General features: G+C 68.6%; 43 protein-coding genes. 23 read left to right on the top strand and 20 right to left on the bottom strand.

What is annotated here, in order from left to right; all coding sequences use genetic code 11:
• Positions 1-334: 334 nt before the first annotated feature.
• From AVJ23_RS20610 to AVJ23_RS20600, 3 genes are all read right to left on the bottom strand, one after another.
• The gene (locus AVJ23_RS20610) at positions 335-1,300 is read right to left on the bottom strand and encodes a DUF3179 domain-containing protein (RefSeq protein WP_058864123.1); all 966 of its coding nucleotides are present in this window, start codon (positions 1,298-1,300) and stop codon (positions 335-337) included.
• Positions 1,301-1,395: 95 nt separating this feature from the next.
• Positions 1,396-1,974 carry a peptidylprolyl isomerase gene (locus AVJ23_RS20605; protein WP_058864122.1) on the bottom strand — a complete coding sequence of 193 codons (579 nt, stop codon included), beginning with the start codon at positions 1,972-1,974 and terminating at the stop codon, positions 1,396-1,398.
• A complete protein-coding gene (locus AVJ23_RS20600) occupies positions 1,967-2,476 on the bottom strand; it encodes a peptidylprolyl isomerase (RefSeq protein WP_058864121.1) in 510 nt (169 codons plus the stop codon). The genes AVJ23_RS20605 and AVJ23_RS20600 overlap by 8 nt, the downstream gene beginning before the upstream one ends.
• Positions 2,477-2,599: 123 nt before the next feature.
• Between AVJ23_RS20600 and AVJ23_RS20595 the strand changes: the two genes are divergently transcribed.
• Complete coding sequence (locus AVJ23_RS20595; protein ID WP_058864120.1) at positions 2,600-3,787, top strand: phosphoglycerate kinase; 1,188 nt, start codon at positions 2,600-2,602, stop codon at positions 3,785-3,787.
• A gap of 4 nt (positions 3,788-3,791) precedes the next feature.
• Here the strand turns inward: AVJ23_RS20595 and AVJ23_RS20590 are convergent, their stop codons facing one another.
• Positions 3,792-4,820, bottom strand: coding sequence for an alpha/beta hydrolase (locus tag AVJ23_RS20590; protein WP_058864119.1), 1,029 nt, complete (start codon positions 4,818-4,820; stop codon positions 3,792-3,794).
• Positions 4,821-5,007: 187 nt separating this feature from the next.
• Here AVJ23_RS20590 and AVJ23_RS20585 point away from each other — a divergent pair, with 187 nt between their 5' ends.
• The 7 genes from AVJ23_RS20585 to AVJ23_RS20555 all read left to right on the top strand — a co-directional run bounded on the left by AVJ23_RS20585 (position 5,008) and on the right by AVJ23_RS20555 (position 10,423).
• A complete protein-coding gene (locus AVJ23_RS20585) occupies positions 5,008-5,310 on the top strand; it encodes an FtsB family cell division protein (protein WP_058864118.1) in 303 nt (100 codons plus the stop codon).
• Between the two features lie 91 nt (positions 5,311-5,401).
• Positions 5,402-6,388 carry a pyruvate dehydrogenase (acetyl-transferring) E1 component subunit alpha gene (gene pdhA, locus AVJ23_RS20580; RefSeq protein ID WP_058864117.1) on the top strand — a complete coding sequence of 329 codons (987 nt, stop codon included), beginning with the start codon at positions 5,402-5,404 and terminating at the stop codon, positions 6,386-6,388.
• Between the two features lie 3 nt (positions 6,389-6,391).
• Positions 6,392-6,778, top strand: coding sequence for a VOC family protein (locus AVJ23_RS20575; protein ID WP_058864116.1), 387 nt, complete (start codon positions 6,392-6,394; stop codon positions 6,776-6,778).
• A complete protein-coding gene (locus AVJ23_RS20570; protein WP_058864115.1) occupies positions 6,775-7,317 on the top strand; it encodes a hypothetical protein in 543 nt (180 codons plus the stop codon). Before AVJ23_RS20575 ends, AVJ23_RS20570 begins: the two co-directional genes overlap by 4 nt.
• 7 nt (positions 7,318-7,324) lie before the next feature.
• The gene (locus AVJ23_RS20565; RefSeq protein WP_058864114.1) at positions 7,325-8,716 is read left to right on the top strand and encodes a pyruvate dehydrogenase complex E1 component subunit beta; all 1,392 of its coding nucleotides are present in this window, start codon (positions 7,325-7,327) and stop codon (positions 8,714-8,716) included.
• A gap of 51 nt (positions 8,717-8,767) precedes the next feature.
• On the top strand, positions 8,768-9,043 hold the full coding sequence (locus AVJ23_RS20560) for a hypothetical protein (protein ID WP_058864113.1): 276 nt from the start codon (positions 8,768-8,770) through the stop codon (positions 9,041-9,043).
• A 75-nt stretch (positions 9,044-9,118) separates the two neighbouring features.
• On the top strand, positions 9,119-10,423 hold the full coding sequence (locus AVJ23_RS20555) for a pyruvate dehydrogenase complex dihydrolipoamide acetyltransferase (RefSeq protein WP_058864112.1): 1,305 nt from the start codon (positions 9,119-9,121) through the stop codon (positions 10,421-10,423).
• 32 nt (positions 10,424-10,455) lie between these two features.
• On the opposite strand, the gene aroB is transcribed toward AVJ23_RS20555, so the two are convergent.
• Together aroB and AVJ23_RS20545 are read right to left on the bottom strand one after the other, a co-directional pair.
• Positions 10,456-11,565, bottom strand: coding sequence for a 3-dehydroquinate synthase (gene aroB, locus AVJ23_RS20550; RefSeq protein WP_058864111.1), 1,110 nt, complete (start codon positions 11,563-11,565; stop codon positions 10,456-10,458).
• Positions 11,562-12,134 (bottom strand): shikimate kinase, encoded by a 573-nt coding sequence (locus tag AVJ23_RS20545; protein ID WP_058864110.1) that lies wholly within the window; start codon positions 12,132-12,134, stop codon positions 11,562-11,564. The genes aroB and AVJ23_RS20545 overlap by 4 nt, the downstream gene beginning before the upstream one ends.
• A 96-nt stretch (positions 12,135-12,230) precedes the next feature.
• On the opposite strand from AVJ23_RS20545, the gene AVJ23_RS23120 reads away from it, so the two are divergent.
• The 4 genes from AVJ23_RS23120 (at position 12,231) to AVJ23_RS20530 (ending at position 16,193) form a co-directional block, all read left to right on the top strand.
• Complete coding sequence (locus tag AVJ23_RS23120) at positions 12,231-12,380, top strand: hypothetical protein (protein WP_169795958.1); 150 nt, start codon at positions 12,231-12,233, stop codon at positions 12,378-12,380.
• A gap of 22 nt (positions 12,381-12,402) precedes the next feature.
• Positions 12,403-13,830: a hypothetical protein gene (locus tag AVJ23_RS20540; RefSeq protein WP_058864109.1), complete on the top strand. Its 1,428-nt coding sequence runs from the start codon at positions 12,403-12,405 to the stop codon at positions 13,828-13,830.
• Positions 13,827-14,762 carry a tyrosine recombinase gene (locus tag AVJ23_RS20535; protein ID WP_058864108.1) on the top strand — a complete coding sequence of 312 codons (936 nt, stop codon included), beginning with the start codon at positions 13,827-13,829 and terminating at the stop codon, positions 14,760-14,762. The genes AVJ23_RS20540 and AVJ23_RS20535 overlap by 4 nt, the downstream gene beginning before the upstream one ends.
• Positions 14,763-14,852: 90 nt before the next feature.
• Positions 14,853-16,193: an HlyC/CorC family transporter gene (locus AVJ23_RS20530; protein WP_058864107.1), complete on the top strand. Its 1,341-nt coding sequence runs from the start codon at positions 14,853-14,855 to the stop codon at positions 16,191-16,193.
• A gap of 46 nt (positions 16,194-16,239) precedes the next feature.
• Here the strand turns inward: AVJ23_RS20530 and AVJ23_RS20525 are convergent, their stop codons facing one another.
• From AVJ23_RS20525 to AVJ23_RS20510, 4 genes are all read right to left on the bottom strand, one after another.
• Positions 16,240-17,355 (bottom strand): histidine kinase dimerization/phosphoacceptor domain -containing protein, encoded by a 1,116-nt coding sequence (locus AVJ23_RS20525; protein WP_058864106.1) that lies wholly within the window; start codon positions 17,353-17,355, stop codon positions 16,240-16,242.
• An 82-nt stretch (positions 17,356-17,437) separates the two neighbouring features.
• Positions 17,438-19,858 carry a GcvT family protein gene (locus AVJ23_RS20520; RefSeq protein WP_058864105.1) on the bottom strand — a complete coding sequence of 807 codons (2,421 nt, stop codon included), beginning with the start codon at positions 19,856-19,858 and terminating at the stop codon, positions 17,438-17,440.
• Positions 19,859-19,956: 98 nt separating this feature from the next.
• On the bottom strand, positions 19,957-20,208 hold the full coding sequence (locus AVJ23_RS20515) for a hypothetical protein (protein ID WP_058864104.1): 252 nt from the start codon (positions 20,206-20,208) through the stop codon (positions 19,957-19,959).
• 93 nt (positions 20,209-20,301) lie between these two features.
• Complete coding sequence (locus AVJ23_RS20510) at positions 20,302-21,549, bottom strand: DUF2254 domain-containing protein (RefSeq protein WP_058864103.1); 1,248 nt, start codon at positions 21,547-21,549, stop codon at positions 20,302-20,304.
• Between the two features lie 102 nt (positions 21,550-21,651).
• Between AVJ23_RS20510 and AVJ23_RS20505 the strand changes: the two genes are divergently transcribed.
• Positions 21,652-24,060 (top strand): GcvT family protein, encoded by a 2,409-nt coding sequence (locus tag AVJ23_RS20505; RefSeq protein ID WP_058864102.1) that lies wholly within the window; start codon positions 21,652-21,654, stop codon positions 24,058-24,060.
• 180 nt (positions 24,061-24,240) lie between these two features.
• Positions 24,241-24,852 (top strand): nucleotidyltransferase family protein, encoded by a 612-nt coding sequence (locus AVJ23_RS20500; protein ID WP_084794830.1) that lies wholly within the window; start codon positions 24,241-24,243, stop codon positions 24,850-24,852.
• A 286-nt stretch (positions 24,853-25,138) separates the two neighbouring features.
• Here AVJ23_RS20500 and AVJ23_RS20495 read toward each other — a convergent pair whose 3' ends face one another.
• A complete protein-coding gene (locus AVJ23_RS20495) occupies positions 25,139-28,363 on the bottom strand; it encodes an Ig-like domain-containing protein (RefSeq protein WP_169795957.1) in 3,225 nt (1,074 codons plus the stop codon).
• Between the two features lie 988 nt (positions 28,364-29,351).
• Here AVJ23_RS20495 and AVJ23_RS20490 point away from each other — a divergent pair.
• The 4 genes from AVJ23_RS20490 (at position 29,352) to AVJ23_RS22955 (ending at position 33,040) form a co-directional block, all read left to right on the top strand.
• Entirely contained in the window at positions 29,352-30,881 is a 1,530-nt protein-coding gene (locus AVJ23_RS20490) for a CHAD domain-containing protein (protein WP_058864100.1), read from the top strand.
• Entirely contained in the window at positions 30,878-31,624 is a 747-nt protein-coding gene (locus tag AVJ23_RS20485; RefSeq protein WP_058864099.1) for a ParA family protein, read from the top strand. Before AVJ23_RS20490 ends, AVJ23_RS20485 begins: the two co-directional genes overlap by 4 nt.
• Complete coding sequence (locus AVJ23_RS20480) at positions 31,621-32,088, top strand: CYTH domain-containing protein (RefSeq protein WP_058864098.1); 468 nt, start codon at positions 31,621-31,623, stop codon at positions 32,086-32,088. The genes AVJ23_RS20485 and AVJ23_RS20480 overlap by 4 nt, the downstream gene beginning before the upstream one ends.
• Positions 32,089-32,347: 259 nt before the next feature.
• Complete coding sequence (locus AVJ23_RS22955; protein WP_157772745.1) at positions 32,348-33,040, top strand: hypothetical protein; 693 nt, start codon at positions 32,348-32,350, stop codon at positions 33,038-33,040.
• Between the two features lie 245 nt (positions 33,041-33,285).
• Here the strand turns inward: AVJ23_RS22955 and AVJ23_RS20475 are convergent, their stop codons facing one another.
• The 3 genes from AVJ23_RS20475 to AVJ23_RS20465 all read right to left on the bottom strand — a co-directional run bounded on the left by AVJ23_RS20475 (position 33,286) and on the right by AVJ23_RS20465 (position 36,446).
• Positions 33,286-34,059: an ATP-binding cassette domain-containing protein gene (locus tag AVJ23_RS20475; protein WP_058864097.1), complete on the bottom strand. Its 774-nt coding sequence runs from the start codon at positions 34,057-34,059 to the stop codon at positions 33,286-33,288.
• Between the two features lie 20 nt (positions 34,060-34,079).
• Positions 34,080-35,150 carry an ABC transporter permease gene (locus AVJ23_RS20470; RefSeq protein ID WP_058864096.1) on the bottom strand — a complete coding sequence of 357 codons (1,071 nt, stop codon included), beginning with the start codon at positions 35,148-35,150 and terminating at the stop codon, positions 34,080-34,082.
• Between the two features lie 255 nt (positions 35,151-35,405).
• On the bottom strand, positions 35,406-36,446 hold the full coding sequence (locus AVJ23_RS20465; protein WP_058864095.1) for a sugar ABC transporter substrate-binding protein: 1,041 nt from the start codon (positions 36,444-36,446) through the stop codon (positions 35,406-35,408).
• A gap of 175 nt (positions 36,447-36,621) precedes the next feature.
• Between AVJ23_RS20465 and AVJ23_RS20460 the strand changes: the two genes are divergently transcribed.
• Genes AVJ23_RS20460 through AVJ23_RS20450 form a run of 3 tightly spaced genes read left to right on the top strand, consistent with a single transcriptional unit; the run spans position 36,622 to position 39,822 of the window.
• Positions 36,622-37,800, top strand: a complete 1,179-nt coding sequence (locus tag AVJ23_RS20460; protein ID WP_058864094.1) for an ROK family transcriptional regulator — start codon at positions 36,622-36,624, stop codon at positions 37,798-37,800.
• Positions 37,801-37,831: 31 nt separating this feature from the next.
• Positions 37,832-38,809 (top strand): beta/alpha barrel domain-containing protein, encoded by a 978-nt coding sequence (locus tag AVJ23_RS20455; protein WP_058864093.1) that lies wholly within the window; start codon positions 37,832-37,834, stop codon positions 38,807-38,809.
• Positions 38,806-39,822: a carbohydrate kinase family protein gene (locus tag AVJ23_RS20450; protein WP_058864092.1), complete on the top strand. Its 1,017-nt coding sequence runs from the start codon at positions 38,806-38,808 to the stop codon at positions 39,820-39,822. Before AVJ23_RS20455 ends, AVJ23_RS20450 begins: the two co-directional genes overlap by 4 nt.
• Positions 39,823-39,900: 78 nt before the next feature.
• Here the strand turns inward: AVJ23_RS20450 and arsJ are convergent, their stop codons facing one another.
• From arsJ to AVJ23_RS20435, 3 genes are read right to left on the bottom strand one after another with little or no spacing between them, the layout of a single operon-like run.
• Complete coding sequence (gene arsJ / locus AVJ23_RS20445) at positions 39,901-41,172, bottom strand: organoarsenical effux MFS transporter ArsJ (protein WP_058864091.1); 1,272 nt, start codon at positions 41,170-41,172, stop codon at positions 39,901-39,903.
• Positions 41,173-41,209: 37 nt separating this feature from the next.
• A complete protein-coding gene (locus AVJ23_RS20440) occupies positions 41,210-42,208 on the bottom strand; it encodes an ArsJ-associated glyceraldehyde-3-phosphate dehydrogenase (protein ID WP_058864090.1) in 999 nt (332 codons plus the stop codon).
• Complete coding sequence (locus AVJ23_RS20435) at positions 42,205-43,056, bottom strand: arsenate reductase/protein-tyrosine-phosphatase family protein (protein WP_058864089.1); 852 nt, start codon at positions 43,054-43,056, stop codon at positions 42,205-42,207. The genes AVJ23_RS20440 and AVJ23_RS20435 overlap by 4 nt, the downstream gene beginning before the upstream one ends.
• Before the next feature lie 170 nt (positions 43,057-43,226).
• Between AVJ23_RS20435 and AVJ23_RS20430 the strand changes: the two genes are divergently transcribed.
• Positions 43,227-44,183 carry a zinc-binding metallopeptidase family protein gene (locus tag AVJ23_RS20430; protein ID WP_058864088.1) on the top strand — a complete coding sequence of 319 codons (957 nt, stop codon included), beginning with the start codon at positions 43,227-43,229 and terminating at the stop codon, positions 44,181-44,183.
• Between the two features lie 16 nt (positions 44,184-44,199).
• Here AVJ23_RS20430 and AVJ23_RS20425 read toward each other — a convergent pair whose 3' ends face one another.
• The 3 genes from AVJ23_RS20425 to dctP form a co-directional block, all read right to left on the bottom strand.
• Positions 44,200-45,600 carry a TRAP transporter large permease gene (locus AVJ23_RS20425; protein WP_058864087.1) on the bottom strand — a complete coding sequence of 467 codons (1,401 nt, stop codon included), beginning with the start codon at positions 45,598-45,600 and terminating at the stop codon, positions 44,200-44,202.
• Entirely contained in the window at positions 45,600-46,229 is a 630-nt protein-coding gene (locus AVJ23_RS20420; protein ID WP_058864086.1) for a TRAP transporter small permease subunit, read from the bottom strand. The genes AVJ23_RS20425 and AVJ23_RS20420 overlap by 1 nt, the downstream gene beginning before the upstream one ends.
• A gap of 93 nt (positions 46,230-46,322) precedes the next feature.
• Positions 46,323-47,339 carry a TRAP transporter substrate-binding protein DctP gene (dctP, locus tag AVJ23_RS20415; RefSeq protein WP_058864085.1) on the bottom strand — a complete coding sequence of 339 codons (1,017 nt, stop codon included), beginning with the start codon at positions 47,337-47,339 and terminating at the stop codon, positions 46,323-46,325.
• Positions 47,340-47,770: 431 nt separating this feature from the next.
• On the opposite strand from dctP, the gene AVJ23_RS20410 reads away from it, so the two are divergent.
• Positions 47,771-47,981: acetyl-coenzyme A synthetase N-terminal domain-containing protein (locus AVJ23_RS20410; RefSeq protein ID WP_276203226.1), on the top strand; the 211-nt coding region annotated here is incomplete at its 3' end.

The raw sequence follows: 47,981 nt of genomic DNA, 5'->3' as shown, positions 1-47,981 counted from the left end.
TGATCTTCGTTGTCATCGGTGTGCCCTCCACTTGGTTCCCACGGAACCATCATGGCATACGAGATGCTTTTGGGTGGGGGCGTCCACCGCATAAGTTCAGAGTGTCGTAGATCGAATCGCCCTTATGGAGGAGGACACGCTTCACCATGCGCCCGAGAAAGCGGTAGCGCTGAGAGATGCAAGGGTTTGCTGGGCGGCGAGTGCGCGCACCACGCAATGCACTTATCCCGGCATCAGCACGCCTCCCTAGAGTCCAGCACCGGCTTGGGTGAATGCAAATAAAGGCCAATCAGCGCCCCCTGCCCCCGCCCGGCACGCGCGACCGCCCGCCGATCTATTGTCCCAGCATCCATGTGCCGTCCGGCCAGAAGGCGTGGAAGGCGAAGGCGAACATCACGTCATGCGGCAGGTCCGCGCCCGAGGCGTCGCGCACCCGCACCGCGCCCACGTCGCGGCCCCGGGCGATTGTGCCGGCATCCAGCGCCGAGGCCTGTCCCGGCGCCCAGCGGATCGTCACGCCGGCCTCGGTCACCTCGGTCTCGTCGGCCAGCCGCGTCATCGGCCAGGCGCGGTCGCCCACGCGCACCACACGCACCAGCGGCGGGATTCCGTGGGGCGGCATCTCGCCCGAATAGAGGAAGGGCCGGCGCGAGCTGTCATAGTTGCGATAGGGGTTGGTCCCGTAGGAGCGGTTCCAGGACGGCTCGGCCATGACCAGCCCGTCGGGGTTGCGCTGGCGGAACATGTCCCAGCTTTCCATCCAGCTGGGCAGCAGGTCCAGCTCCACCCCTGTCATCTCACCCACGATGCCCTCGCCCACGGCCTGCTGCCACCAGCTCTCGGTCTCGCGGTCATACATGATCATGTCGGAATTGCGCAGCTTGCCCGAGACGCCGAAGCTCAGCACCCGTCCCTGCACGCGCCGGTCGAAGGTCAGGGCCGAGTTGCAGAGCGGGCAGAAGGTCACCGCTACGGGCACGCCGCCCACCGTGTCGTTGACGATCTCGTGCCAGGTCAGGTAGCGGATCGGGTAGGCGCGCGGCGTGGCGCCCTCGATCTCGACCGTGATGACCGGCTCGGTCCCGCCGATGCGGCTTTCCTGCCCGGCCTGCAGGAATTGCGGATCGCTGAGCGCGGGGATGCCGTCCTTGGGCGGCCCGCCCGAGATGATCTCGCCCCAGTCCTCGATCGTGGTGGTCTGGAAATCGGTCTGCGGCCACTCGGATTTCCAGCGCTCCGGGGTGGCAGCTGCCGCGCTCGCAAGGGCAAGCGCGGCAAGCATGGCGATGAACGGTCTCATGGACAGGCTCCTCCCAACATGACGTGGAAGAAGCTTGCCCGCCGAATCGCGCCCTGCACAGCCCCCATGACGGGGACGTGACCGGCGCGGCGCGCTCAATCCGCCGGCGTCTCGGCCGTGTCGTCCTCGATCACGCGGACCGCGGCCATGCGGTCGGGCTCGCCCAGAACGGCGCCGTTGGGGCCTTCGCCGCGCTTGATGGCGTCGACCACCTCCATGCCCTCGGTCACCCGTCCGACCACGGTGTACTGGCCGTTCAGATGCGGGGCAGGCGCGAACATGATGAAGAACTGCGAGTTCGCGCTGTCGGGGCTGCGCGAGCGGGCCATGCCCACCACGCCGCGCGCGAAGGGCTCGTCCGAGAACTCGGCCTCCAGGTCCGGGCCGTCCGAGCCGCCGGTGCCGGCGCGGCGCATGTTGCCGCCCAGCTTGCCAAACTGCACGTCGCCGGTCTGGGCCATGAAGCCGTCGATCACGCGGTGAAAGACCACGTCGTCATAGGCGCCCTCGCGCGCCAGCGTGGTGATCCGGTCCACATGGGCCGGCGCCACGTCCTCCAGCAGGTCGACCGTGACGGTGCCCTTCTCGCCATCGGCGCCGGCGACGGTGATCTCGATCTCGCTGGCCGCGGCGGGGGCGGCCAGCAGGGTCAGGGCCAGTGCCAGCTCACGCATCGGCGGCCACCTTGACGCTGATCATCTTGTCGGGATTGGCGGGCGGCTCGCCGCGGGTGATCGCGTCGACATGCTCCATCCCCGAGATCACGCGGCCATAGACCGTGTACTGCCCGTTGAGAAAGCCGTTCTCCTTGAAATTGATGAAGAACTGCGAGTTGGCCGAGTTGGGGTTCTGGCTGCGCGCCGCGCCGATCGTGCCGCGGTCATGCGGCAGCTTCGAAAACTCGGCCGGCAGGTCGGGCATGTCAGAGCCGCCGGTGCCCGCGCGGCGCAGGTTGAAGCCGTCGCTATCGGCATTGCCATGCGCCACGTCGCCGGTCTGCGCCATGAAACCGTCGATCACGCGGTGGAACACCACGCCGTCATATTTCCCGGCGCGGGCCAGCGTCTTCATGCGCTCGACATGCTTGGGCGCCACGTCGGGCAGAAGCTCGATCGTGACGGTGCCGTCCTTCAGTTCCATCAGGATGGTGTTCTCCGGATCCTTGATCTCGGCCATGGTCCACTCCGTGTCATATGCGTTTCGAGAGAGTTAGCCTGCGCGGCGCGCAATGCCAAGTCGCCGTTGACGGCACCGCGCGAAGCGGGCAGACCACGCAGGACCACGGCATGGGAGAGTGAAATGGCCTGGAAAACCCTCGACGAGATGGATCTGGACGGCAAGCGGGTGCTCACGCGGGTCGATATCAACGTCCCCGTGGAGGACGGCCGGGTCACCGACGCGACGCGGATCGAACGCATCGCGGCCACCGTGCAGGACATTCTCGACCGCGGCGGCAAGCCGATCCTGCTGGCGCATTTCGGCCGCCCCAAGGGCGAGCGGCGCGACGACATGAGCCTGCAGATGCTGATCCCCGCGCTGGAAGACGTGCTGGGCGCACAGGTGGTCTTTGCCGCCGATTGCATCGGCCCGGCGGCCGCGGCCGCGATCGAGGCGGCGGCCGAGGGCCAGATCGTGCTGCTGGAGAACACCCGCTTCCACAAGGGCGAGGAAAAGAACGACCCCGAGCTGGCGCGCGGCATGGCGGCGCTGGGGGATGTCTATTGCAACGACGCCTTCTCGGCCGCGCACCGCGCCCATGCCTCGACCGAGGCGCTGGCCCAGCTGCTGCCGGCCTGCGCGGGCCGGCTGATGCAGGCCGAGCTGCAGGCGCTGGAAAGCGCGCTCGGCAATCCCGACCGCCCGGTTCTGGCGGTGGTGGGCGGCGCCAAGGTCTCGACCAAGCTGGACCTGCTGGGCAACCTCGTGACCCGCGTCAACATGCTGGTGATCGGCGGCGGCATGGCCAACACCTTCCTCGCCGCGCAGGGCATCGACGTGGGCAAGTCCCTCTGCGAACATGACATGACCGGCACCGCGCAGGAGATCCTGAAGAAGGCCGAGGCAGCGGGCTGCGAAATTCTTCTGCCGGCCGACGTGGTGGTCGCGCGCGAGTTCAAGGAAGGCGCCGCGAACGAGACGGTGGCCGCCGCGGACTGCCCCGCCGACGCGATGATCCTCGATGCCGGGCCGCAGGCGGTCGCGGCCGTCAAGGAGGCCATCACCCGCGCCCGGACGCTGATCTGGAACGGCCCGCTCGGCGCCTTCGAGATCGCACCCTTCGATGCGGCCACCAATGCCGCGGCCGCCTATGCCGCGCAGCGCAGCGCCGAGGGCAAGCTGGTTTCGGTCGCCGGCGGCGGCGACACGGTGGCGGCGCTGAACAAGGCCGGCGCGGCGTCGGATTTCTCGTATATTTCGACCGCGGGCGGCGCCTTCCTGGAATGGATGGAAGGCAAGACCCTGCCCGGCGTGGCGGCCCTGGGCTAAGGCTCTAGCCGCCGGTCGACAGGTCGCGCAGGATCTCGATCGCGGCGGGGGCGGTGAAGGCGGTGCTGTGCCCCGACCGGTCGCCGCCCCGGATATTGCTGAGGTCGATCACCTCGACCGGCAGGTCCGACAACCGCTCGGGGTCGCGGATCGAGCCCAGCCGCGAGGGCTTGCCGGTCAGGTAGGCCGACAGGTTCAGCGCCCGGTCGCGCGACGACACCATCAGCATGAAGGGCTGCGGGAAGGGCGCGATGCGGCTGGCCTGACGGCGGAACACGTCCTCGTCGATATCGGGGCTGATCAGCGCCACGCCCGAGACCTGCCGCAGGATGTGCCCCTGTCCCGAGATCGACATCTGGCGCAGCACCTCCATCACCAGCTGGCTGCCCATGGAATGCGCCACGATCAGCACGCGCCGCCCCTGCCCGGTCAGCTCGGTCAGCAGCGACTCGAGCCCGTCGCGCGAGAAGATCACGCTGTCGCGGTCATAGGCATAGCCGCGCGGGCTGCCGGCCGAGGGCCAGGAATAGGCCACGGCGGGGATCTGCGCGTCGAAATCATGCGCGATCTGCGCCAGCCGGTAGACCGCCTCGGCATTGTTGACGTTGAAACCGTGCACGAAGAGCAGCACCTCCTGCGCACCGCGCGGCGCCGCGCGGTCGAGATCGCGCAGGAACCCGGTCGCGCCGTCATAGCGCTTTTCCTTGCGGGCCACGAAATGGTTTTCGGCATCGGGCGGCTCGGAATGCGGCCATTCGATCACGCCGGCCCGGTGCACCGGCGGGATCGAGATGTCGACCCGGGCAAAGCGCAGCGTCGCATCGCGCGTCTCGCCGAAATCCTGGTCGAACAGCCCGAACGTGCCCTGCGCGGCCGGCTTGCGGTTGGAGGCCACGAAGACGGTCTGCACCGCGGCTCCCGGCGCCGTGGCACCGGGCACGAGGTCCAGCGCGCCGCGCGCCGCGCAGGCCGCCAGCAGCAGGCAGAGCGCAAGCAGCGCGACGGGTCTGTGCAGGGCGCGGCGGGTCTGCATGGGCGCGGGCTCCGGGATGGCGGCGGCGGCGGTCTTGCGCACCGTTATGGCGCGATTCGGCAGGAATGCAACGCCGTGAAATTCTTTGCCCGGGCGGGCGATTCGCCGGCTTGGAGCCGGGCCCGGTCCTGTGACAGATTGACGACGCGCGCCCAATCAAGAGGCGCGGCATCGAGGCAATGACAGCATGACTTCGCGCAGCTCGCGTCCGACACTCGGCGTCCTGGTGTTCTTCACCGTGACGCTCACCCTGACCGCCTATTTCACCTTCGCCGCCGTGCAGGGAGATTTCGGGCTGTTCCGCCGCGCCGAGATCATGGTCGAGGGCCAGGCCCTGTCGGAAGAGCTGTCCCGGCTCGAGGACGAGGTCGCCCGAATGGAGAACCTGACCCGCCGGCTGTCGGATGATTTCCTCGACCTCGACCTGCTCGACCAGCAGGCCCGCGACGTGCTGGGCATGGTGCGCTCGGACGAGATTGTGGTGAACTGAGCCGCGCATTGCCCGCCCTTTACCGACGCGCCGCGCCGGGGTACGCTTTCCCGAAAGACGTTTAACGCTAAACGACCCAGGGAGGGGCGCCATGGCAGCGCGCAAACCGGCCAATGTCTCGGGCGAGGACCTGACCGCCTGGTATCGCGACATGCTGCTGATCCGCCGCTTCGAGGAAAAGGCCGGCCAGCTCTACGGCATGGGGCTGATCGGCGGCTTCTGCCATCTCTATATCGGACAGGAGGCGGTGGTCGTCGGGCTGGAAGCGGTGGCCGAAGAGGGCGACAAGCGCATCACCACCTATCGCGACCACGGCCACATGCTGGCCTGCGGCATGGACCCCAAGGGCGTGATGGCCGAGCTGACGGGCCGCATCGGCGGCTATTCCAAGGGCAAGGGCGGCTCGATGCACATGTTCTCGAAAGAGAAGGATTTCTACGGCGGCCACGGCATCGTGGGCGCCAACGTGCCGCTGGGCGCGGGGCTGGCCTTTGCCGACAAGTATCGCGGCACCGACCGGGTCACATTCACCTATTTCGGCGACGGCGCGGCCAACCAGGGCCAGGTCTACGAGACCTTCAACATGGCCGCGCTCTGGGACCTGCCGGTGGTCTTCGTGATCGAGAACAACCAGTATGCCATGGGGACCGCGCAGGTGCGTTCGACCTCGACCCCCGATCTCTACACCCGCGGCGAGGCCTTCGGCATCCCCGGCGAGATCGTCGACGGCATGGACGTGGTGGCGGTGCGCGATGCGGGCGCGACGGCGATCAAGCACTGCCGGGCCGGCAAGGGGCCCTACATCCTCGAGGTCAAGACCTACCGCTATCGCGGCCATTCCATGTCCGACCCGGCCAAGTACCGCACCCGCGAAGAGGTCCAGAAGATGCGCGAGGAGCGCGATCCGATCGACCACGTGCGCGAGTTGCTGCTGCAGGGCAAACACATGACCGAGGACGGGCTCAAGGCCATCGACAAGGAGATCAAGGGCATCGTCAACGACGCGGCCGAGTTCTCGCGCGAGAGCCCCGAGCCGCCGCTCGACGAGCTCTGGACCGACATCTACGCCGAGGCCTGAGCCATGCCGCATTTCGAGATCCATGCCAATGACGTGGCCCGCGCCCGTGCCTTCTATGGCGGGCTGTTCGGCTGGCGCTTTGCGCCCATGCCCGGCGCCGAGGAGATGGAGTATCACCTGATCGAGGGGCCGGGCTTTGCCGAGGACGGGCTGACCGGTGGCCTGATGCGCCGCATCGGCCCGGCGCCGGAGGCCGGCGCGCCGGTGCGCGGCGGCACCATGACCTTCGAGGTGGCCGATTGCGACGAGCGCTATACCTGGGCGCTGGCGAATGGCGGGGCCGAAGCGCTGCCGCCCACCGATTACCCCGGCGTCGGCCGGGCCGCCTGTGTCGAGGATGGCGAGGGCAATATCGTGGGCATGATCTCGCCCTTCGAGGTCCGGGCATGAGCCGCCTGCCGCGCCTGCTGCTGGCCGCGCTGCCGCTTCTGGCCGGCCCGGCCCTTGGGCAGGAGGACCGGTTCGAGAACGAACCGCCGGGCTTCACCCCCTTCCGCGAGGCAGTGGCCTTCGGCGACCTGACCGGCGACGCCGTGCCCGCCGCCGATGCCTCGGTCGATGGCTGCCGGGTCACCTTCATCACCCGCGCCGTCGCGCCCGACCTGGGCGTGCCGCTGACCCTGACCGTCACCGCCGACGCCACGCAGCTGGATTATGCGCAATGGGCCCCGGAGGTGAGCGAGGACCGGGTCACGGCCATGCTGCCCAGCGCCGCGCCGGTCGCGCTGCACATGTCGATCTCGACCGGCGACGACGCCGTGCGCAGCGTCTTCACCGAAGCGCTGCCGGCGCGCTGCTCGCAGACCGGCTGCGAGGCGACCGTGCCCTCGCCCGGCTTTGCCTTCATCGTCTACGAGCGCGGCTTCGACGTGGCCCGGGGCGCGCGCGACGCGCTCCGGGCCTATGCCGCCACCTGTGCAGAGGGGTGATCCCACCATGGCAACCCAGATCCTGATGCCCGCCCTGTCGCCCACCATGGAAGAGGGCACGCTGGCCAAGTGGCTGGTGGCCGAGGGCCAGCCGGTGCGCTCGGGCGACGTGATCGCCGAGATCGAGACCGACAAGGCGACGATGGAGTTCGAGGCCGTCGACGAGGGGCTGCTGGGCCGCATCCTCGTGCCCGAGGGCACCGCCAACGTGGCGGTGAACACGCCCATCGCCGTGCTGGTCGACGAGGGCGAGAGCGTCGACGCCGCGCCGCTCGACACCACGCAGGCGCAGCAGCCGGCACCGGCCGACAAGACTCTGACCTCGGAAAGCCAGCCCGCCGCCGCCAAGGCGCATCCCGAGCCGGACCCGGCGCCCGCCGCCGCGCGGCCCACGCCCGACTGGCCCGAGGGCACGCGCATGGCCACCCAGACCGTGCGCGAGGCGCTGCGCGACGCCATGGCCGAAGAGATGCGCCGCGACGACGATGTCTTCCTGATGGGCGAGGAGGTGGCCGAGTACCAGGGCGCCTACAAGATCAGCCAAGGCCTGCTGGACGAATTCGGCGCGCGGCGCGTGATCGACACGCCGATCACCGAGCACGGCTTTGCCGGGATCGGCGTCGGCGCGGCCTTCGGCGGGCTGCGCCCCATTGTCGAGTTCATGACCTTCAACTTCGCCATGCAGGCGATCGACCAGATCGTGAACTCGGCCGCCAAGACGCTCTACATGTCCGGCGGGCAGATGGGCTGCCCCATCGTGTTCCGCGGCCCCAACGGCGCGGCCGCCCGCGTTGCCGCCCAGCACAGCCAGGATTACGCCGCCTGGTACAGCCACATCCCCGGGCTCAAGGTCGCGATGCCCTACTCGGCCGCCGATGCCAAGGGGCTGCTCAAATCCGCGATCCGCGACCCCAACCCGGTGATCTTCCTCGAGAACGAGATCCTCTACGGCCGCAGCTTCGAGGTGCCGCAGCTGGAAGATTTCACCCTGCCCTTCGGCAAGGCGCGGATCTGGCGCGAAGGCTCGGATGTCACGCTGGTCAGCTTCGGCATCGGCATGACCTACGCGCTCGAGGCCGCCGACCGGCTGGCCGCCGACGGGATCGAGGCCGAGGTGATCGACCTGCGCACGCTGCGTCCGATGGATACCGGCGCGGTGATCGCCTCGGTGCAGAAGACCAATCGCTGCGTCACCATCGAGGAAGGCTTCCCCGTCGGCGCCATCGGCAACCATATCTCGGCGGTGCTGATGCAACAGGCCTTCGACTGGCTGGACGCGCCGGTGATCAACTGCACCGGCAAGGACGTGCCCATGCCCTATGCCGCCAATCTCGAGAAACTCGCGCTGGTCACCACCGACGAGGTCGTCGCAGCCGCCCACAAGGTCTGCTACCGATGAGCGCCGGGGCCCTCATCGTTTGCAGGCCGCACCCGCGCAGGGAGGCGGCCCGTGGCCAGCGCGCAGCCCGATCCTGACCGCGTCGAGGTGCAGGGCCGCGACCCCGCGCGCGAGGCCTATCGCGTGCAGACCGCGTCCGGTCAGGCCTGGGTGCCCGAATGCCTGATGGGCGGGCTGCGCCCCGGTGACCGGCCCAGCCACCAGGAGGCCTATGAATGGATCGCCGCGCATCGCGCCGGGATCGCCCGCGCCGTGGCGCTGCTGGCCCGCGGCAGGACACCGCCCCGCCCCTATGACATCCTCGACCTGATCCCGCCCCCGGGCTGAGCGCCCGCCCGTCTCACTCTCGCCGGTGCCGGCCCGGCCGCACCCGCCCCGCCATCCTGTCCGGAGGACCGAAAGATGCCCGTCGAAATCCTCATGCCCGCCCTGTCGCCCACGATGGAGGACGGCACGCTGGCCCGGTGGCTGCTCAAGGAGGGCGACAGTGTCAACGCCGGCGACGTGATCGCCGAGATCGAGACCGACAAGGCCACGATGGAGTTCGAGGCGGTCGACGAAGGTGTCCTGGGGCGCATCCTCGTGACCGAGGGCACCGGCGGGGTCAAGGTCGGCACGCCGATCGCACTGCTGCTCGAAGATGGCGAAACGGCCGGGGATCTGCCCGCGGGCGACGCCGCGCCCGTTGGCACGGCGCGAAAGCGCCCGGCAACCGCGGCCGAGGAGGTGGCCCCGGCAGGGGCCGGCGAGGAGACCGCCCCCCCTGCCCCGGTCCAGTCGGATGGCGCGCGGATCTTCGCCTCGCCGCTGGCCCGGCGCATCGCCGCGCAGAAGGGGCTGGACCTGTCGCGGATCACCGGCTCGGGCCCGCGTGGACGCATCGTCAAGGCCGATGTCGAGGCCGCCACGCAGGACAGCCCGGCGGCGGCCGCAGCGCCGCCCGCGGCACCGGCCCCTGCACCGGCCGCCGCCTCCCCCGTCGCGGCCGAGGCCGTGGCTGCGCTCTATGCCGACCGCGAGACCACCGAGATCGCGCTCGACGGCATGCGCCGGACCATCGCCGCGCGGCTGACCGAGGCCAAGCAGACCATCCCGCATTTCTACCTGCGCCGCGACATCCGGCTGGACGCGCTGCTGTCCTTCCGCGCCGAGCTCAACACCCAGCTGGCCCCGCGCGGCATCAAGCTCAGCGTGAACGATTTCATCATCAAGGCCGTCGCCGCCGCCCTGCAGCAGGTGCCCGCGGCCAATGCCGTCTGGGCCGGCGACCGGATCCTGCAGCTGGCCCCCTCGGACGTGGCCGTGGCCGTGGCGGTCGAGGGCGGGCTCTTCACCCCGGTGCTGCGCGACGCGCATGTGAAGTCGCTTTCGGCGCTGTCCTCCGAGATGAAGGATCTCGCCGCCCGCGCGCGCGACCGCAAGCTCGCCCCGCAGGAGTACCAGGGCGGCAGCATGGCGATCTCCAATCTCGGCATGTACGGGATCGAGAATTTCGACGCGGTCATCAACCCGCCCCATGGCGCAATCCTCGCCGTGGGCGCGGGCGTCAAGAAGCCGGTGGTGGATACCGAGGGCGCGCTGGCCGTGGCCACGGTCATGTCGGTGACGCTGAGCGTCGATCACCGGGTGATCGACGGCGCGCTGGGGGCCGAGCTTCTGGCCGCGATCGTGGACGGGCTGGAACATCCCGTGGCCCTGCTGGCCTGAGGCCCGCGGGCCGCGCGACCCGTGGGCGCGGCTCAGCCGCGCAGCTGGTCGCGCAGCAGGCCCAGCACCGCGTCGCCCGGCACATCCGCGGTCACGAAGGCCTGCCCGATGCCGCGCGCCAGGATGAAGCGCAGCTGCCCATCGATCACCTTCTTGTCCTGGCCCATCAGCTCCAGCAGCGACTCGGCCGGCGGCAGATCGCCGGGAATGTCCGACAGGTCGCAGCGCATGCCGGTCTCGCGCAGCAGGGCGCGCACGCGCGAGGGTTCCTCCTGCGGGCAGAGCCCCAGCCGCGCCGACAGCTCAAAGGCCAGCGCGCAGCCGATCGCCACGCCCTCGCCATGCAGCAGCCGGTCGGAATAGCCGGTCGCAGCCTCCAGCGCGTGACAGAAGGTGTGGCCGAGGTTCAGCAGCGCGCGGTCGCCCTGCTCGGTCTCGTCGCGCAGCACGATCTCGGCCTTCATCTCGACCGAACGGCGCACGGCATGGGTGCGCGCGGCCGGATCGCCCGCCACCACGTCCCCGGCATGGTCCTCCAGCCAGGCAAAGAACTCGGCGTCGCCCAGCAGCCCGTATTTCACCACCTCGCCGAACCCGGCCAGGAAATCGCGCCGCGGCAGCGTGTCCAGCACGCCGATATCGGCCAGCACCAATGCCGGCTGGTGGAAGGCGCCGATCAGGTTCTTGCCCTGCGGCGCGTTGATGCCGGTCTTGCCCCCGACCGAGCTGTCGACCTGCGCCAGAAGCGAGGTCGGGATCTGCACGAAGCGCACGCCCCGGCGCAGCACCGCCGCCGCGAAGCCCACCAGGTCGCCGATCACCCCGCCGCCCAGCGCGATCACCACGTCGCGCCGCTCGATCCGCTCGGCCAGCAGCCATTCCACGCAGGTCTCGAAAGGCTGCCAGCTCTTGGTGGCCTCGCCCGGCGGCAGGCGCAGCGCGACCGAGTCGATGCCCTGCGCGGCCAGCGCCGCCTCGAGCGTGGCCAGATGCCGGTCGGCCACGGTCTCGTCGGTGACGATGGCCACGCGCGGCCGATGCAGCAGCGGCGCGATCTCGGCCCCGGCGCGTTCCAGCAGGCCGCTTCCGATGCGCACGTCATAGGCGCGCCCGGGCAGCGGGACGGCAACGGTATCGGTCATGAGCGTCTCTCCAGCACGTCCGGGCGCTCGGCCAGCAACGTCTCGGTGACGCGCCGCGCCATCGCATCCAGCGACAGGCCCTTCTCGGATTTCACGGTGACATCGGCCCCGGCATAGACCGGCACGCGCGCCTCGAAGAGGTCGCGCAGCGTGCCCTTGGGATCGGCGGTGCGCAGCAGCGGGCGTGTCGACTTGTGGCGCACCCGCTCCCACAGCAGGTCGAGATCGGCATCCAGCCAGACCGAGACCCCCTTGGCGGACATGATCCGGCGGTTGTCGGGCGACATGAAGGCGCCGCCCCCGGTGGACAGGATGCCCGGCGTGCCGTCCAGCAGCCGGTCGATCACCTGGTGTTCCTTGCGGCGGAAGAAGGGTTCGCCGTCGCGGGCAAAGATCTCGGCGATGGTCATGTTCGCCGCTTCTTCGATCTCGTGGTCCGAATCGCGGAACACCACGCCCAAGTGCCCCGCGAGCGTGCGGCCCACGGCGGTCTTGCCCGCGCCCATCATGCCGACGAACACGATGGTCTTGTGCAGGATCAATCGGTTGTGCGCGCCTGTCTCGGCCATCCTTTGCCCATTGCTTATTTCGTTGCGTGAATGACGTGAACCGGACAAAAAGGCTAGGTATAAACTCAAAAAATGACGAGGCAGGGAACGTAGAGCATGGGGCGTCTCATCAAATGGCTGTTCTATCTTCTGGTGCTGGGGGCGATCGCGCTGGTGGCCTATGCCTATCTCGGTCCGTTCTTCGGCGCCGATTTCAGCCCGCCCCAGACCGAGATCCGGGTGCCGGTCGAGCTGGATGAAAGCTAGGATCGCACTGCTCCTCTGCGCCATGGCCGGCTCTGCCCTGGCGCAGGACGAACCGGTGGCCCGCTCGGCGGTGCCACCGGCGGTGGAAAGCGCGCCGCTGGGCGCGCCCAGCCCCGGTGCCGCCGGGCTGCTGCCCGCCGCCGCGACCGGCCTGCCCGCCTCGCTCTGGCGCGGCTCGGATCCGCAGACGCTGGATGCGCTGATCGGCGCGGTGGACCCACCGGTGCCGGTGCTGCGCGGGCTGATGCGCACGCTGATGCTGGCCGAGGCCGACCCGCCGGGCCGCGCGGGCGACGGGATCGACCACCTCGTGAACCGGCTGGACTGGCTGACCGATCACGGCGCCGTCGAAGAGGCGCTGGCCCTGCTGGACATCGCCGGCACCGAGGATCCGCGGCTGTTCCGCCACTGGGCCGATCTCAGCCTGCTGCTGGGCCGGAGCGAGCCGGTCTGCGCGCAGCTGGCCGCGCGGCCGCGGCTGTCGGACGATTTCAGCCTGCGGGTCTTTTGCACGGCACGCGGCGGCGACTGGATGCGCGCCGCGCTGATCCTGCAAAGCGCCGAGACGCTGGGCGACCTGCCCGACCGCCGCGCCGATCTGCTGGCGCGTTTCCTCGACCAGGACCTGCACGAGACCGGGCGCCCGCTGCTGCCGCCGGTGCGGCCCAGCCCGCTGGAATTCCGCCTGTTCGAGGCGCTGGGAGAGCCGCTGCCCACCGCCCCGCTGCCGCTGCCCTTCTCGGTGCTGGACCTGACCGGTGACAATGGCTGGCGCGCCCAGATCGAGGCGGCCGAGCGGCTGGCCCGGGCGGGCAGCCTGTCGGCCAACCGGCTTCTGGGCATCTACACCCTGCGCGAGCCGGCCGCCTCGGGCGGGGTCTGGGACCGGGTGGATGCGCTGCAGCGATTCGAGGACGCGCTGGAGCGCGGCCTGCCCGCCGGTGTCTCGCGCAGCCTGGTACGGCTCTGGCCGCAGATGGCCAGCGGACGGCTGCTGGTGCCCTTTGCCGAGCTTTTCGCCGCCGACTTGGCCGGGCTGGAGCTGGAGGGGCGCGGCGCCGCGCTGGCCCGCCGCGCCGCCTTCCTGTCGCCCCGCTACGAGGAGCTGGCGCTGGGGCTGGACGCCGAGGGCGCGACCGAGACCGCCTTCCTGACCGCGATCGCGCGGGGACAGGCGCCCGCCCCCGGCGCGCCCCTGCCCCATGCGCAGGCGGTGGCCGCCGCCTTCGACGGCGCGCCCATGCCCGAGGTGCTGCGCGACCAGCTGGCCGAGGGGCGGCTGGGCGAGGTCATCCTGCGCGCCATGGCGCTGTTCTCCAGCGGGGCCGAGGGCAACGGGCAGGACCTGACCGATGCGCTGGCCGCGCTGCGCGGCGTCGGGCTCGAGGACGTGGCCCGCCGCGCGGCGCTGCAGCTGGTGATCCTCGATGCCGAAAGGGCCCGGCGATGACGCCCGCGCGCTGGGTGCCGATGTTCCTCGACGCGCTCGCCGCCGAGCGGGGCGCCGCGGCCAACACGCTGGCCGCCTATGCGCGTGACTTGGCCCATGTCTCGGAGTGGCTGGGGGACCGCGGGCAGGATTTCGCCAGCGCCGGCCGGCATGATTACGAGGACTACCTCGTGGATTGCGACGTCGCCGGTCTCAGCCGCGCGACCCGCGCGCGCCGCCTCTCGGCGATCAAGCAGCTCTACCGTTTCGCCTTCGAGGAAGGGCTGCGCGAGGACAACCCGGCGGTGCAGATCAGCGGGCCGGGCCGCGACAAGCGCCTGCCCAAGACGCTGAGCGTGGAAGAGGTCGACCGGCTGCTCGACGCCGCCGGCCGGCAGGGCCGGACCGCGACCGACCGCGGCCGCAATGCCTGCCTGATGCAGGTGCTCTACGCCACCGGCATGCGGGTGAGCGAGCTGGTCTCGCTGCCGGTCTCGGCGGCGCGGGGCGATCCGCGCATGCTGCTGATCCGCGGCAAGGGCGGCAAGGAGCGCATGGTGCCGCTCTCGCCCCCGGCGCGCGAGGCGCTGTCGGACTGGCTGGCGCTGCGCGACGCGCAGGAGAATGCCGCCCAGGCCAAGGGGCGGCAACCCTCGCCCTTCCTGTTTCCCTCGCGCGGCAAGGCCGGGCACCTGACCCGTCATGCCTTCTACCTGCTCATCAAGGAGATCGCGGTGGCCGGCGGCGTCTCGCCCGAAAAGGTCACGCCGCACACGCTGCGCCATGCCTTCGCCACGCACCTGCTGGCCAATGGTGCCGATCTGCGCGCGATCCAGACGCTGCTGGGCCATGCCGACGTGGCCACGACCGAGATCTACACCCATGTGCTGGACGAGCGCCTGAAAAGCCTCGTGCTGGAGCATCACCCGCTGGCGCGCAAGCCCGCCGACTGACCCGGGTGCCGCGGCGGGACATCGCGCCCTCTTGAACAAGCGCGGCACGGTGCCCATAACCGCTCAAAACCTCACAAGGACCTGCCCACCATGGATGCCGCCGCTTCCGGCTCGCTCGACTCCGCCTTCTGGATCACCTCTGCCGCCATCATGGGGCTTCTGCTCCTGTCGGCCTTCTTCTCGGGCTCCGAGACGGCGCTGACCGCGGCCTCGCGCGGCAAGCTGCGCGCGGCGCAGGATCGCGGCTCACGCGGGGCGGCCAAGGCGCTGGAGATCACCGAGGACAATGAACGCCTGATCGGCTCGGTCCTGCTGGGCAACAACCTGGTCAACATCCTTGCCACCTCGCTGGCCACGGCGCTGTTCACCGGGCTGTTCGGCGAAAGCGGCGTGGCGCTGGCCACGCTGGTCATGACCCTGCTGGTGCTGATCTTCGCCGAGGTGCTGCCCAAGACCTATGCCATCACAAATGCCGAGACCGCGGCCTCGGGCGTGGCGCCGCTGATCGCCATCGTGGTGCGCATCTTCGCCCCCGTCGTCTCGGCCATCCGCGTGCTGGTGCGCGGCGTGCTGCGCGTCTTCGGCGTCAAGACCGATCCCGACAGCCACATCCTTGCCGTGCGCGAGGAGATCGCCGGCGCGCTGCAGTTGGGCCATTCCGAGGGCGTGGTCGAGAAGGAGGACCGCGACCGCATCCTTGGCGCGCTGGACCTTGGCGACCGCACCGTCGAAGAGATCATGCTGCACCGTTCGGGCATCGAGATGATCAATGCCGACAGCGCGCCCACCGAGATCCTGCAGCAATGCCTGGAAAGCTCGCACACCCGGCTGCCGGTCTTCCGCGACGACCCCGAGAACATCATCGGCGTGATCCACGCCAAGGACCTGCTGCGCGCGATGTACAAGCTGCTGGAAGAGGCCGGCACGCCCGAGACCGCGCTGCAGGGGTTCAAGGTGACCGACGTGGCGATGAAGCCCTATTTCGTGCCGGACACGACCTCGCTGGACGACCAGATGCGCCAGTTCCTGCGCCGGCGTACGCATTTCGCGCTGGTGGTGGACGAGTACGGCTCGCTGCAGGGGCTGATCACGCTCGAGGACATCCTCGAAGAGATCGTGGGCGAGATCACCGACGAGTTCGACCCGCAGGGCGACCACCCGATCCGCAAGGCCGAGGATGGCAACTACCTGATCGACGGCATGATGACGATCCGCGACTTCAACCGGGCGACCGACTGGAACCTGCCCGATGACGAGGCCAACACCGTGGCCGGGCTGGTCATCCACGAGGCGCAGATGATCCCCACCGTGGGACAGGTCTTCAGCTTCCACGGCTTCCGCTTTGAGGTCATGGCGCGCGAGAACAACCGCATCACCAAGCTCAAGGTGCGCCCGCTGGACGATGCCGCGGTGGCCGAGCCCGCGGTCTGAGCCACGAACGGGCCGCACGCGGCGTCTGGCCCGCTCGGCCCGCCGCTCAGGCGGCGGCCGATTTCTCCAGCGAGGTCATCGGCACGTGCACATGCAGCCGATAGCCCTTGGCGTCGTGCTCCAGCTGCATCTCGCCGCTCAGCTGTTCGCAGGCGGCCTCCATCAGGCGCATCCCGATCCCGCTGCCGGCCGTGTCGCCACCTGCGGCGCGGCCGCTGCCATTGTCGCTGCAGGTCAGGTCCATGCCGCGGGCCGAGGCCTCCAGCGTGATCGCCACCTCGCCCGGCCCGCCCTCGGGGAAGGCATGCTTGAAGGCATTGGCGACAAATTCGTTCACGATCACCGCCACGGCCGCCGCGGCCGAGGGGCGCGCCGCGATCGAGGCCACCTGCGCGGTCACCTGCACGCCCTCGGGCGCCTGGTCGGTCAAGAGGCCCACCACCCGGTCGAGATAGGCATCGAGCGGGATCGTGCTGCGCGTCTCGCCCTGGTAGAGCGCGCCGTGCAGCTCGGCCACCGCGCCGACGCGCCGCTCCACCGCCTCCAGCACCTCGCGCGTCTCGTCATGTTGCGCGCGCATCCGGAACAGCCGCACCAGAGAGTTGACGGTCTGCAGCGAGTTCTTGACCCGGTGGTCGATCTCGTCACGCAGCACGGTTTCGGTGGCCAGCGCGCGGCGCAGGTCCAACTGGCGCGAGACCTGCCGCGCCATCACCTGCAGCGTCTCGCGCTGCAGCGGGGTCAGCTCGCGCGGCTTGCGGTCCAGCACGCAGAGCGTGCCCAGCTTGTGCCCCGAGGGGGCGACCAGCGCGGCGCCCGCATAGAACTGCATGTCGGCCAGCGTGCCGCAGCAGATCGGGTTGTCGGCGGTGCGCAGGTCGTTGCGCGTGTCCGGGACCTCGAGATAGCCGTCGGTGGTCAGCAGCGCATGGGCGCAGATCGACTGGTCCAGCGGCGTCTCGGCGCCTTCGAACCCGTGGCGCGCCTTGAACCATTGCCGGTCCTCGTCGACCAGGCTGATCAGCGCCACCGGCACGTCCAGCAGTTTCGACACGAGCGCGACCACGTCGTCGAAATCGGCTTCCGGCTCCGTGTCGAGAATGTTGTAGGATCGCAGCTCGGCCAGCCGCGCATTCTCGGACTGGGGCTTTCTGGGAATCATCGCCTGTCTCCTTGCCGGACAGGCTACCCATGGTAGCGCCATGCGCCTCAGGCACAAGGGGGCGCAAGAATGCGCCCGCCGGTCAGGCCCGTAGCCGCGCGCCTGCCGGGTCGAAGGGCGGCGCCTCCAGCACACGCGCGCCATGCGGCCGGCCCAGCACCATGACCTCGACCCGGTCGCCCGGCGCGGCGCTGCCCGCCTTCAGCATGGCCAGCGCCAGGCTCATCCCCACGCCGTAGCCATAGCCGCCCGAGGTCACGCGGCCGATGCCCGCCCCGTCACGAAAGACCGGCTCGCCGCCGCTGGCATCGGCGCCCGAGGCGGTCACCGCCGCCTCGTCGAGCGCGAGGCAGACCAGTTCCTCGCGGGCGGGGCGGTCGATGACCTGCAGCAGCGCGTCGCGGTTCAGGAAAGGCTTGTCCAGCTTGCACAGCCGCGAAAGCCCCAACTCCTGCGGCCAGTATTCGGGGCTGTATTCCCGCCCCCAGGAGCCATAGCCTTTCTCCAGCCGCAGCGACATCAGCGCCCGGCTGCCCACCGGGCCCGCGCCGACCGCCTTGCCGGCGCTCAGCAGCGCCGCGTAGAGCCGCGCCTGGTCGGAGGTCGCGCAATGCAGCTCCCAGCCCAGGTCGCCGGTGAAGGAGACGCGCAGCGCCAGGCAGTCGATCCCGGCCACCTCGATCCGCTTCGAGCGCATGAAGGGGAAGGACGCGCCGTCCAGCGCCGCATCGGTCAGGCCCTGCAACAGGTCGCGCGCGCGCGGCCCGGCCACGTTGAAGCCGCAAAGCGCTTCGGTCATCGAGACCAGTTCCACCCCCGCGGGGCGCGGCACGGCGTCGAAGAAGCGCTGGTGATAGCGCTCGGCCATGCCCGAGCCGATCACCCAGAACGTGCCATCCTCGGGCCGGTTGACGGTGAAATCGCCCGCCACTCCGCCGCGCACGCCGATCAGCGGCGTCAGGCAGGACCGGCCCGCTTCGCGCGGCATGCGGTTGGCGAAGAGCGCGTTCAGCCAGTCCTCGGCGCCCGGCCCGGTGACGCGGTACTTGGCGAAGTTCGAGATGTCGATTATACCCGCCGTCTCGCGCAGCATGCGCGCCTCGCGCCCGACGCTCTCCCACCAGGGCTGGCGGGTGAAGCCGGCGCTGTCCTCGACCCCGGCATCGAAGAACAGCGGATGCTCCCAGCCGAAATTCAGCCCGAACCTTGCACCCATGTCGCGCTGCACGTCATGGACGGGGCGGGTGCGCACGGGCCGGCCGGCGTCGCGTTCCTCGCCGGGGAAGTGGATGGCAAAGCGATGCGCGTACTGGTCTTTGACCCGCGCCCGGGTGAAGGCGGCATCGGCCCAGTCGCCGAAGCGCGCCATGTCCCAGCCGAACATGTCGTATTGCGTCTCGCCCTCGATCACCCATTGCGCCGCCATCAGGCCCAGCCCGCCGGACTGGCTGAAACCGGGGATGATGCCGCAGCAGGTGAAATAGCCCGGCCGCCCGGGCACCGGGCCCATCAGCACGTTGCTGTCGGGCGACCAGATCATCGGCCCGTTGATCACCCGCTTGATCCCGGCCGTGCCCGCCGCCGGCACACGGTCGATGGCGCGCATCATGTTGTCCTCGATCCGTTCCAGATCGTCGGGAAAGAGGTCATGCGCGAAATCGAGCGGCGTGCCCCCCTCGGCCCAGAGCCGCACGTCGCGCTCATAGGCGCCGATCAGCAGGCCCTGCCCTTCCTGGCGCAGGTAATACTCGCCGTCGCGATCGGCGACCGAGGGCAGCCGGCGGTCCAGCGCGGCGATCTCGGGCAGGGTCTCGGTGACGAAATACTGGTGCTCGGTCGGTTGCAGCGGCAGCGTGATGCCGGCCAGTGCCGCCACCTCGCGCGCCCAGAGCCCGGCGGCGTTGATGACCCACTCGGTCGCGATCTCGCCCTTGGGCGTTCGCACGGTCCAGCCGCCGCCCGGGCGCGGCTCGGTCGCGGTGACGGGGGTGAAGCGGTGGATCTCGGCGCCGCGCGCCCGCGCGCCCGCGGCATAGGCCGCCGTCACGCCCGAGGGGTCCACATTGCCGCCATCGGGTTCGAACATGATGCAGCGGATGCCGTCGAAATTCACCAGCGGGTGCAGGCGCTCGGCCTCGTCCCGGGTAATCTCGTGGAAGTTCATGCCGTAGAGCCGCGCCTTGGCCGCCTGCAGGCGCAGCTGGTGTTCGCGCGCCTCGGTCTGCGCGAGGTAGAGCGAGCCCGACTGGAACACGCCGCAGCCCTGCCCCGTCTCGGCCTCCAGCTCCTTGTACATGCTCATGGTATAGTGCTGCAGGCGCGAGATATTAGCACTGTCATGCAGCCCGTGGATATTCGCCGCCGCGTGCCACGTGCTGCCCGAGGTCAGCTCGTCACGTTCCAGCAGCACCACGTCGGTCCAGCCCAGCTTGGCCAGGTGGTAGAGGATCGAGCAGCCGATCACGCCGCCCCCGATGACGACGGCCTGGGCCTGTGTGCGCATGTCTGTGTCCTTGCCGGTTGCCCGGCCAAGTCTGCGCGGAGCGGGGCGGGGTCAACTTGCTGGAATGCGACACCTCATGTCGCAAGGCGGCGCCCGGCTCAGCCGTCACAGGCGCAGCCCTGCCCCTTGCGGCAGGTCAAGCTGCGCGAGATGCAGCTGTCGCCGCAGGCCTTGCCCTTGCGGCAGACCTTGCAGCAGGACTGGGCCAGCGCATCGCGGTCGAGCAGGTCGAAGATCCGCTGACCCGGGCTGACGGGATCCGCGCCCGGGTGGTCCATGACCGACGCAGGCTCGGCCCCAACCAGCCCGGCGCAGAGGATCAGAAGGCAGGAGATCGGTGGCAGGCGCATGGCGTGGGTCCGTTAGACAAGGTTAACGAAACCTTAACGCCGGCCGCGCCGCCGGTCACGCCCGCCCCCCGTCAACGACCCGCAAAAACCGCCCTAGCCCGCCACGGCGCGCAGGCGTTCCATGTCGGGGCCGAAGGTGATGTCCTGCGCGGCCCGGTCAAGGCAGGTCTCTGCCATCGCGGCCGCCGCCTCGCGGATCGGCGCATGCTCGGCCTGCGCGGCCAGCTGGTGGCAGACCCGTTGCAGCGCCAGATGCACGTTCAGGCTGTCGCCGGCGGCGCGCGCGATCGGGTCGAGGCTTTCCTCGAAGAGCGACTGCGCCTTGAGCGGCACGGCCCAGAGCCGGTCGCAGGGCGTCTCCTCGGCAGGGCCGACACGGGCCGGCGCCAGCACGCGGGCCAGCCGGTTGACCACGTCGATCGCCGTGCCGGGATCGTTGACCCCGGGCGACAGGGCGCGCTCGGCCACCTCGGACAGCACGGACAGGCCGAAGAGCGGGTCCTGTTCGAAACTGCGCACGGCGCTGAGCGGCAGGCTCTCGCGCAGCACCGTCTCGGCGGTCTCGTGCAGTGCCTCGCCGCCCGCCACCCAGGCCAGAACCTCGCCATGCAGCACATAGCGCCCCACGGGCACGGGGATGTAGATACGCAGGTCGCGGCTCTCGGCCTCGGCCTGCAGCGCGGCCTCGAAGATCTGCTGCAGATAGCCCGAGCGGTCGGCCTTGATGGCCAGCGCGTCACGCGGCACCTGCGCGTCGGGATCGGTCAGCGCATGGGCCCCGTGGCAGGGGTATTGCGCGGCGCGCCGGATGGCGGCCTGCGCCTCCTGCTCCAGCCGCGAGGCGGTGAAGGTCAGGCTGCCCAGCCCCTCGAGATGCAGGATCCAGCGGATCAGCGAGATCACGATCATCGCCACGACCACCAGGGACATGAAGAACAGCACCACGATCTCGCGCTCGTCGAACAGGTTCGCCGCCCGCATCACGATGGCGACCAGCGCGAACAGGTAGGCGCCAAGGAAGTTCGACAGCACCGATTGCGTCACCGTGTCCTCGCGCAGGATCAGATGCGCGCGCGGCGTCCAGAGGCTGGCCGCGTTGGTCAGCGCGTTCAGCATGATGGTCAACGAGAAGATCGTGACCGCCAGCATGGACGAGGCGAGGATGTTCAGGATCTGGTCCACCGCGTCGGCGCCGATATTGCCGCCGAGGTCATCGGGGATCAGGTGGCCCAGCCAGCGCGCGATCAGCAAGGCCAGCAGCGCCATGGTCGCGAACAGGATCACGCGCAGGTGGATGCGGCGCGACAATTGCCGCAACCGTCTGAGAATGCTCTTGATCATCGGGCGGCCCCTTTCCGTTTCCGACGCATGGTGTCGCGGACGGGCGGTCGGAACGCCCGGACGGCCCCGACAGTGTGAGGCAGGGACAGCAGGAGGTCAGCCATGAAAACCACTACCCGGGTCTGCGTCATCGGGGGCGGCGTCGTCGGATGCTCGGTGCTCTATCACCTGACAAAGCTCGGCTGGTCGGATGTCATGCTGCTGGAACGGTCGGAACTGACATCGGGTTCCACCTGGCATGCCGCGGGCGGGTTCCACACGATCAATGGCGACACCAACATGGCGGCGCTGCAGGGCTACACGATCCGGCTCTACAAGGAGCTGGAGGAGATCACCGGCCTGTCCTGCGGGCTCCACCACGTGGGCGGGCTGACGCTGGCCGACAACCGCGAACGCTATGACATGCTGCTCGCCGAGCGGGCCAAGCATCGCTACATGGGGCTCGAGACCGAGATCGTGGGCCCCGACGAGATCGCGCAACTGGCGCCGATCGTGAACACCGAGGGGCTGCTGGGCGCGCTCTACGATCCGCTGGACGGGCATCTCGATCCCTCGGGCACCACCCATGCCTATGCCAAGGCCGCGCGCATGGGCGGCGCGCAGATCCACCTGCACACCAAGGTGATCGAGACCACTCCCCGCCCCGACGGCACATGGGACGTGGTTACCGACAAGGGCACCGTGCATGCCGAGCACGTGGTCAATGCCGGCGGGCTCTGGGCGCGCGAGGTGGCCGCGATGGCCGGGCTCTACCTGCCACTGCACCCCATGGAGCACCAGTACATCGTCACCGACGAGACGCCCGAGATCTACGAGCGCGAGAGCGAGCATCCCCACGTCATGGACCCCTCGGGCGAAAGCTATCTGCGGCAGGAGGGGCGCGGGCTCTGCATCGGCTTCTACGAACAGCCCTGCCGGCCCTGGGCGGTGGATGGCACGCCATGGACGTTCGGGCACGAGCTGCTGCCCGACGATTTCGACAAGATCGAGGACAGCATCGCCTTTGCCTATCGCCGCTTCCCGGTGCTGGAGCGTGCGGGCGTCAAGTCGGTGATCCACGGACCCTTCACCTTTGCCCCCGACGGCAACCCGCTGGTCGGCCCGGTGCCGGGGATGCGCGGCTACTGGTCGGCCTGCGGCGTCATGGCCGGGTTCAGCCAGGGCGGCGGGGTCGGGCTGATGCTGGCGCAATGGATGGTCGAGGGCGAGTGCGAGCGCGACACCGCCGCGATGGACGTGGCGCGGTTCGGCGACTGGATCAGCCCCGGCTACACGCTGCCCAAGGTGGTCGAGAACTACCAGAAACGCTTCTCGGTCAGCTACCCGAACGAGGAACTGCCCGCCGCGCGGCCCAACCGCACGACGCCCATGTACGACATCTTTGACCGGATGGGCGCGGTCTGGGGCGCGCAATACGGGCTGGAGGTGGTCAACTACTTCGCGCAAGGCGACGAGCCGCGCTTCGAGACGCCCTCCTTCCGCCGCTCCAACGCCTTCGACGCGACCGCGCGCGAGGTCCGCGCCGTGCGCGAGGCCGTGGGCATCAACGAGATCCACAATTTCGGCAAGTACCGCGTGACCGGCCCGCGGGCGCACGACTGGCTGGACCGGATCATGGCCGGGCGCATCCCCGCCCCGGGACGGCTGAGCCTGACGCCCATGCTGTCGCCCGCCGGGCGGATCATCGGCGATTTCACCGTCTCCTGCCTTGGGGAGGAGCACTTCCAGCTGACCGCCTCCTACGGCGCGCAGGCCTATCACATGCGCTGGTTCCTGTCTCATCTCGAAGAGGGCGTGCGCGTCGAGAATGTCAGCGACCGACTGAACGGCTTCCAGATCGCGGGGCCGCGCGCGCGCGACGTGCTGGCCGCCTGTACGCGGGCCGATGTGGGCGCGCTGGCCTTCCGCGACGTGGCGCCCATGGTCGTGGGCATGACCGACTGCCTCGTACAGCGCGTCTCCTACACCGGGGATCTCGGCTACGAGATCTATTGCGACCCGATGGCCCAGCGCCAGCTCTGGGAGACGCTGTGGCAGGCGGGACAGCCCCATGGCATGGCGCCTTTCGGAATGCGCGCGATGATGTCGCTGCGGCTCGACCGGTTCTTCGGCAGCTGGGGCAACGAGTACTCGCCCGACTACACCCCGGCCGAGACGGGGCTCGACCGGTTCATCGCGTTTTCCAAGGACGCGCCCTTCATCGGTCGCGCCGCCGCCGAGGCCGAGCGCGCCACCCCGCCCGAGCGCTGTCTCGTGGCCTTCGAGGTCGCGGCGGACGACGCGGACGTGCACGCCTATGAGCCGGTCTGGATCGACGGCGCGGTGCGCGGCTTCTGCACCTCGGGCGGGTATTCGCATCACGCGGAACGCTCGATGGCGCTGGCGCTGATCCCGCGCGAGATGGCCCGCGACGGGCTGGCCGCCGAGATCGAGATCCTGGGCCAGAAGCGCCCCGCGACGCTGCGGATGACCCCCTCTTTCGACCCCGAGGGGCTGCGGATGCGGGGGTGAGATAGCCACAGCAACCCTTTGCAATCGCAGAAAAATCGCGTAGCAGCGCAGCATCTCCATGCCGCAACTGCACGGTGACGCCATTTGGCGTCACTTTTGCCAGCAAAACCGTGCCTTTGACACAGAATTCTGCGCAAGATCGTTGCGCCGCACGGGGGTGTGTCTGGTATGTTCTTGCCCATGCATGACATAGCCATCCTGATTCCCGCAGCGGGCTCCAGTTCCCGCATGAAAGGACGCGACAAGCTGACCGAAGAGGTCGAGGGCTTGCCGCTCCTGCGCCGACAGGCGAAACGCGCGATCTTCACCGGGGCGCATGTCTCGGTGACGATCCCCTGCCATGACCACCCGCGGGCCGCGGCGCTGGCCGGCCTACCCGTCCAGCTGGTCGCCGTGCCGGATTCGGAGCTGGGCATGTCCGCCTCGATCCGCCGCGGCATCAGCTTCCTGCCGCACGGGATCCGGGCGGTGATGATCCTGCCGGCCGACATGCCGGATGTGGAAACGGCCGACATCCTGCGGCTGGTCGAGGGGTTCCGCGCCACCCCCTTCCCCATGCTGCAACAGGCCACGGCTGCCGACGGCACGCCGGGTCACCCGGTGCTGTTCCCGGCCGACTGCTTCCCGGCGCTGCAACAGTTGACCGGCGACAAGGGCGCGCGCGACGTGCTGCGCGCCAATGAACACCGGGTGCGCCGCATCGCCCTGCCCGGCCAGCGCGCGCTGACCGATCTGGACACGCCCGAGGCCTGGGACATGTGGCGCGCGCGCCAGACCCCGATCCCGGCCTGATCCGCGCCCGCGCGGGTCAGGCCCTGCACCGCGCTCGCGCGGACCTACCCCACCCAAGAGGCACAAAAAACGGGGCGGTCGCAGGACCGCCCCGTTTCATGTGTCCGTCCCGGTCGCGCCCCGGGTGATGACGGGCCCAGTTCCCGCCATGATTCCCGCCCCGCGCACCATGCACCACGATCCGCGCCGCGCCGAGACAAGGAAGGCGCGACAGGGGACCGGGGGCGCGTGGCACACCGGGGTGGCGGTGCCGGAACGGGCTGCATATTCCGTTCCGGCGGGGCGCTTACTTGATGGTCAGCAGCGCGGCCTCGTGCTTTTTCAGCGAGCGGCGCGCGGCGCTGTAGGCCTTGAGCCCGTCGGCATGCTCGAGCTCGGGGAAGAGTTCGAGGATCTCCTCGCGCTGCGCGTTGCCGATGCCCTTGAGCGTGTAGTCCCCCGGCTGGAAGCTTTCGGTCCAGGCGCCGTTGGACAGCACCACCTCGTGCTGGTCGAACATAAAGTGGATGTAGGACACGCCCAGCGTCTCGACCTCGTCCACGCCGTCCAGCCCGGTCAGGTGCTTGGCGGCCACCAGGACCTCGCGCTCTTCGAAGAACAGCGCGGTCTTGTCATTGGCGACCAGCACGCGGTGGTTGGGCGAGACCAGCATGTCATGCTCGGGCAGGCCCTTGCCCAGCGCGCCCTGCTGGATGAGCACCGGCTTCATGTGCGGCTTGCGCGCCAGGTCGATCCCGCCCAGGTCCTTGCGGCCCAGCCAGCGGATCTCCTGGATGCCGTTGTCGCGGGTGATGACCCGGTCGCCGACCTGCAGGTCCTCGACCAGCCGCTCGCCCTCGGGGGTCGCGATCAGCGTGCCCGGGGTGAAGCAGGGCACCACCTCCTCGATCTCGAAGAAGTCGAAATCGCCGGTCACGTTGCCGTCGCCATCGAGGAACTCGATCGTGCCGTCGATGCCGTTGCCGTTGCTGTCGGGCGAGGTGTCGACGATGCGGAAATCCACGCCCGGCGTGCCGATGGCCGAGACGTCCAGCCGGTCGAAGTCATCCCCTTCCGAGCCGCCGTCCACGGTGTCGTTCGTACCTGCCGAGGCGCTGTCGACGATGATCACATCCTGGTCCGCACCGCCGACGATCGAGTCCGCGCCGTCGCCGCCGTTCAGCGTGTCATTGCCCTGGCCGCCTTGCAGCGTGTCGCTGTCGCCACCGCCCAGCAGGATATCCTCGTCGATGCCGCCATCCAGGCTGTCATCGCCCGAACCGCCGACCAGCGTGTCGTCATCGTCGCCACCGATCAGCGTGTCGTCGCCGAGCGCGCCCATCAGGCTGTCGCGGTCATTGCCCGGCACCGGGTCGACATCGTCGGTCAGTTCCAGCGCCGCAAGGTTGGAGCCGTCGATGAAATCGTTGCCCTGCCCGCCATCCAGCGTGTCCGAGCCATGGCTGCCGATCAGCGAGTCGTCGCCCTGGCCGCCCATGACGAGGTCGTCGTCGATGCCGGCATCGATCGTGTCATTGTCGCCGCCGCCGTCGATCGTGTCGTCATCGTCGCCCGTGGCGATCGAGTCGTTGCCCAGGTTGCCCTGAACGCTGTCGCGCCCGTCATCCTGGTTCGGATCGGCAGTGAAGCCGAGGTCGTTGAGCGGCGTGCCCGGCGCAAAGGCGGGATCGTCGCCTTCGTAATCGCTGAACGTGTCGACCCCGGCGATGATCGTATCATTGCCCTGGCCGCCGGTGATCGTGTCGGCACCCTGCACGTCGAAGAGCGAGTCGTCGCCGCCACCGAGGTCGACGAGGTCGTCGTCGATGCCCGGCTCGACCGTGTCATTGCCGCCGCCGGCGTCGATCGTGTCGTCATCGTCACCGGTCTGGATCAGCTCGGCCGTGCCGTCGCCGGTCACCGTGTCGAGATCGTCGGCCGGGTCCGGGTCCTCGTCCAGCCCGTCCAGCGGGTCGAGCGCCTGGTCCGCCGGGTCGACCGGGAAGACGTCCGTGTCGATGCGGGCCGGGCCGGGCTCGGTCACGGTGACGATGATCTCGCCCTCGTCGGTGCCGCCATTGCCGTCCGAGACGGTATAGGGGATCGTATCCTCTCCGGTGAAGCCGTCATTGGGCGTGTAGGTCACCGACCCGTCGCCGTTCAGCGTGGCGGTGCCGTTGGCCGGATCGCCCAGCATGCTGACGCTCAGCGGGTCGTCCTCGGCATCGGTGTCGTTCTCGGTCGGGTCCAGCGTGACCGGGGCGTCCTGCTCGGTGGTCGCGGTATCATCCACCGCCACCGGGGGCGTGTTGGGCGTGCCGACCGTCACGGTGACGGTCGCGGTGTCGGTCAGCCCGTCATCATCCGCGATCGTGTAGGTGAAGGTGTCCGTGCCGGTGAAGCCGTCATCGGGCGTGTAGTCGACCGAGCCACCCGCGCCGATCGCCGCGGTGCCGTTTGCCGGGTCGCTCGTGTCGATGGTGAAGAAGTCCTGGCCCTCGGGGTCGCTGTCATTGGCCAGCACGTCGATATTGACCGGGGTGCCCGCCGTGGTGCTGCCGGTATCGTCCACCGCGTCGGGCGCATTGTCGCCGCCGCCATTCTCGGGCTCGACGGTCACGGCGACCTCGCCGGTGGCGGAATTGCCCTCGGGATCCTCGATCGTGTAGCTGATCATGGCCGGGCCGTTATAGTCGGCCGGCGGCGTGTAGGTCAGCGTGTTGTCGGCATTCACGGTCACGCTGCCGGTATCGGTGGTGGCGCCGGTCACGGTCAGTTCGCCGCCCTCGGGGTCGCTGTCATTTTCCAGCACGTCGATGATGACGGCCGTGTCCTCGGGCGTGCTCGCCATGTCGTCATTGGCCACCGGCGGCAGGTTGCCATCCGTGTCCACGGTGGTGAAGTTCACATCCGAGATCGTCACGCCCTGCTGGCCGGCGGCCCCGTTGGCATAGGCAATGGTGATCGAGCTGACCGGCTCCGAGATCGTTACCAGGACCGAGCCGTCGGGATCGGTGAAATCGGTGGTGGTGGTGCCGGTGATGGTCTGCCCCGACACGTCCAGGTTCGCGGTCTCGGGCGTGATCGTGACCGCGACGGGTTCGCCCGCGGCATTGGTCGCGCTCAGCGTGATGATATCCTGGAAGGACCCGCCATCGACCTCGCCCAGATCGCCCATCGTGGCATTGGCGTCGATGTCGTTCAGGCGGAAGGTGACGTTCTGCACCTGGTCGGTGAAGCGGTCGGTGTCGGTGGCGCGGAAATCCAGCGTCGCCGAGGCCGTGTCCGCCATGCCGTCATCGTTCATGTCGTCGAAAAGCTTGAGGAAGGAATTGTCGCTCAGCCCGTCATCGGGATCGCCATAGCCGCCCGCGTTGAAGGTAAAGGCAGTGGCGCCGGGATCGACCGCCTCGAAGGTGATGTCGACCGCCACGCCGCCGGCATCGACGCTTGCCGTCACGCCGGGGGCCGTGGATTCCAGGTTCGTGCCGTAAGGACCCAGATCGCCCCAATTCAATGTCAAATCAGCCATAATAAGCCCTCTTTCACTCCGATCGGGGGGCATCCCCCAGCCGCACAGGCGGCGACAATGCCCACGGCACTGCCCGTTTCCTCATTTGCTCGTCATGCCTGCGAAATGCGAAGTGGATCGCGCTGCCTCTGCCCACGTGTTTTGCGTGAACGAAGATCGCTTTCTGCGGCTACGGACGGATTCTCCGCCCTCGCGTCCCTTCGCACCCTCGCGGATGCATCACAGTTCGGCGGCCGCCCCCGTGGCCAGCAGTCTTCACCCCCCAGTTGGGCTTGCCGTTAGTGATAGGCCCAAGACCGCCCTGCCGGAAGAATAAAATGTCACGGATCGCACACTTGCCGCCGCGGCAGGTTCGAAAAGGCGCCGCGAAAAAGCCGCGACTTTTCCTATGGTTGCAAGACAGGCGTTTCCAGTCGCCCCACCAATTTCGGCGATTCCGGCCGAAAAAGGCCGGAAATCGCACCGAAATTCGCGTCCTTCCGCGAAAGGCGCGCCCGAATTGTCGCAAGACGCGGGACAATCCCGCCGCGCCGCCACGGCCCGCGATCCCGCCTCCGCGCTGGCCGGATTGTGTCGAGATTTGTTACCGCAGCCGAACCAATCCCGAACCCGCCGCGCCATTGATGAGCCAGCTTCCCGCGCAAACGTCAAAAAAGCTCGAATCATTCGAGACAAATGCCATCGGTCGCGCCTGCATCACGCCTCTCCAGCCGCAACCACCCTCCGGCCGGGCCGGCCCGGTCACGCGTGCATCCTCCGTCAGGAGCAGATCTCGCGGATGGTTGAGAAAGGGTTAACAGGACCGACCTTCGGTTCTCGTCTCCTGGCAAACAACGCGAGTCACCGCTCCGGCGCGCACCTCGCGCAGGATTTCGCATCTTGCAGAGCTATAATTTGTATATACACTCTTGCACTGGCCGGGGCGTGCGTTACAACGCCCGGCCTCAAGACCGACAACCGACCGGAGCAAGGCACTGGACACGACCACATGACATCCACTTCCCCGATACCGCTTCTGTTCGCCGGGGATCTGCTGCCCCGGCTGGACGCGCTGGCCAGCGACAAGCGCCGGGTGATCTGCGAGGACGCAGCGCCGGACAGCCGCTTTGCGCTGATCGACACGTTCGACGGGGCCATCAGCGCGGCCGGCATGCTGCTGCTGAGCGATGGCGAGAGCTGGCACCTGCTGCAGCCCGCGGGGCCCGCCCTGCGCCAGCACGCGACCGAGCCCGGCTTTCCCGACGCGCTGCCCGAAGGGCCGGTGACCGAGGCGCTGCGCCCGGTCCTGTCCCCCTTGCGGCGGCTTCTGGTGCAGGGCACCGGCACGGCCGCGCATCACGGGCTGCGCCTTGTGGACGATCTCGACAAGACGCTGGTGCGCGGCGAGCTCTGGCGGCTGGAGGCCGAAGACCGCGTGGCCTCCCTGCTGCTGCTCCGCCCGCTGCGCGGCTATGACAAGGCGCTCGACCGGCTGCGGGGCGATCTCGACCGGCTGGAAGCGCTGAGCGCCACCGATGCGGCCGGGCTGCGCGGGCGGCTTGGCGCCGAGGCGGTGCCCTATACCAGCAAGCCCGAGATCGGCATGGCGCCGGACGAGACCGCCTTTCGCGCGGCCTGCGACATCATCGCCACGCATCTGGCGGTGGCGCGGCGCAACGAGCCGGGCACGATCGCCGATCTCGACACCGAGTTCCTGCATGACTACCGCGTCGCGCTGCGCCGCGTCCGCTCGGTCGTGTCGCTCTTCAAGGGCGTCTTCTCCGAGGACCAGACGCAGGAGCTCAAGGACCGGTTCGGCGCGCTCATGGCCGAGACCGGGCGGCTGCGCGATCTCGACGTCTACCTGATCGAGCGCGACACCTACCTGGAGCTGGTGCCCGACGCCATGCGCCCCGGGCTGGAACGGCTGTTCGACATGTTCGCCGAAGAGCGTGACGCCGAGCAGGCCCGGCTGGCCGAGCACCTGCAGAGCGAAGCCTACGCCAAGGAGATCCGCAAGCTTCAGAAGCTGTTCGACAAGCCCAAGAAGCTGGAGCGCGGCCCCAAGGCCGCCCGCTCGGCGCTGGAATTCGCGCGCAAGCTGATCTGGGCGCGCTACCGCAAGGTCTGCGCCAAGGCGGCCCAGATCGACGCGGGCACGCCCGACGCCGTGGTGCACGAGCTGCGCATCCACTGCAAGAAGCTGCGCTACCTGATGGAATTCTTCGCGCCGCTCTTCGGCAAGGCCGAGATGAAGCCCCTGATCAAGGCGCTGAAACGGCTGCAGGACAATCTCGGGCTGTTCAACGACTACTCGGTCCAGCAGGCCGAGCTGGGCGCCGCGCTGGACCGGCTGGGCGCGCTCAAGCCCGCGCAACGGCTCGAGATCGCCACCAGCCTCGGAGCGCTGCTGACCGTGCTGGACCAGCGCCAGCGCGCCGAGCGGGCCCGCGTCGTCGACAGTTTCGCGCGGTTCGACAGCCCCGCGACCCGCGCCGGTTTCGCGGCGCTCTTTCATGGCAAGGGAGGCAAGCGATGAAGATCCTGGCCTGCTATTCGAACAAGGGCGGCGTCGGCAAGACGGCCGCGGCGGTGAATGTCGCCTACGGGTTGCGGCGCGCGGGCAAGCGGGTGCTGCTCTGCGATCTCGACCCGCAGGGCGCGTCCAGCTTCTATTTCCGGGTCAAGCCCTCGAAGAAGCTCAAGGATGCGCGGTTCTTCTTCGACGTGGCGCGCTTCACCCGCGCAATCCGGGGCAGCGATTTCGAGGATCTCGACATCCTGCCGGCCAACATGACCTTCCGCAATTTCGACGTCTTCCTGTCGCGCATGAAGAACAGCCGTTCGCGCCTGCAAAAGGCCCTCAAGAAGGTGGGCAACGAGTATGACGTGGTGGTGCTGGACTGCCCGCCCAACATCTCGTCGCTCTCCGAGAACGTGTTCAAGGCCTCGGACGCGATCCTCGTGCCGATCATCCCCACCACGCTGTCGGAACGCACCTTCGAGCAGTTGATCGAGTTCTTCGACGAACACGACCTTCCCAAGAAGAAGATCCTCGGCTTCTTCTCCATGGCGCAGGCCTCGAAGAAGCTGCATGTGGGCACGATCGACAAGATGAAGGCCGATCATGGCAAGCGGCTGCTGGACGTGGCCGTGCCTTTCGCGACGGATGTCGAGAAGATGGGCGTGCATCGCGCGCCCGTGGCCACCTTTGCCGGATCGCGCCCCGCGGCGGCGGCCTATGACGCGCTGTGCCGCGACGTGCTGGAGCGGTTGGGATGAGTGTCGAGATCGAACGCAAGTTCCTGGTGACCGCCCTGCCCGATCTGGACACCACCGAGGCGCGCGAGATCCGGCAGGGCTACCTGACGCGTCCCGGCGACTCGGTCGAGATGCGGCTGCGCCAGAAGGGCGCGCGCTTCTACCTGACGCTCAAGGGCGGATCGGGGCTGTTGCGCAGCGAGCGCGAGAGCGAGATCGACGCCGCCCTGTTCGAGACCTTCTGGCCCGCCACCGAGGGCCAGCGCATCGAGAAGACCCGACACGAGGGGCGGCTGCCCTGCGGCACCGTGTTCGAGCTGGACCTCTTCGCCGGGCGCCACGCGCCCTTCCGCCTTGTCGAGGTGGAGTTCGACGACGCGGCCGCGGCCAAGGCCTTCATTCCGCCCGACTGGTTCGGCCGCGAGGTCACGGGCGAGACCGCCTATGGCAACAAGGTGATGGCCTTCGACGGGGTGCCCGCCTGAGGCGGACCCCGTGTCGGGCCGTAGACCGGGGACGTCCTTCGCCCCCCACAGGACATGCCGCTGATCGCTTCCCACCTGCGGGGGCGATCGGCGGTCGATGTCGGCTTCGAGCCCAAAGTGCAGAATGCTGCGCGATGCTTGAATGTCAGCTTTGAGCTATTAGGAGCGGTCGTGGCTTTAGCTAAACAGATTCATGTGTTGCTTGTGTCACGCTACTGATGGGGGACAAATGCTCAATAGAGAAATATTAAAAAATTTCATGAATTCATTCTTGGGTTACGGCGATTTCGATGCCGACACTTGGTTCATTGGAATGGAAGAAGGTGGTGGCGATAGTCTGAAAGATGTTGAGACACGCATCAGCACGTGGGTAAAACGTGGAAACTGTACCCTTGAGGACTGCGCGGAGTACCATATCGCAATTGGAGCTGATCATTTGTTCACCCCTCCCGTGCGCGCCGCGCAAAGAACATGGGATTGGCTGATGCGGGCTCAGCTTTGTTCTGAAGGAAAACCGCATGACAGCGCTGCATCAAAAACTATGCAGGGTGAACGCTGGTTGCGCCACGGATCCAAGACGTGCGGGCTTGAATTGTTGCCTCTCCCTTCACCAAGCACAAGAGTGTGGCACTACGACCAATACTCTAGCGATCCGGTGTTAGTCGATCGGGCTACCTATAGCGAGGCAATGCTACCAATTCGCAAAGCGAAGATCAAATGTGCGATAGATGAGCACAAGCCCCGCAATGTCGTATTTTACAGCAAAAAGTATCTGGCTCATTGGCAAGACATCGTAGGCGTGAGCTTTGAGCAGCAAAATGGGTTAGCCTTTGCCAAGGCGGGGGGCACCTCTTACTTCTGCACTTTGCACCCGACAGCACAGATAAAGGGCGCAGGGCAAAAGATAGCATATTGGCAAGACATCGGTGCACGGTTAGCTGATGGAGTTTAGTTTTTTGGGTCTGAAGGCCTCACTCTGAGAGAGTTGGAGCCTTGGCGCACCGGTTGCCAAAACAGACATTGGCGCAGCCGCAGCGAAAGCTCGCTGTGTCCGCACTCCCGATATTCGACACGACACCGCCTTCGCACTCTCGTGCGAAGGCGCCGGTTTTCTGACAGCCGATCCCGGTCAGGCCTTTGGGCGTCACGAGGTCTGGCAGGGGCCGGGGACAGCGCCCCCGTGCCCTCAGCCCGTGCTCAGGCCGCCTCGGCGGCGGTGGGCTCCTTGGCGCCGGTCATGAAGGCCACCGCGTCGGCCATGGTATAGTCCTTGGGGTCGATCACGCAGAGCCGCTTGCCCAGCCGGTGCACGTGGATGCGGTCGGCCAGTTCGAACACATGCGGCATGTTGTGGCTGATCAGGATGATCGGGATCCCGCGCGAGCGCACGTCGAGGATCAGCTCCAGCACCTTGCGGCTTTCCTTGACCCCCAGCGCCGCGGTGGGCTCGTCGAGGATGATCACCTTGGAGCCGAAGGCCGCGGCGCGCGCCACCGCCACGCCCTGGCGCTGGCCGCCCGACAGCGTCTCGACCGCCTGGTTGATGTTCTGGATCGTCATCAGGCCAAGGTCGTTCAGCTTCTCGCGCGCGATGCGCTGCATCTCGGCCTTGTCCAGCCGGCGGAAGAGCTGGCCCATCAGCCCCTGCTGCCGGATCTCGCGCCCCATGAACATGTTGTCGGCGATGGACAGCGCCGGGCTCATGGCGAGGGTCTGGTAGACCGTCTCGATCCCCGCGGCGCGCGCGTCGATCGGGCTCTGGAAATGGACCGGCTTGCCTTCGAGCTCGACCGTGCCGGCATCGGGCACGACCGCGCCCGAGACCGCCTTGATCAGGGTCGACTTGCCGGCGCCGTTGTCGCCGATCACGGCCAGGATCTCGCCCGGCATCAGCTCGAAGTCGCAATTGTCCAGCGCGGTGACCTTGCCGTAGCGCTTGACGAGGCCGGTGCCCTTGAGAATGGGTTGCATCTGTCTCTCCTCCCTCGCACTCACGCGGTGACCTTGCGGATCCACTGATCCACGGTGACGGCGGCGATGATCAGCGTGCCGATCAGCAGGTAGGTCCATTGCGGGTTGGCCCCGCCCATGCGCAGGCCCAGCTCGAAAACGCCCACGATCAGCGCGCCGAAGAAGGCGCCCATGATCGAGCCGCGTCCGCCGAAGAGCGAGATCCCCCCGATCACCACGGCGGTGATGGACTGGATGTTGCCGATCACGCCGGTCGTGGCCGAGGGCGAGACCGAGCCGAACCGGCCGATCATGACCCAGCCCGCCAGCCCGCAGATGAAGCCCACCAGCATGTAGACCGACATCAGCGTCCTGTGGCGGTCGACCCCGGCCAGCTCGGCCGCCTCCGGGTCGTCGCCCACGGCATAGACATGCCGCCCCCACGCGGTGGAGCGCAGCGCGTAGGCCAGCCCGAAGATCAGCACGATCATCAGCACCACGCCCAGCGTGAAGATCGCGCCGCCGATCTCGAACTTGGTGCCGAGGAATTGCAGGAAGGCGGCCTGCTCCTCGATGTCCTGGCTGCGGATCGTCTCGTTCTGCGAATACAGGTAGTTGGCCGCCAGCACGATCTGCCACATGCCCAGCGTCACGATGAAGGGCGGCAGCTTGATGCGGCTGACCAGCCAGCCGTTCACCGCCCCAACCGCGGTGCCGATGGCGAGGCCGCAGGCCACGGCGATGGCCGGCGGGATGCCGTAGCGGAAGGTGAACTGGCCCATGATGACCGAGCACAGCACTGCCAGCGCGCCGACCGACAGGTCGATGCCCGCGGTGAGAATGATCAGCGCCTGTGCCGCCGCCAGCACGCCCACGATCTGCACCTGCTGCAGGATCAGCGTCATGGCGAAGGGCGAGAAGAAACGCGAGCCCAGCACAAGCCCGAAGACGAGGATGGCGGCAAGCAGCACGATCAGCGGCACCAGCGCCGGGTTCACATGCAAGGTGTGGTGCAACCGCCCGACGAGGCCCTTGCCCTCGTCATCGGCAAAGGATGCGACCTCGGTGGATGCGCCGCTGGCGGCGGCTTCGTAATTGTCCGAATTGGGCATGAACCCCTCCCGTTCGCGTCAGTCGCGGCGCCCCGTCACGGGGTCGCTGCGGGCCGGGCGCGGCGCCGATCCCGGGCCTCTGCGCCCCCGGCCTGAACATGCTGTCAAGCGATGGCGCAGGAAAACGCGCCTGCCGGGTCGGCGGGCCGCCGCGCGGCTGTCGCCCATGTGTCATGGCGGGGGCCGGCGCGGGGCCCCCGCCACAGGCTCAGGCACGGGACCTGCACGCAGGTCGCGCGCAGATCCCCCGGCGCCTCAGCCCCAGCACTTCTCCAGGCCTTCCTCGACCCCGATCGACTCGACGCCCTCGGCCGGCGCGTCGGTCACCAGCGCGACGCCGGTGTCGAAGAAATCCTTGCCCTCGGTCGCCTCGGGCTTGGTGCCATCCTTGGCCCAGGCCGCGATTGCCTCGACACCCAGCGAGGCCATCAGCAGCGGGTATTGCTGCGAGGTGGCACCGATCACGCCCTCGGCCACGTTCTGCACGCCGGGGCAGCCGCCATCGACCGACACGATCAGCACGTCATCGGCGCGACCGATATCGCGCAGTGCCTCGTAGGCGCCGGCCGCGGCGGGTTCGTTGATCGTGTAGACCACGTTGATCATCGGGTCCTTGGCCAGCAGGCTCTCCATCGCCTTGCGGCCGCCCTCCTCGTTGCCGGCGGTCACGTCATGGCCGACGATGCGCGGATCGTCCTCGTCGCCCCACTGGTTGGGATCCTTGATGTCGATGCCGAAGCCGGTCATGAAGCCCTGATCGCGCAGCACGCCCACGGTGGGCTGGCTGATGGCCAGGTCCAGCATGGCGATCCGGGCATTCTCGGCCTCGTCGCCCAGCGTTGCCGCGGCCCATTCGCCGATCAGCTCGCCCGCCTTGAAGTTGTCGGTGGCGAAGGTCATGTCGGCCGCGTCGATCGGGTTCAGCGGCGTGTCCAGCGCGATCACCAGCAGCCCGGCCTCGCGCGCCTGCTCGACCGCGGGCACGATGGACGAGGTGTCCGAGGCGGTCAGCAGGATGCCGTTGGCGCCATTGGCAATGCAGGTCTCGATGGCGTTGACCTGCGTCTCGTGGTCGCCATCCACCTTGCCGGCATAGCTGTTCAGCTCGATGCCCAGCTCCTCGGCCTTGGCGGTCGCGCCCTCGCGCATCTTGACGAAGAACGGGTTGGTGTCGGTCTTGGTGATCAGGCAGGCGCTGACATCCATCGAATGGCTGCCCGCCTGCGCGGTCCCGGCCAGCGCGGCAAAGGCCAGCGCGGATGCGCCCAGCGCAAACGTCTTGGTGAGTTTGGTCACGGTTGGTCCTCCCTAGGATTCCTTGTTGGGGCCACCGGCCGCCTCCTCCGACAACCGGCCTCCCTCGCACTCAGGAGAAACCGGATTCGCAGGCGCTGTCAATAAATCATTCACTCTTAATTATTATTGACTCGATCCCGGCCCCTCTCCATTCTCGACCGCGGGAGGACATGTCGTGGAAAGCACTCAGGCCAGCGCCGGGCTTCTGGCACGCGGGACCAACCAGAGCGGCATGCGCGCGCGCAACGAAAAGCTGGTGCTGACCATGCTGCGCGTGCACGGCCCCATGGCCAAGTCCGAGCTGGCCCGCGCCACGGGCCTGTCGGTGCAGACCGTGTCGGTCATCATGCGCGCGCTGGAACAGGAGGGGCTGCTCTTGCGCGGCGAGCCGGTACGCGGGCGCGTGGGCCAGCCCTCGGTCCCCATGCGGCTGGCCCCGGACGGCGCCTATTTCGCCGGGATCAAGGTGGGCCGGCGCAGCGTCGAGATGGTGCTGATGGATTTCGTGGGCACCATCCTGCACCGCCAGCTGCGCACCCATGACTTCCCCACCCCCGACGGCGTGCTGGATTTCGTCACCCAGCGCCTGACCGGCCTGCTGGAGCAGGTGCCCGCCGACCGGCGCGACCGGATGGCGGGGCTGGGCGTGGCCATGCCCTTCTTCCTGTGGAACTGGGCCGAGCATCTGAAGGTCCCGCCCGAGGACATGATGTCCTGGCGCGCCGTGGACCTGCAGCAGGACCTGAGCCGGCATTTCGACATGCCGGTCTACCTTCAGAACGACGCCTCGGCCGCCTGCGGCGCCGAGGTGCTGTTCGGCCCGCAGGACGGGCCGCGCGACTTCCTCTATTTCTACCTGGGCTATTTCATCGGCGGCGGGGTGGTGATGAATGGCAGCCTCGTGACCGGCCACGGCAATGCCGGCGCGCTGGGGCCCCTGCCCGTGCCCGACGGCAAGGGCGGCATCTGCCAACTGCTCGAACGCACCAGCCTGTCGGTGCTCGAGGCCCGGTTGAAGGCCGCGGGGGGCGAGACCGATTATCTCTGGCGCGCGCCGCAAGACTGGCCGGTCGATCCCGCCATCCTGCAGGACTGGATCACCATGGCCGCGGACGGGCTGGCCCATGCCATCGTCTCGGCCTGCGCGGTGTTCGATTTCCCGGCGGTGCGCCTCGATGGCTGGCTGCCGCGCCCCGTGCTAGACCGGCTGATCGCGGCCACGCGCGACGCGCTGTCCCGCCAGAACCTGTCGGGGTTGATGGAGCCGGTGATCGTCGCGGGCGGTGCCGGTCCGGATGCGCGCGCGCTGGGGGCGGCCAGCCTGCCGCTCACCGCCCGCTACATGATCGGCTGAGCCGGGGGCGCCCGGCAGAGGGAGGACGCGCATGACACGACTGGACGACAAGCTGGCCCGCATCCGCGCCGGGCGCTACACGCCATCCGATTTCATCATCGCCGATGCCAAGGATGGCGACATGGCCTTCGGCTGCGCCACGCCCGGCGCGGGGGCGGACGGGCGGATGAAACCGCTGTCGGCCTATCGCGACGACATGCAGAGGGTGATCGCCTCGGGGCTGGCCGACATCCTGTTGATGTCGGTCTCCAGCGCCGAGGTCATGGCCGAGCGCGACGCCTTTGCCGGCAGCGACGTGACCCCCGCGGTGCGGCTGAACGACACGACCGATATCTGGCAGGCCCGCGGCGGCGCCTATCCCGGCGCGCGCGCCCTGCCCTTCCGCACCGCGCGGCTGGACCGCGCCCGCGACGTGGCCGGGCTGGGGCTCTTCTCGGTCACCTTCTACAACGACCTCGCCCATGACCACGCCATGCTCGAGGCCTATGCACAGTTCCGCGACGAGGCCGGCGCGGCGGGCATGGCGCATTTCCTCGAGATCTTCAATCCGCAGGTCCCGGTCGTGGTGAACGGCGATTTCGCCAGCTACAACAATGACATGATCGTGCGCTGCCTGGCCGGCGTGGCGCGGCGCGACCGGCCGCTCTTCCTCAAGGCCGCCTATAACGGACCCCGCGCCACCGAGGAGATCGCCGGCTACGATCCCGAAAACCTCGTCTTCGGCATCCTCGGCGGCGGCGCCGGCACCACGCGCGACTGCCTCGAACTGCTGGTCCAGGCCGAACGCTACGGCGCGCGCGTCGCGCTCTTCGGGCGCAAGATCTACCGCTCCGAGGATTCGGTCCTGATGCTGGGCGCCATGCGCCGCGTGCTGGAAGAGCGCCTGCCCTCGGCCGAGGGCGTGCGCGCCTACCATGCCGACCTGCAGGCTGCGGGCAAGGCACCGTTCCGTGCGCTCGACGACGATCTCGCGCTCACCGAAGAGGTGCTGCGCGCGGCCGCGCCATGACCCGGGCGGGCGTGCTGACCGCGGGCACCTGGGTGGTCGACCGCAACATCACGGTCGATCTCTGGCCGGACGAGGACATGCTGGCCACCGTGCAGGACATGACCCCCGCCGGCGGCGGGCCGGGCTGCAACTTCGCCGTGGCGCTGCGCCGGCTGGACCCTGAGATCCCGGTCGAGACGCAGGGCCTGATCGGGGCCGGCGAATGGGGCGATTTCCTGCTCGGCGTGGCGGATGCGCATGGCATCGACCGGCGCGGGCTGCGCCGCAGCGAGGAAGCCGGCACGCCGATGACCGACGCCTATCTCTCGGCCCGCAGCGGCCGGCGCACGCATATCTTCTTTCCCGGCACGGCGCCGCTGCTGACGCCCGACCATTTCGACCTCTCCGCCACCGGGGCCGGGCTGCTGCATCTCGGTCTGCCCGGCATCCATGACCGCATGGACGCGCCCTGGGAGGGCGACGCCAATGGCTGGGTCACGGTGCTGCGCCGGGGCCGCGCGGCAGGCCTGCGCACCAACATGGAACTGGTCACCGCCGAGGATTCATTGATCCGCCGGCTGGTCCTGCCCTGCCTGCCCCATCTCGACACGCTGGTGGTCAACGATGCCGAGATCGGCGCGCTGGCCGGGCGCGACACCCTGCAAGGCGGCACCACCGACATGGAAGAGGTCACCCGTGCCGTGCAGGAGGTACTGGGCCGCGGCGCCATGTCCGAAATCGTGGTGCATTTCCCCACGGGCGCGGTCTATGCCGACCGCGACGGCACGCTGCATCACGCGCCCTCGGTGGCCATCCCCGATGCCGAACGGGTGGGCGCCAATGGCGCGGGCGATGCCTTTGCCGCGGGCTACTTCCTCGCCCACCTGCGCGGCTGGCCGCCGCAGGACCGTCTGCGCATGGGCCATGCCAGCGCCGCCGCCTCGCTGCGCGCCGCCGACACCTGTTCGGGGATCACCACCTGGCGCGACTGCCTCGACAGGGCCGCAGCCTGGGGCTGGCGCGACACGCAATAACACTGCGCGCCCTTTCATCTTTCCCGAAATACTCCCGCCGGAGGCGTCCCGCCCGCGCCACCCGCCCCGCACGCCGGATCAGGGCGCGACAGTCTCGGCCCGCAACCGCCCGGCCGCCAGCGCGCTCAGCGCCACCATCACGCCGGCCGTGGCAAGGCAGGCGCCCACCCCGCCCAGCTGGTAGCTGACCCCCGACAGAAGCGTGCCCAGCAGCCGGCCGGTGGCGTTGGCCATGTAGTAGAACCCCACATCCATCGTCACCCGCTCGCCCTTCGAGAAGGCGAGGATCAGGTAGGAATGCAGCGAGGAGTTCACCGCAAAAAGCGCCCCGAAGACCAGCAGCCCGGCGATCAGCGCCACGGTCAGCCAGCCCACCGGCGCGCCGGCGACAAAGACCAGCGCCGACAGGACCAGCGGCACGCCCAGCAGCGCCAGCGCCCAGCCGCGCGCGGCGGCGACGATCTCGGCCTCGGGGCGGGTCGCGGCACGCAACGCGCGCGGGGCCCAGGCCTGCACGGCGCCGTAGAGGATGGTCCAGACCGCCATGAAGGAGCCGATCACGAAGAAGGCGAACCGGTTGCCCTCTTCCGTTCCATCCGAGAGCACGGCATAGAAATAGACCGGGATGCCCACCACGAACCACACGTCGCGCGCGCCGAACAGGAAGACCCGCGCCAGCGACAGCCAGTTGATGTTGCGGTCCTTCGAGAAGACCTCCGAGAACTTGGCCCCCTTGCGCCCGGCGGGCAGCCCGCCCGGCATGCGCAGGGCCAGCACGACCAGCACCAGCGCCAGCACCGCCGCCATGCCCAGCACCGCCGGGACGAAGCCCGCCAGCGCCAAGAGCGCCGCGCCCAGCAGGAAGCCAAGCCCCTTGACCGCGTTCTTCGACCCGGTCAGCGCGGCCACCCAGCGGAACAGCCCGCCCTGCCCCGAAGGCGCCAGCAGCTTGACCGCGGATTTGGCCGACATCTTGGACAGGTCCTTGGCCACGCCCGAGACGCCCTGCACCGCCATCACGAAGATCACCGAGGCGGTCAGGCTCCAGCCCGGGTCCAGCTGGGCCAGCGCCAGCAGCGCACCGACCTGCAGGCTCAGCCCGGCATAGAGGGTCGAGCTCAGCCCGAACCGCGCCGCGATCCAGCCGGCCGAGAGGTTGGTGACGATGCCTGCCAGCTCGTAGAGCAGGAAGAGATAGGCCAGCTGCACCGGCGAGAAGCCCAGCGTGTGGAAATGCAGCAGCACCAGCATGCGCAGCGCGCCATCTGTCAGCATGAAGCCCCAATAGGCGGCCGTGACCGCGATATAGGCGGCCAGCCCGTCGGGCCTGTCGGGGGTCGTGTCGGTCACGGCGCGCTCCTGTCGCTTGAGCCTTGAGGGAGAGGTCCTAGAGGCGGTCGCCGACCATCCGGGCCACGTCGGCCAGGCGGTGGGCATAGCCCCATTCATTGTCGTACCAGGCGTAGATCTTCACCTGCGTGCCGTTGACCACCATGGTCGAGGGCGCATCGACGATCGCGCTGCGCGGGTCGTTGGTGTAGTCGGTCGAGACCAGCGGACGGGTCTCGTAGCCGAGGATGCCTTTCAGATCGCCCTCGGCGGCGGCCTTGAAGAGCGCGTTGACCTCCTCGACGTCGGTCTCCCGCTCCACCTCGAAGACACAGTCGGTCAGCGAGGCGTTCAGCAGCGGCACGCGCACGGCATGGCCGTTCAGCCGCCCTGTCAGCTCGGGATAGATCAGCGTGATCGCCGTGGCGCTGCCGGTGGTGGTCGGGATCAGCGCGTTCAGCGCCGAGCGCGCGCGGCGCAGGTCCTTGGCCGGCCGGTCGACGATGGTCTGGGTGTTGGTCACGTCATGGATCGTGGTGATCGAGCCGTGCCGGATCCCGAGGGTCTCGTGGATCACCTTGACCACCGGCGCCAGGCAGTTGGTGGTGCAGGACGCGGCGGTCACGATGTGATGCGCCTCGGGATCGTAGATGGCGTCATTGACACCATAGACGATATTGGCCGCGTTGCCGTCCTTGACCGGCGCCGAGACCACGACCTTCTTCACGCCACGCTCGAAATAGGGCGCGATGCGGGCCTCGGTCTTGAAAGACCCGGTGCAGTCGATGACCACGTCGACACCGTCCAGCGGCAGCTCGGACAGATCGCGCGTGCCGAAGACCGGGATCCGCGTGCCGTCGATGGTGATGCTGTCCGCGTCGGCGCTGAAGTCGGCCTCCCAGCGGCCATGCACCGTGTCGAATTCCAGCAGATGGGCGTGCATCGCCGGGTCGCCCACGGCGTCGTTCAGAAAGGCGATCTCGGCGCCGGACTCCAGCAGCGGCTTGAGGACAAGCTTGCCGATGCGGCCAAGGCCGTTCAGTGCGTAGGTGGTCATGCGTCTTCTTCCGTCTTGGCAATGTCGTCGACCCGGGCCTGCAGGCTCGCGCGGTCCAGGGTCTGGAACGGCAGCGCGGCAAAGGCGCGGATCCGGTTGCGCAGCGCGCCGTAGACCTGCTGGAAGGCCAGCCGCTTCTCGGCATCGGTGCCCTCGGCCTTGACCGGGTCGGGCTGGCCCCAGTGCCCGGTGATGGGCTGGCCCGGCCAGGGCGGGCATTCCTCGTTCGCGGCGCGGTCGCAGACGGTGAAGACGAAATCGAGCGGCGGCGCACCCGCGCCCTGGAACTCGTCGACATTCTTGGCGCGCAGCGCGCTGATGTCATGGCCCTTGGACTCCAGCAGCTCCAGCGCGAAGGCGTTGAGCTCGGAATAGGGGCGCGTGCCGGCCGAGAAGGCGTTGAACCGGTCGCCGGCCTCGGCGCGCAGCAGCGTCTCGGCAAAGATCGAGCGGGCCGAGTTTCCGGTGCAGATGAAAAGCACGTTGTATTTCTGGTCGGACATGGGGGTCTCCGATGCGGGGCTTTGGCGGGGCTTAGCAGGGTAAGATGACAGGCAGATATCAGGCCGGCCGCGACAGCAATCCGCGGCCAGGTAGGTGACGAGATCACCGGCCCGGCCGGTATCTGCGCGGTAGCGGATCGAGGTGCCGGCGCGATGCTGGGTGAGCAGGCCCACCTGGTGCAGCTGCGACAGCGCCGCCGAGAGCGACGAGGCCGGCAGTTCCAGCGCGGTGGCGATCTCGCCCGCCGGCACGGCATCGGGATAGCGCCGCATGAGCAGCCGGAAGACCGACAGGCGGCGCGGATGCGCAAGGGCGGAGAGCTGGCTGATGATATCTTTTTCCATATTTCCGGAATATCCGAAATAAAGAGCGATGCAAAGCCCCGATCTGCCCCGCTGGACGGTTTTCCGCCGAACCCGAGGGCAGAGCCGCGCAAAACCCGCTTGGCGCCGGACCTGCGCGCGCCTATCTGGGCAGCGACGCCGGGGCCTGCCGCCCCTCGGGGGTGTCAGACATGCAGATCTTTCCCTGCCCGACCTGCGCCGCGCCGGTCTATTTCCACAACCTCGCCTGTCGCTGCGGTGCGCCGGTCCAGTTCGACCCGGACGCGCAGGCCATGCAGGGCGCGGACAGCCCTTGCGCCAACCGCGCCGATATCGGCTGCAACTGGCGGGCCGAGACGGAGGGGCTCTGCCGCTCCTGCGCCATGACCGAGACGGTGCCCGACCTGCGCGCACCCGAGAACCTGCCGCTATGGAGCAAGAGCGAGTTCGCCAAGCGCTGGGTGCTGGCCAATCTGGCGCGCTGGGGCTGGTTCACCCCGGCCGATCCCGGCGCCCGGCCGCGCTTTCGCATGCTCTCCGAGCGCACCGCTCATGGCGAGACGGATGTCATCATGGGCCATGCCGACGGGCTGATCACGATCAACGTCACAGAGGCGAGCGACGCGGTGCTGGCCGAGCGGCAAGAAGAGTTCGGCGAGCTCTACCGGACAATGATCGGCCATGTCCGCCACGAGATCGCGCATTTCCTGCAGCTGCGACTGTCCGAGGATGCCGAGTTTCTCGACCGCTTCCGCCAGCTCTTCGGCGACGAGCGGGCGGATTACGGCGCTGCCCTGCAGGCCCACCATGCCGATCCGCAACCGCCGGGCGAGACGCATATCACCGGCTATGCCACCGCCCACCCGCATGAGGACTGGGCCGAGACCATCGCCCACCTGCTGCATCTGGTGGATCTGGTGGACAGCGTGGCCGCCACGCATCTGTCCCTGCCCGAGGGGCCGGGACAGGATTACGACGCCTATGCCGAACCGGAGGCCGAGACGCTGCTGACCTGCGCGGTCGACCTGTCCATCGCGGTGAACCACGTCAACCGCGCGCTCGACCTGCCCGACCTCTACCCGTTCGTGCTGACCGAGCCGGTGCGCGAGAAGCTGCGCTTTGCCCACGGGGCGCTGCGCCGGGGCTGAGCCGCCCCGGCCCGCTTCAGGCCAGCGAGGGCAGCCAGAGCACGATCTGCGGGAAGGCCACCAGCAGCGCGATGGTCACCGCGTCGGCCACGAAGAAGGGCGTCACCCCGCGGAATACGTCCTGCACCGACAGCTCGGGACGCACACCCGCCACGACGAAGCAGTTCAGCCCGATGGGCGGGGTGATCAGGCAGAACTCGGCCATCTTGACCACGAGGATGCCGAACCAGATCGCACACATCGTGCCCGACATGCCGAAGGCGCTGTCCGCCGCGCTGACCGTCTCGCCCCCGTTCAGTGCCATCACCGCCGGGTAGACCACCGGCAGTGTCAGGAGCAGCATGCCGATCGCGTCCATGAACATGCCCAGCACGGCATAGGCCAGCAGGATGCAGACGAGGATCAGCATAGGCGGGTAGCTGAGCGAGGTGATCCAGTCGGCAAAGGCCGAAGGCAGGTCCGCGAAGCCCAGGAAACGCACGTAGATCAGCACGCCCCAGATGATCGTGAAGATCATGATCGACAGTTTCGCCGTCTCGACCAGCGCGTCGCGCAACTCGGGCAGGCGCATGCCGCGCCACAGCGCCATGCAGAAGACGATGAAGGCGCCGATCGCCCCGCCCTCGGTCGGCGTGCCCCAGGCATCGCCGCCGAACGGGTTGTAGACGAAGAAGATGATGATCACCACGACCGCCACGATGGGCAGCGCCGGCGGCAGGCTGGCAAAGCGCTCGCGCCAGGTGAAGCCGGTGACCGGCGGGCCGAAGCTCTTGAGGCTGAGCGCCAGGATCACGATCAGGAGCCCGTAGACCAGCGCCGAGAACATGCCGGGGATGAAGCCCGCCAGCAGCAGCTTGCCCACGTCCTGCTCGACGATGATGGCATAGATCACGAGGATCGCCGAGGGCGGGATCAGGCTGGCCAGCGTGCCGCCCGCGGCCACGACCCCGGCGGCGAAACGCTTGTCATAGCCCACTTTCAGCATCTCGGGGATGGCGATGCGGGCAAAGACGGCGGCCGTGGCCACGCTGGCGCCCGAGACGGCGGCAAAGCCGGCCGTGGCAAAGACGGTCGAGACCGCCAGCCCGCCCGGCACCCAGGCGATCCAGCGCTTGGCGGCCTCGAACAGCGCGCGGGTCAGCCCGGCGTAATAGGCCAGGTAGCCGATCAGGATGAAGGTCGGGATCAGGCTCAGCGCCTGGCTGGCCACCTTGCCATGCGGCACTTGGCCCGCGGTCTTGACCGCCACCCCCAGCGCCCAGCCGAACATCTCGGGGTCATAGCCGCGCTTGTCCCAGAAGATCCAGATCAGCCCGACAAGCCCGGCAAAGGCCGCGGCAAAGGCCACGCGCATGCCCAGCACCACCAGCACCAGCAGCCCGCCAGTGACCCAGAGCCCGATCTCGATACTGTCCATCAGTCGTGCCCCCGCACCTGTTCGGCCTCGGCCGCGGCCATCTCGGCCGCCGACATGACCAGCGGCACCGCCACCGGTTCGCTCAGCCCCAGCACGAAGGCCCGGCCATAGCCCCAGAGCTGCAGCACCAGCCGCAGGCACATGACCGCGAAGGCCACCGGCACGACCAGCTTGGCCGGCCAGATCGGCAGGCCGATATCGATCGAGCTGTCGCGGCTCCAGTTCGGGGTCGAGAAATCGAAGCTGCGGTCGAAATGCGCCCAGGTTCCCCAGACCAGCAGCGCCATCAGCAGCAGGATTGCCAGCGTGGTCAGGAACTCGGCCGCCCAGAGCAGCCGGCCCTTCAGCTGGCCCACGACGATGTCCATGCGGATATGGCCGCCATTGCGCTGCACATAGGCGATGCCGAAAATCGCGATCAGCGGCATGGCCGCCTCGATCCAATCGACATAGCCGCGCAGCGGCTCGTTGAAGCCGTTGCGCCCGGTGACCGAGACCACCGCCAGCACCATCAGCGCGAAGGCCCCCAGCCCCGAGACCAGCGCCATGCCCCATTCCAGGCGCGCCAGCCCGCGGTCGAGCCGCGACAAGAGGCTGTCATCCTCGAGGACCGAAGCCTGTCCCGCCATCCCGCACTCCCGTTCCTGAGATCCGCCTGCCCATGCGCAAGACGCGGCCCCGGCAGACGGTCCGGGGCCGCGAGGATGCCGCGAAGCTCCGGCTCAGTTGCCGGCGCGCGCGCTTTCCAGCGTCGAGAAGACGAGGTCATAAAGCTCCTGCGCGGGCAGGCCCTGCGCGCTCATCTCCTCCAGCCAGGCGGCATGGATCGGGTCGCCGGCCACCTCCCGGAACTTGGCAAGCTCGCCCTCGGCGATCTCGACCTTCTGGACGCCCTTCTCTTCCAGCACGCTGTCCCATTGCTGCAGCAGTTCGCCGTAATTGGCCAGGTAGTGGTCGATCGCCTCGTCGACCGAGCTGTCAAGCGCGGCGCGCTCCTCGTCGGACAGCGCCTCGTAGGCGTCGATATTCACCACGATCGGGCAGTTCACCGTGCCGGGGTTCAGGTTCGCCGTCCACCAGTCGGCCTGGTTGATCGTGCCGAAGGACAGGTGGGCGTGCTGGGCAAAGGCTACCGTGTCCACGACGCCGGATTCCATCGCCTGGTAGGCCTCGGAGGAGGTCACGGAGGTCGGCACCGCCCCCACGGCGCTGAAGGCGCGGCCCAGCCCGCCCGTAGCGCGCACCCGCATGCCGTCGAACTCGGCCAGCTCGTCGCGCGGATCGCCGGTGCCCACGATGTTGTATTGCGGCATGGGGCTGGTCATCAGCATCTGCGCGTTCCACTGCGCCATCTCCTCGGCCACGGCCGGGTGGTCATAGATGGCATGGCTGACCGCGACCTCCTCGTCGAGGTTCGAGACCCCGAGGAAGGGCAGCTCCAGCACCGTGATCGCGCGGTTCTTGTCGGGGTGGTAGCCGGCGCAGAACTGCGCCATCTCGAAGGCCCCGATCGAGATCCCGTCGAGGTTCTCGGTGTTCTTGGACAGCCCGCCATAGGAGATGTTGATGGTGAAGGCGCCGTCGGTCTTCTGTTCGACCAGCTCGGCCAGCTTGTGCACGTGTTCGGTGAAGGCGCGGCGCTTGCCCCAGAGCGAGGCGTTCCACTCGGTGGCGGCGGCCTCGGTGACGAAGGTGGCGGCGATCGCGGTCGTCAGCAGACGCGCGGCAAGTCGGGTCATGGTGTCTCCTCCCTGGATGACCGGCGGGTCTGGGCCCGCCCTGCAGGGAGCGTAGAGAAACCCGGCCCGCGATCAAGCCCGATCATGGCGCCATGGATTCGCGCGAAAGGGGTGTCGATGCGGTATACCAAGGCATACCGCATCGTTTTGTCACACCCGCGTGAGCGGTGCCCGCCCGCCCCCGGCCCGGGGGCGCGGCGGCCGGACAGGGCGAGAGCGGCCCTTGCGGAAGTCAGGAAAACAAGGGGCTTAGCCGGATCGCGGAAAATTGATTTACTGATTGTCAGCGCTAAACGAAAATTATTTACAGCCAAATACCTATTTTTGCAGGGAATATTCCATTATTTTCCAGACCGGTTATGGTGAGCCCAATCGGTTGACGGCGAGTCTTGACGCGTCGTCACGAAGGACACTGGATGGGGGAGACTTCCATGACTGACCAAGCCAAAGCGACACCGGAGACCGCGGTCTATCCGCCCTCGGCCGAGACCGTCGCCCGCGCCCATATCGACGCGTCCGGGTATGATGCGGCCTATGCGCGGTCGGTGTCGGACCCCGAGGGGTTCTGGGCCGAGGAGGCGAAGCGGCTGGACTGGATCAAGGCGCCGAGCGAGATCCGCAATGTCGACTTCACGCTGGGCC

Source organism: Pseudoponticoccus marisrubri, from assembly GCF_001482405.1.
Lineage (GTDB): Bacteria > Pseudomonadota > Alphaproteobacteria > Rhodobacterales > Rhodobacteraceae > Pseudoponticoccus > Pseudoponticoccus marisrubri.
This window is presented reverse-complemented; position numbering and strand designations above follow the sequence as displayed.

Coding starts and splice junctions, on each gene's coding strand:
- AVJ23_RS20545 (WP_058864110.1), bottom strand. CDS start 12,134: ATGGCCGAGACAGGCGCGCACAACCGATTGATCCTGCACAAGACCATC.
- AVJ23_RS20585 (WP_058864118.1), top strand. CDS start 5,008: ATGACTTCGCGCAGCTCGCGTCCGACACTCGGCGTCCTGGTGTTCTTC.
- AVJ23_RS20575 (WP_058864116.1), top strand. CDS start 6,392: ATGCCGCATTTCGAGATCCATGCCAATGACGTGGCCCGCGCCCGTGCC.
- AVJ23_RS20505 (WP_058864102.1), top strand. CDS start 21,652: ATGAAAACCACTACCCGGGTCTGCGTCATCGGGGGCGGCGTCGTCGGA.
- AVJ23_RS20470 (WP_058864096.1), bottom strand. CDS start 35,150: ATGCCCAATTCGGACAATTACGAAGCCGCCGCCAGCGGCGCATCCACC.
- AVJ23_RS23120 (WP_169795958.1), top strand. CDS start 12,231: ATGGGGCGTCTCATCAAATGGCTGTTCTATCTTCTGGTGCTGGGGGCG.
- AVJ23_RS20610 (WP_058864123.1), bottom strand. CDS start 1,300: ATGAGACCGTTCATCGCCATGCTTGCCGCGCTTGCCCTTGCGAGCGCG.
- AVJ23_RS20605 (WP_058864122.1), bottom strand. CDS start 1,974: ATGCGTGAGCTGGCACTGGCCCTGACCCTGCTGGCCGCCCCCGCCGCG.
- AVJ23_RS20450 (WP_058864092.1), top strand. CDS start 38,806: ATGACCCGGGCGGGCGTGCTGACCGCGGGCACCTGGGTGGTCGACCGC.
- AVJ23_RS20495 (WP_169795957.1), bottom strand. CDS start 28,363: ATGGCTGATTTGACATTGAATTGGGGCGATCTGGGTCCTTACGGCACG.
- AVJ23_RS20480 (WP_058864098.1), top strand. CDS start 31,621: ATGAGTGTCGAGATCGAACGCAAGTTCCTGGTGACCGCCCTGCCCGAT.
- AVJ23_RS20485 (WP_058864099.1), top strand. CDS start 30,878: ATGAAGATCCTGGCCTGCTATTCGAACAAGGGCGGCGTCGGCAAGACG.
- AVJ23_RS20555 (WP_058864112.1), top strand. CDS start 9,119: ATGCCCGTCGAAATCCTCATGCCCGCCCTGTCGCCCACGATGGAGGAC.
- AVJ23_RS20565 (WP_058864114.1), top strand. CDS start 7,325: ATGGCAACCCAGATCCTGATGCCCGCCCTGTCGCCCACCATGGAAGAG.
- AVJ23_RS20570 (WP_058864115.1), top strand. CDS start 6,775: ATGAGCCGCCTGCCGCGCCTGCTGCTGGCCGCGCTGCCGCTTCTGGCC.
- AVJ23_RS20530 (WP_058864107.1), top strand. CDS start 14,853: ATGGATGCCGCCGCTTCCGGCTCGCTCGACTCCGCCTTCTGGATCACC.
- dctP (WP_058864085.1), bottom strand. CDS start 47,339: ATGACCCGACTTGCCGCGCGTCTGCTGACGACCGCGATCGCCGCCACC.
- AVJ23_RS20425 (WP_058864087.1), bottom strand. CDS start 45,600: ATGGACAGTATCGAGATCGGGCTCTGGGTCACTGGCGGGCTGCTGGTG.
- AVJ23_RS20430 (WP_058864088.1), top strand. CDS start 43,227: ATGCAGATCTTTCCCTGCCCGACCTGCGCCGCGCCGGTCTATTTCCAC.
- AVJ23_RS20440 (WP_058864090.1), bottom strand. CDS start 42,208: ATGACCACCTACGCACTGAACGGCCTTGGCCGCATCGGCAAGCTTGTC.
- AVJ23_RS20600 (WP_058864121.1), bottom strand. CDS start 2,476: ATGGCCGAGATCAAGGATCCGGAGAACACCATCCTGATGGAACTGAAG.
- AVJ23_RS20455 (WP_058864093.1), top strand. CDS start 37,832: ATGACACGACTGGACGACAAGCTGGCCCGCATCCGCGCCGGGCGCTAC.
- AVJ23_RS20420 (WP_058864086.1), bottom strand. CDS start 46,229: ATGGCGGGACAGGCTTCGGTCCTCGAGGATGACAGCCTCTTGTCGCGG.
- AVJ23_RS20590 (WP_058864119.1), bottom strand. CDS start 4,820: ATGCAGACCCGCCGCGCCCTGCACAGACCCGTCGCGCTGCTTGCGCTC.
- AVJ23_RS20490 (WP_058864100.1), top strand. CDS start 29,352: ATGACATCCACTTCCCCGATACCGCTTCTGTTCGCCGGGGATCTGCTG.
- AVJ23_RS20500 (WP_084794830.1), top strand. CDS start 24,241: ATGCATGACATAGCCATCCTGATTCCCGCAGCGGGCTCCAGTTCCCGC.
- aroB (WP_058864111.1), bottom strand. CDS start 11,565: ATGACCGATACCGTTGCCGTCCCGCTGCCCGGGCGCGCCTATGACGTG.
- AVJ23_RS20515 (WP_058864104.1), bottom strand. CDS start 20,208: ATGCGCCTGCCACCGATCTCCTGCCTTCTGATCCTCTGCGCCGGGCTG.
- AVJ23_RS20595 (WP_058864120.1), top strand. CDS start 2,600: ATGGCCTGGAAAACCCTCGACGAGATGGATCTGGACGGCAAGCGGGTG.
- AVJ23_RS20520 (WP_058864105.1), bottom strand. CDS start 19,858: ATGCGCACACAGGCCCAGGCCGTCGTCATCGGGGGCGGCGTGATCGGC.
- AVJ23_RS20475 (WP_058864097.1), bottom strand. CDS start 34,059: ATGCAACCCATTCTCAAGGGCACCGGCCTCGTCAAGCGCTACGGCAAG.
- pdhA (WP_058864117.1), top strand. CDS start 5,402: ATGGCAGCGCGCAAACCGGCCAATGTCTCGGGCGAGGACCTGACCGCC.
- AVJ23_RS20435 (WP_058864089.1), bottom strand. CDS start 43,056: ATGGAAAAAGATATCATCAGCCAGCTCTCCGCCCTTGCGCATCCGCGC.
- AVJ23_RS20510 (WP_058864103.1), bottom strand. CDS start 21,549: ATGATCAAGAGCATTCTCAGACGGTTGCGGCAATTGTCGCGCCGCATC.
- AVJ23_RS22955 (WP_157772745.1), top strand. CDS start 32,348: ATGAATTCATTCTTGGGTTACGGCGATTTCGATGCCGACACTTGGTTC.
- AVJ23_RS20540 (WP_058864109.1), top strand. CDS start 12,403: ATGGCCGGCTCTGCCCTGGCGCAGGACGAACCGGTGGCCCGCTCGGCG.
- AVJ23_RS20525 (WP_058864106.1), bottom strand. CDS start 17,355: ATGATTCCCAGAAAGCCCCAGTCCGAGAATGCGCGGCTGGCCGAGCTG.
- AVJ23_RS20535 (WP_058864108.1), top strand. CDS start 13,827: ATGACGCCCGCGCGCTGGGTGCCGATGTTCCTCGACGCGCTCGCCGCC.